The organism is Salibacterium halotolerans (assembly GCF_900115625.1).
Lineage (GTDB): Bacteria > Bacillota > Bacilli > Bacillales > Marinococcaceae > Salibacterium > Salibacterium halotolerans.
This window is the reverse complement of sequence record NZ_FOXD01000008.1, coordinates 1-56871: the sequence shown is the minus strand read 5'-3', so window position 1 is coordinate 56871 and position 56871 is coordinate 1. Positions and strand designations below refer to the sequence as shown.

General features: G+C 48.9%; 63 protein-coding genes. 29 read left to right on the top strand and 34 right to left on the bottom strand.

Annotated features, from left to right (window positions below; genetic code table 11):
• Positions 1-253: 253 nt before the first annotated feature.
• The gene (locus tag BM124_RS08415; RefSeq protein ID WP_093336767.1) at positions 254-613 is read right to left on the bottom strand and encodes a DUF805 domain-containing protein; all 360 of its coding nucleotides are present in this window, start codon (positions 611-613) and stop codon (positions 254-256) included.
• A gap of 84 nt (positions 614-697) precedes the next feature.
• Complete coding sequence (locus tag BM124_RS08410; protein ID WP_093336765.1) at positions 698-1204, bottom strand: hypothetical protein; 507 nt, start codon at positions 1202-1204, stop codon at positions 698-700.
• Between the two features lie 148 nt (positions 1205-1352).
• Here BM124_RS08410 and BM124_RS08405 point away from each other — a divergent pair, with 148 nt between their 5' ends.
• Positions 1353-2243 (top strand): RDD family protein, encoded by an 891-nt coding sequence (locus BM124_RS08405; RefSeq protein WP_093336763.1) that lies wholly within the window; start codon positions 1353-1355, stop codon positions 2241-2243.
• A gap of 8 nt (positions 2244-2251) precedes the next feature.
• Here the strand turns inward: BM124_RS08405 and BM124_RS08400 are convergent, their stop codons facing one another.
• Positions 2252-2779, bottom strand: a complete 528-nt coding sequence (locus BM124_RS08400) for a DUF4178 domain-containing protein (RefSeq protein ID WP_170841052.1) — start codon at positions 2777-2779, stop codon at positions 2252-2254.
• A 134-nt stretch (positions 2780-2913) separates the two neighbouring features.
• On the opposite strand from BM124_RS08400, the gene speD reads away from it, so the two are divergent.
• From speD to BM124_RS18905, 6 genes are all read left to right on the top strand, one after another.
• A complete protein-coding gene (gene speD, locus BM124_RS08395) occupies positions 2914-3294 on the top strand; it encodes an adenosylmethionine decarboxylase (RefSeq protein WP_093336759.1) in 381 nt (126 codons plus the stop codon).
• Positions 3294-4313 carry a potassium channel family protein gene (locus BM124_RS08390; protein ID WP_093336757.1) on the top strand — a complete coding sequence of 340 codons (1020 nt, stop codon included), beginning with the start codon at positions 3294-3296 and terminating at the stop codon, positions 4311-4313. Before speD ends, BM124_RS08390 begins: the two co-directional genes overlap by 1 nt.
• Before the next feature lie 387 nt (positions 4314-4700).
• Entirely contained in the window at positions 4701-5177 is a 477-nt protein-coding gene (locus BM124_RS08385) for a DUF2975 domain-containing protein (protein ID WP_093336755.1), read from the top strand.
• A gap of 9 nt (positions 5178-5186) precedes the next feature.
• Complete coding sequence (locus tag BM124_RS08380; protein ID WP_093336754.1) at positions 5187-5408, top strand: helix-turn-helix domain-containing protein; 222 nt, start codon at positions 5187-5189, stop codon at positions 5406-5408.
• Positions 5409-5438: 30 nt separating this feature from the next.
• Positions 5439-5669: a hypothetical protein gene (locus BM124_RS08375; RefSeq protein ID WP_093336752.1), complete on the top strand. Its 231-nt coding sequence runs from the start codon at positions 5439-5441 to the stop codon at positions 5667-5669.
• Positions 5670-5686: 17 nt separating this feature from the next.
• Entirely contained in the window at positions 5687-5857 is a 171-nt protein-coding gene (locus BM124_RS18905; protein WP_170841051.1) for a hypothetical protein, read from the top strand.
• A gap of 249 nt (positions 5858-6106) precedes the next feature.
• On the opposite strand, the gene BM124_RS08370 is transcribed toward BM124_RS18905, so the two are convergent.
• The 3 genes from BM124_RS08370 to BM124_RS08360 are packed head-to-tail and all read right to left on the bottom strand — an operon-like array spanning position 6107 to position 8690.
• Positions 6107-7666 carry a polyamine aminopropyltransferase gene (locus tag BM124_RS08370; protein WP_244504282.1) on the bottom strand — a complete coding sequence of 520 codons (1560 nt, stop codon included), beginning with the start codon at positions 7664-7666 and terminating at the stop codon, positions 6107-6109.
• Positions 7667-7714: 48 nt separating this feature from the next.
• Complete coding sequence (locus tag BM124_RS08365; protein ID WP_244504286.1) at positions 7715-8107, bottom strand: DUF350 domain-containing protein; 393 nt, start codon at positions 8105-8107, stop codon at positions 7715-7717.
• A gap of 37 nt (positions 8108-8144) precedes the next feature.
• The gene (locus tag BM124_RS08360) at positions 8145-8690 is read right to left on the bottom strand and encodes a DUF4247 domain-containing protein (protein ID WP_170841050.1); all 546 of its coding nucleotides are present in this window, start codon (positions 8688-8690) and stop codon (positions 8145-8147) included.
• Positions 8691-8938: 248 nt separating this feature from the next.
• Between BM124_RS08360 and BM124_RS08355 the strand changes: the two genes are divergently transcribed.
• Positions 8939-9613, top strand: a complete 675-nt coding sequence (locus BM124_RS08355; protein WP_093336747.1) for a PspA/IM30 family protein — start codon at positions 8939-8941, stop codon at positions 9611-9613.
• Between the two features lie 70 nt (positions 9614-9683).
• Here the strand turns inward: BM124_RS08355 and BM124_RS19505 are convergent, their stop codons facing one another.
• From BM124_RS19505 to BM124_RS08265, 17 genes are all read right to left on the bottom strand, one after another.
• Positions 9684-9806, bottom strand: a complete 123-nt coding sequence (locus BM124_RS19505) for a hypothetical protein (RefSeq protein ID WP_280139722.1) — start codon at positions 9804-9806, stop codon at positions 9684-9686.
• Positions 9787-10371 (bottom strand): DUF421 domain-containing protein, encoded by a 585-nt coding sequence (locus tag BM124_RS08350; RefSeq protein ID WP_093336745.1) that lies wholly within the window; start codon positions 10369-10371, stop codon positions 9787-9789. Before BM124_RS08350 ends, BM124_RS19505 begins: the two co-directional genes overlap by 20 nt.
• Positions 10372-10443: 72 nt before the next feature.
• Complete coding sequence (locus tag BM124_RS08345; RefSeq protein WP_093336743.1) at positions 10444-10659, bottom strand: DUF6366 family protein; 216 nt, start codon at positions 10657-10659, stop codon at positions 10444-10446.
• Between the two features lie 398 nt (positions 10660-11057).
• Positions 11058-11216, bottom strand: coding sequence for a hypothetical protein (locus tag BM124_RS18900; protein ID WP_212634949.1), 159 nt, complete (start codon positions 11214-11216; stop codon positions 11058-11060).
• A gap of 401 nt (positions 11217-11617) precedes the next feature.
• Positions 11618-12469, bottom strand: a complete 852-nt coding sequence (locus BM124_RS08330; RefSeq protein ID WP_093336739.1) for a carbohydrate ABC transporter permease — start codon at positions 12467-12469, stop codon at positions 11618-11620.
• An 18-nt stretch (positions 12470-12487) separates the two neighbouring features.
• Entirely contained in the window at positions 12488-13372 is an 885-nt protein-coding gene (locus BM124_RS08325; RefSeq protein WP_093336738.1) for a carbohydrate ABC transporter permease, read from the bottom strand.
• A gap of 25 nt (positions 13373-13397) precedes the next feature.
• Complete coding sequence (locus BM124_RS08320; RefSeq protein WP_093336736.1) at positions 13398-14672, bottom strand: extracellular solute-binding protein; 1275 nt, start codon at positions 14670-14672, stop codon at positions 13398-13400.
• 204 nt (positions 14673-14876) lie between these two features.
• On the bottom strand, positions 14877-16358 hold the full coding sequence (locus tag BM124_RS08315) for an alpha-N-arabinofuranosidase (protein ID WP_093336734.1): 1482 nt from the start codon (positions 16356-16358) through the stop codon (positions 14877-14879).
• A 271-nt stretch (positions 16359-16629) separates the two neighbouring features.
• Positions 16630-17964 carry a glycoside hydrolase family 140 protein gene (locus BM124_RS08310; protein ID WP_093336732.1) on the bottom strand — a complete coding sequence of 445 codons (1335 nt, stop codon included), beginning with the start codon at positions 17962-17964 and terminating at the stop codon, positions 16630-16632.
• A gap of 146 nt (positions 17965-18110) precedes the next feature.
• A complete protein-coding gene (sigJ, locus tag BM124_RS08305) occupies positions 18111-18971 on the bottom strand; it encodes an RNA polymerase sigma factor SigJ (RefSeq protein WP_093336731.1) in 861 nt (286 codons plus the stop codon).
• Between the two features lie 33 nt (positions 18972-19004).
• Complete coding sequence (locus BM124_RS08300; RefSeq protein ID WP_244504281.1) at positions 19005-20201, bottom strand: NAD(P)/FAD-dependent oxidoreductase; 1197 nt, start codon at positions 20199-20201, stop codon at positions 19005-19007.
• A 209-nt stretch (positions 20202-20410) separates the two neighbouring features.
• On the bottom strand, positions 20411-21028 hold the full coding sequence (locus BM124_RS08290) for a YesL family protein (protein WP_093336729.1): 618 nt from the start codon (positions 21026-21028) through the stop codon (positions 20411-20413).
• The gene (locus tag BM124_RS08285; protein ID WP_093336727.1) at positions 21010-21543 is read right to left on the bottom strand and encodes a hypothetical protein; all 534 of its coding nucleotides are present in this window, start codon (positions 21541-21543) and stop codon (positions 21010-21012) included. The genes BM124_RS08290 and BM124_RS08285 overlap by 19 nt, the downstream gene beginning before the upstream one ends.
• Before the next feature lie 3 nt (positions 21544-21546).
• A complete protein-coding gene (locus BM124_RS08280) occupies positions 21547-23112 on the bottom strand; it encodes a glycoside hydrolase family 43 protein (protein WP_093336726.1) in 1566 nt (521 codons plus the stop codon).
• A gap of 44 nt (positions 23113-23156) precedes the next feature.
• Entirely contained in the window at positions 23157-24032 is an 876-nt protein-coding gene (locus BM124_RS08275; protein ID WP_093336724.1) for a carbohydrate ABC transporter permease, read from the bottom strand.
• Between the two features lie 21 nt (positions 24033-24053).
• The gene (locus BM124_RS08270) at positions 24054-24938 is read right to left on the bottom strand and encodes an ABC transporter permease (RefSeq protein ID WP_280139723.1); all 885 of its coding nucleotides are present in this window, start codon (positions 24936-24938) and stop codon (positions 24054-24056) included.
• Between the two features lie 173 nt (positions 24939-25111).
• Positions 25112-26608, bottom strand: a complete 1497-nt coding sequence (locus tag BM124_RS08265; RefSeq protein WP_244504280.1) for an extracellular solute-binding protein — start codon at positions 26606-26608, stop codon at positions 25112-25114.
• 21 nt (positions 26609-26629) lie between these two features.
• On the opposite strand from BM124_RS08265, the gene BM124_RS18895 reads away from it, so the two are divergent.
• Positions 26630-26827 carry a hypothetical protein gene (locus tag BM124_RS18895; RefSeq protein WP_170841048.1) on the top strand — a complete coding sequence of 66 codons (198 nt, stop codon included), beginning with the start codon at positions 26630-26632 and terminating at the stop codon, positions 26825-26827.
• A 98-nt stretch (positions 26828-26925) separates the two neighbouring features.
• Here the strand turns inward: BM124_RS18895 and BM124_RS08260 are convergent, their stop codons facing one another.
• Both BM124_RS08260 and pelA read right to left on the bottom strand, forming a co-directional pair.
• Positions 26926-29229 (bottom strand): AraC family transcriptional regulator, encoded by a 2304-nt coding sequence (locus BM124_RS08260; protein ID WP_093336721.1) that lies wholly within the window; start codon positions 29227-29229, stop codon positions 26926-26928.
• Between the two features lie 267 nt (positions 29230-29496).
• Positions 29497-33141 carry a pectate lyase gene (gene pelA, locus BM124_RS08255; protein WP_093336719.1) on the bottom strand — a complete coding sequence of 1215 codons (3645 nt, stop codon included), beginning with the start codon at positions 33139-33141 and terminating at the stop codon, positions 29497-29499.
• A gap of 320 nt (positions 33142-33461) precedes the next feature.
• On the opposite strand from pelA, the gene BM124_RS08250 reads away from it, so the two are divergent.
• Positions 33462-34301: an aldo/keto reductase gene (locus BM124_RS08250; protein ID WP_093336717.1), complete on the top strand. Its 840-nt coding sequence runs from the start codon at positions 33462-33464 to the stop codon at positions 34299-34301.
• Positions 34302-34608: 307 nt separating this feature from the next.
• Here the strand turns inward: BM124_RS08250 and BM124_RS08245 are convergent, their stop codons facing one another.
• A complete protein-coding gene (locus tag BM124_RS08245; protein ID WP_093336715.1) occupies positions 34609-34851 on the bottom strand; it encodes a hypothetical protein in 243 nt (80 codons plus the stop codon).
• 324 nt (positions 34852-35175) lie between these two features.
• Between BM124_RS08245 and BM124_RS08235 the strand changes: the two genes are divergently transcribed.
• Both BM124_RS08235 and BM124_RS08230 read left to right on the top strand, forming a co-directional pair.
• Complete coding sequence (locus BM124_RS08235) at positions 35176-36081, top strand: DoxX-like family protein (RefSeq protein ID WP_093336711.1); 906 nt, start codon at positions 35176-35178, stop codon at positions 36079-36081.
• Positions 36082-36091: 10 nt separating this feature from the next.
• The gene (locus BM124_RS08230) at positions 36092-36712 is read left to right on the top strand and encodes a DUF4166 domain-containing protein (RefSeq protein ID WP_093336709.1); all 621 of its coding nucleotides are present in this window, start codon (positions 36092-36094) and stop codon (positions 36710-36712) included.
• Between the two features lie 140 nt (positions 36713-36852).
• Here BM124_RS08230 and BM124_RS08225 read toward each other — a convergent pair whose 3' ends face one another.
• Positions 36853-37449 (bottom strand): SurA N-terminal domain-containing protein, encoded by a 597-nt coding sequence (locus tag BM124_RS08225; RefSeq protein WP_093336707.1) that lies wholly within the window; start codon positions 37447-37449, stop codon positions 36853-36855.
• A 98-nt stretch (positions 37450-37547) separates the two neighbouring features.
• Between BM124_RS08225 and BM124_RS08220 the strand changes: the two genes are divergently transcribed.
• The 8 genes from BM124_RS08220 to BM124_RS08190 all read left to right on the top strand — a co-directional run bounded on the left by BM124_RS08220 (position 37548) and on the right by BM124_RS08190 (position 43578).
• Positions 37548-38045, top strand: a complete 498-nt coding sequence (locus BM124_RS08220) for a PH domain-containing protein (RefSeq protein ID WP_093336706.1) — start codon at positions 37548-37550, stop codon at positions 38043-38045.
• Positions 38042-39550, top strand: a complete 1509-nt coding sequence (locus tag BM124_RS08215; protein WP_093336704.1) for a PH domain-containing protein — start codon at positions 38042-38044, stop codon at positions 39548-39550. Before BM124_RS08220 ends, BM124_RS08215 begins: the two co-directional genes overlap by 4 nt.
• 50 nt (positions 39551-39600) lie before the next feature.
• A complete protein-coding gene (locus tag BM124_RS19500; protein WP_280139721.1) occupies positions 39601-39723 on the top strand; it encodes a hypothetical protein in 123 nt (40 codons plus the stop codon).
• 213 nt (positions 39724-39936) lie between these two features.
• Entirely contained in the window at positions 39937-40482 is a 546-nt protein-coding gene (locus tag BM124_RS08210) for a CBO0543 family protein (protein WP_093336703.1), read from the top strand.
• Between the two features lie 156 nt (positions 40483-40638).
• A complete protein-coding gene (locus BM124_RS08205) occupies positions 40639-41409 on the top strand; it encodes a hypothetical protein (protein ID WP_093336701.1) in 771 nt (256 codons plus the stop codon).
• A gap of 3 nt (positions 41410-41412) precedes the next feature.
• Complete coding sequence (locus BM124_RS08200) at positions 41413-41787, top strand: GntR family transcriptional regulator (RefSeq protein WP_093336699.1); 375 nt, start codon at positions 41413-41415, stop codon at positions 41785-41787.
• A complete protein-coding gene (locus BM124_RS08195; protein WP_093336698.1) occupies positions 41784-42473 on the top strand; it encodes an ABC transporter ATP-binding protein in 690 nt (229 codons plus the stop codon). The genes BM124_RS08200 and BM124_RS08195 overlap by 4 nt, the downstream gene beginning before the upstream one ends.
• A 244-nt stretch (positions 42474-42717) precedes the next feature.
• A complete protein-coding gene (locus tag BM124_RS08190; RefSeq protein WP_093336696.1) occupies positions 42718-43578 on the top strand; it encodes an RpnC/YadD family protein in 861 nt (286 codons plus the stop codon).
• Between the two features lie 158 nt (positions 43579-43736).
• Here BM124_RS08190 and BM124_RS08185 read toward each other — a convergent pair whose 3' ends face one another.
• Complete coding sequence (locus BM124_RS08185) at positions 43737-44846, bottom strand: DUF4179 domain-containing protein (RefSeq protein ID WP_093336694.1); 1110 nt, start codon at positions 44844-44846, stop codon at positions 43737-43739.
• Positions 44830-45375, bottom strand: coding sequence for a sigma-70 family RNA polymerase sigma factor (locus BM124_RS08180; protein WP_093336692.1), 546 nt, complete (start codon positions 45373-45375; stop codon positions 44830-44832). Before BM124_RS08180 ends, BM124_RS08185 begins: the two co-directional genes overlap by 17 nt.
• A 256-nt stretch (positions 45376-45631) precedes the next feature.
• Between BM124_RS08180 and BM124_RS08175 the strand changes: the two genes are divergently transcribed.
• On the top strand, positions 45632-45934 hold the full coding sequence (locus BM124_RS08175; RefSeq protein WP_170841047.1) for an RpnC/YadD family protein: 303 nt from the start codon (positions 45632-45634) through the stop codon (positions 45932-45934).
• A gap of 307 nt (positions 45935-46241) precedes the next feature.
• Here the strand turns inward: BM124_RS08175 and BM124_RS08170 are convergent, their stop codons facing one another.
• Positions 46242-47090 carry an SWIM zinc finger family protein gene (locus BM124_RS08170; RefSeq protein ID WP_093336688.1) on the bottom strand — a complete coding sequence of 283 codons (849 nt, stop codon included), beginning with the start codon at positions 47088-47090 and terminating at the stop codon, positions 46242-46244.
• A 41-nt stretch (positions 47091-47131) separates the two neighbouring features.
• Positions 47132-48316 (bottom strand): YecA family protein, encoded by a 1185-nt coding sequence (locus BM124_RS08165; protein WP_170841046.1) that lies wholly within the window; start codon positions 48314-48316, stop codon positions 47132-47134.
• Positions 48317-48582: 266 nt separating this feature from the next.
• On the opposite strand from BM124_RS08165, the gene BM124_RS08160 reads away from it, so the two are divergent.
• Complete coding sequence (locus BM124_RS08160; protein ID WP_093336685.1) at positions 48583-49185, top strand: class I SAM-dependent DNA methyltransferase; 603 nt, start codon at positions 48583-48585, stop codon at positions 49183-49185.
• Positions 49186-49205: 20 nt separating this feature from the next.
• On the opposite strand, the gene BM124_RS08155 is transcribed toward BM124_RS08160, so the two are convergent.
• Positions 49206-50270, bottom strand: a complete 1065-nt coding sequence (locus tag BM124_RS08155; protein ID WP_244504279.1) for an alpha/beta hydrolase — start codon at positions 50268-50270, stop codon at positions 49206-49208.
• 218 nt (positions 50271-50488) lie between these two features.
• Between BM124_RS08155 and BM124_RS08150 the strand changes: the two genes are divergently transcribed.
• Positions 50489-51313, top strand: a complete 825-nt coding sequence (locus BM124_RS08150) for a metallophosphoesterase (protein ID WP_170841045.1) — start codon at positions 50489-50491, stop codon at positions 51311-51313.
• A gap of 90 nt (positions 51314-51403) precedes the next feature.
• Here BM124_RS08150 and BM124_RS08145 read toward each other — a convergent pair whose 3' ends face one another.
• The gene (locus BM124_RS08145; RefSeq protein ID WP_093336681.1) at positions 51404-52009 is read right to left on the bottom strand and encodes a hypothetical protein; all 606 of its coding nucleotides are present in this window, start codon (positions 52007-52009) and stop codon (positions 51404-51406) included.
• A gap of 156 nt (positions 52010-52165) precedes the next feature.
• On the opposite strand from BM124_RS08145, the gene BM124_RS08140 reads away from it, so the two are divergent.
• The 6 genes from BM124_RS08140 (at position 52166) to BM124_RS08115 (ending at position 55398) form a co-directional block, all read left to right on the top strand.
• Positions 52166-52990: a metallophosphoesterase gene (locus BM124_RS08140; RefSeq protein WP_093336679.1), complete on the top strand. Its 825-nt coding sequence runs from the start codon at positions 52166-52168 to the stop codon at positions 52988-52990.
• Between the two features lie 115 nt (positions 52991-53105).
• Complete coding sequence (locus BM124_RS08135; protein ID WP_093336677.1) at positions 53106-53606, top strand: hypothetical protein; 501 nt, start codon at positions 53106-53108, stop codon at positions 53604-53606.
• 106 nt (positions 53607-53712) lie between these two features.
• Positions 53713-54339 carry a hypothetical protein gene (locus tag BM124_RS08130; RefSeq protein ID WP_093336675.1) on the top strand — a complete coding sequence of 209 codons (627 nt, stop codon included), beginning with the start codon at positions 53713-53715 and terminating at the stop codon, positions 54337-54339.
• Positions 54340-54396: 57 nt separating this feature from the next.
• On the top strand, positions 54397-54579 hold the full coding sequence (locus tag BM124_RS18890) for a hypothetical protein (protein WP_093336674.1): 183 nt from the start codon (positions 54397-54399) through the stop codon (positions 54577-54579).
• Between the two features lie 172 nt (positions 54580-54751).
• Positions 54752-55120, top strand: a complete 369-nt coding sequence (locus tag BM124_RS18885) for a hypothetical protein (RefSeq protein WP_170841044.1) — start codon at positions 54752-54754, stop codon at positions 55118-55120.
• A 74-nt stretch (positions 55121-55194) separates the two neighbouring features.
• Positions 55195-55398 carry a hypothetical protein gene (locus tag BM124_RS08115; RefSeq protein WP_093336671.1) on the top strand — a complete coding sequence of 68 codons (204 nt, stop codon included), beginning with the start codon at positions 55195-55197 and terminating at the stop codon, positions 55396-55398.
• Positions 55399-55755: 357 nt separating this feature from the next.
• Here BM124_RS08115 and BM124_RS08110 read toward each other — a convergent pair whose 3' ends face one another.
• Positions 55756-56478: an ABC transporter permease gene (locus tag BM124_RS08110; RefSeq protein ID WP_093336669.1), complete on the bottom strand. Its 723-nt coding sequence runs from the start codon at positions 56476-56478 to the stop codon at positions 55756-55758.
• Between the last annotated feature and the right edge of the window lie 393 nt (positions 56479-56871).

Below are 56871 nucleotides of genomic sequence, written 5' to 3'. Positions count from 1 at the left end.
TTTCTGTATTGATTCTCCCGGTTCCCTATCGATTCTCGCCTTTTTTCAACTTTTCGCTATCGATTCTCTGTTTTTCCCTATTGATTCTCTTCCTTTCTCTATTGATTCTCCCGATTTCCGAATCGATAGCGGCGTTCAAGGCGGACAGGGTTGTCTGCTTGGAAACACCGTAAAATAACTGAATAATCAATCTTTTTCAGATATTAACATGCTGACATTCATCAACATGTTAATACATAGACCAGCTGCTTCTCTACGTATGTTCTGGTTCCTCTTTCGGATTCGGACCGTACTCATTGGTGCCTTCCTGGCTGTCCAGGCACATAAATACCAACAGAACAATGGAGCCTATGAACGGAATCAATTGGATTAAAAACCACCATCCCGAACGTCCGGAATCATGCAGACGGCGGACTACTACTGCCAGAGACGGGAGAGCCACAGCAAGACCATAGATGCCGGTAAGCACAGAAGATATCTGCATCATTAATTCAATACCAGTTAGAATCAAGGCGATAAGAAAGTTTATAAGCGTAAACATCCAGTATTCCGTCCGTCTGGCCCGGCCGCGGAATACGGCATAGTTCGACAAGACTTTCACGTACCAGTGCATTGATTTTCACCTCCTTTTCAATTTATCTATGTAACACCTTTCTCTACGGCGCTCCGTTCCTTTCCGTTTCATTTTCGAGGCGGCTCAAATGGGAGAGACGGCAAAATAAGCCAGCAAGAACATAACGAGAATGCCCCACACTGAATACGTCGCGGCCTGTTCCCCCGCCTTCGTAACAGTATCGTTTTGTTTCATCCGGTTGAAAAAAACGGCGAATACCCACAGGAAAAAGATGAGCAGAAAATATTGATACAATAGAATGACCACACAGAAAGCGGGCATCCAGCTGAATGCAAAAAACAACACAAATAAAGCGATAAGCGACAAGGCTCCGACTATGCCGATAAAAAACGGCGCCCGCTTCCAAATACTGCGGTAAAAGAAGTGATTTTCTTTATTCAGCTCGAATAAAATCAAAAAGTAAAACGCAGTAAGCGGAACGGTTACCGCGAGCAGTGAGTCAAATACAGAAAGAACCGGGCCGGAGGATCCCGTGGCGGTTTCAGGCGGAGGAATCATAAACTGCACACTAAAATAGGTGCAGACACCAAGAATAATGAGCGTCAGCGTCTGCCAAATCGTCCAAATCACATTTCATCCCTGCTTCCTTTTCTCTCGAATCTTGTAGCGGCAAAAATGCCTGTGCTAAAATCATATCAGAGATAAAGAGGAAAATTCAGTATGAAAACCAATTTCATAGAAAAATTGTATTTTTAGACGAATAGAAGGAGTGTCTGTGATGCACGTATCTCACCCGGCCGGTGTCTTTCCACGCATCAATACGGCTCTGATTGATATTAGTATTATCTTTGTGCTGACGAGAACACTGGCTTACATATTATACGGTGGTTTTTTCGTATCCAGTTCCACGTTTCTCACCGTTCTTGTGACGCTGTACTGGATCATCATCCCATCCATCTGGAGGGGGCGGACGATTGGGAAATGGATATGCGGCTTGACTATCGCAAGTGTCTACCGTGAAGGCGCCGGTTTTGGCACGATGCTGCTGCGGTATACCGGGATCACTTTCATTGTTCTGGTCACGCTTGGCGTCGGGCTGATCGTGAGCGCGGTGATGATGATCTGGCGGGATGACCGCCGCACCCTGCATGATTTCGCCGCCGGGACGTACGTCACCACAGACGCGCCGGAACCGCTTCAGGCCCGCACGATTTTTAACAACCGCCGCGCGCTTGCCGCCGCCACTATCGCGCTGGTTGCCGGCATGTTTGCTTTCGACCGCTGGGAACATACGACATACGAGGACGCAGCAGCGGCAATGCTGGAGAACGTCAACGGACCGGTGGAAACCGTCACTCTCCAGCGTTACTTCGGCCCTGGTCCGGATCAGATGTCTTATTCTTACACACCGGAATCAAAAGCAGGCGTTCTCCGGACATTGACCGATGCACCTCAAGAAACCATCGTTCTCCGCAGAACGGACTATCCCCACAACTTTATGTACCGAATATCCTTATCCTGGAAGGAAGATTTTCAGTCCATGAATCGTGCCATGGATTTCGGTACACGCGGGATAACGTTGAATGGCCGATCCTATACATTCATCGGAAACAATCCCACCGAAGAAATCATTAACCGCTTCAACCTGGAATGGGAAACAGATTCCTGAGCGGCTCCCTACGTCCCGGCGATAATCGAGATTTCTTTTTCGCTGATCTCATGACCGGTGCTTGCTTCCAGGCTCCCGCCCCATTTTTCCACGGACAATTGTTTTTCCTGTGTATCGTTATCGACCAGATCCCAGTATTCCACCGTCTGCCCCGGGGAGGCTCCCACACGTCCCTCGGCTTCCTTAATGGAGGCCGTGCCGTGTTCTTTCACCTGATAGGTCGTCCCTTCGTATTCAAACGGGCCGCTTCCGGGCTCTCCTTTTGGCACACTCGTTTTATCATACATGCCGATCACCCATTCATCATCTTCCTCAAACGACAGCCAGCGGTTCGCCGTTTCGCCCGCCAGATGGTACACCGTCCATTCAAAGCCGCCGTCTTCATATACCAGTTTCCCTTTTACTATGTAATCCTCCAGATCATACGACACGATGTCCTCAAGCTCCAGCGTCTGAATCGAACGGGTGACCGTTCCTTTCTCCTCATCGACATTCCGGGCCCGAAACATGTCTTTCACTCTATTAAAAATTCCCATCCAAAGTCCTCCTTTATTTTCCATCAGTATAGCATATTCCGGGTTTTGGTTGAAATGAATAGATAAGACCGTCTGGGAATGATAAAATAAGAAACAGACAGAACGGACGATTTATGGAAAACGGAGGGAGTACCATGGAGTATACAACCGAAGGAACGCATGACATAGCCGATTTCTGGGGATGTTCGTTTTCACTTCTGAATGATGAACACCAGTTAACGGCCTACATAAAAGAAGCCGCGGCAAAGGCCGGGGCCACCGTTCTTTCCATCCAGTCGCATCACTTTGACCCGCATGGCGTGACCGTGCTTGCGATGCTCTCTGAATCCCACATGAGCATTCACACCTACCCGGAAAAAGGGTTCTGCGGCATCGACTGCTACACGTGCGGCGCGACGATTGACTCCGGCGCAGCCGTGGCTTATCTGAAAGCCTGTCTCACTCCGTCCGGGATGCAGCGCCGCCTTCTGAACCGTGGAACCGGTGACATCATCGATTCTGAAGGGGTGTCGTAATGTACATCCTGAAACAGATTTATGAAAAAGTGATCAACATCGGCAATGTGTCGCTCTTTTTATTCACCCTGCTCTTCATCGCGGTCTCGGTGCTCGGCATCCTCGCGATTGAACCGGAGACATTCACGGTCATGAGCGCGCTCTGGTGGGTGATGACAACGTCCACCACGGTCGGGTACGGCGACATCTCCCCGGTCACAACAGCCGGCCAGTGGTTTACGATGCTGTTTGTCTTTCCGCTCGGCATCGGTGTTATCGGGGTTGTTATCTCCAAAATACTCGATTCCGCGCTGCACTATAAACAGGCGAAGGAGGAAGGTCGATTGGCTTTTAAAGATTCGAATCACGCCGTGTTCATCGGCTGGGCCGACGGCAAAACCGAGAGTGCGGTCGAAGAAATGCTCACCAATGAAAAGAAACAGGTCGTCCTCATCGAGCGAAATCTCGAAAAATCTCCCTACCAGCATGAACGGTTCCACTTTATCCGGGGCAGTGCCACCGACGAAAGCACCCTCGAAAAAGCAAATATTTTGGGTGCCAGAACGGTCGGCATTTTCGCGCCCCAGGACATAGACGACCTGGATCTTGCCGACGGCAGAACATATCTGATCGCCTCAACCATTGAAGCATACGGCGAAAAACACGGCACTGCCATTTACACGATCGCCGAACTGCTGTCGGACAAACATGAAGCGCTGTTCACTCGCGCCGGCGTGAATGAATGCATTCCGTCCTACCAGTCCGTGTCCAACCTCATCGCGAAATCCATGGAGTACCACGGATCGAGCACGTTCTTCATGCAGCTCTTAAGCAAGCAGTACGGTGACGACCTGCATCTGATCACGCCGAAGAGCAGCTGGACCACCTATCGCGGTGCCCGCGACGCACTGGAGAAGCAAGGCGCGATTCTCATCGCAAACGACACCGCGTTTATCACAGACGGCTGGGACAACACCATCCCACCCGGCACCCAGCTCGCCGTCATCTGCAGCCACGATACGTATCAACACATAAAATAAAGCATACTCCCGATTATCATTTTGATAGTCGGGAGTTTTTTATATAAAAACCGTCCGTAGAAGCTTTCCAACAGGGTGCGGACACTACTCGATGCATTTAAGCAATTAGTGTCCCTTCCCTGCCGGTCCGTGGACACTACGAGGCCTGCTTCCGGCGATAGTGTCCCCCAGCAAACATACGTGAACACTAACCCACCGGAATAAAATCGTAGTATCCACGGGCAAAGCTTCCATGGATACTAACAGCAGCAGTCAGCAGTTTAGTGTCCAAACAAAGCACTGCCCCTTCCCCCTGAATAAAATCTAAGAAAAACAATAAAAATTTATTGCAAAACAATAAATACTGTATTATTATACCAGTATCGAGACATAAGTGAGGTGCTTTGGATGGGTCGGGGAACGACACTCTTTTTAAGAACAGCTGTTTTTCTTCTCGGGTTGACGGTACTTGTTTTGTGCATATTCTGGCTGCCATGGATGGCAGATACAACGGCAGAAGGGTTTCCAGCGTTTGCTTATCTGAAATATCCCGTCTTAATCGGGGTGTATGCCACCGTCATTCCATTTTATTTTGCTCTATATCAGGCGTTGAATCTGTTAAACTACATCGGCCGCAGCCAGGCTTTCTCGGAGTTGTCTGTAGAGGCTTTGAAATGGATAAAATATTGTGCAGTTACCATCAGTCTGCTGTACGCCGCCGGCAGCATCTACCTTTTTTCACAAAACGCTCTGCATCCGGGAATAGCACTGATCGGTTTTGCTGTTATTTTTACTTCTATTGTCATTGCGGTGTTCACGGCGGTTCTTCAGAAATTATTAAAAAGTGCGTTGGATATCAAATGGGAGAATGATTTAACAGTCTGAGGTGAGAGTATGGCGGTGATCGTCCATATTGATGTAATGCTGGCAAAACGAAAAATGAGTGTGACCGAACTATCCGAAAGCGTTGGAATCACAATGGCTAACCTCTCCATTTTGAAAAATGGAAAGGCAAAAGCGATACGATTATCCACGCTGGATGCCATTTGTAAGGCTTTGGACTGCCAGCCCGGAGATATTCTTGAATACCGGGAGGACCATGACACGGATGAATAAGCTGTATGGGAAAGGATGTAGGAGAAGCGCATGAAAGGATGGCTGATTTTATCCATTTTTACGCTGTTCGCTGCTGTTTTGACGGCCTGTCAGGATAAGCCCGCAGGACCGGAGGAAAATACGATGATGCTGCGTTTCAAAAATAATGCTGATTTTACGTTTCACTCCATAAGAATCAGTACCAGGGATATCTCAGGTGGAACACAAAACGCCGATGGCTCCCCTATCGAAAAAGGCAAATACTGCGTAAAGAATATATAGATCAGACAGATTTCAATTTGGAGGGCCAAACAGCATTCCACATTGCATTACTAAACAAAGACCAACACCGCATTCCATTGAAAACCAGAGTGCTGGAATTGGAAGAGAACAAGGAATACTCCTTTGAAATTACCGGAGACTCTGAGAGCGGCGCTGCTTTGAAAAGAATAGGAAAAGCTGATGGGTAATAAGCGTACTACTCTCCTTCCACACCACTCAGGTCTATGTCTTCATGGACACTACTCGATGCACTTAAGCAATTAGTGTCCCTTCCCTGCCGGTCCGTGGACACTAAGGGGCTGGATAATGCAGGTAATGTCCCCCGGCAAAAATACGTGGACACTAACAGCAGCAGTCAGCAGTTTAGTGTCCAAACCCTCCAAAGCACTGCCCCTTCCCCTCCTCCACTCCAACTACCCCACAAAAAAGCACGGAGATCAGTAGTATCTCCATGCGTCGTTGTACAGCTTCGTCAAAATAGGCTGGTTGATGGTGTTTTCCTGGTAGCTGAACCCTTCAATTTCCGCGTTTTCATCTTTGCCGAACGTGAACAATCCAGGGAGCATTCCTTCCTGCAGATATTCGGTGTGCGCCGCGCCGGGTATCGACACATCAGCGGGGTCAAACGGCTGTTTGGCTGCCATCGTGAATCCCCAATTGCCGAACGACGGCACATTGATGTGCAGGTTGTCGACGAAGAAACCGGCGCCTTCGATCGTTTCGGAAATGGTCCAGTATGCTTTTCTTGAGAAAACGGGACTCGTCGACTGCACGACCGCGACGCCGTGCGGGGCGAGCCGTTCATACATCAAGCCATACATTTCCCTCGTGTAGAGCTTGTTCAGCTCGAGCGTATTCGGGTCGGGGAGGTCTGACAAAATATAGTCATAGGTTGTGTTGTCTTCTTTTAAGTAATTAAAAGCATCGCCGTGCACAATCGAGACGCGTTCATCTTCGAGCGAATGCTCATTGATATCGGTCAAGTGGTGGTTGTTGCGCGCGAGCTCGGTCACTTTCGGATCGAGATCCACAAGCTTGATGGACTCCACGGCATCATAAGTCAAAAGCTCCCGTACCGCGAGCCCGTCGCCTCCTCCGAGAATAAGCACATCCAGCCCGCCGTTTTCCTGTCTTTTCTGCTGAAGTAGCCCCATCCCTGGATGGACAAGGGTTTCATGGTACCGGTGTTCATCGGATTCCGCGAACTGCAGGTTGCCGTTCAGGTACAGGCGGAAATCCCCGGGCGCCTGCGTACCGATGATCCGCTGGTAGCGCGTTTCTTCATTGATGACGACCGGACTCTGATACAACTGCTGCTCCAGCACCTGTGCGTAGCTGTTGCCGAACACAAATCCGAAGCCAAGCAGTACGAGAAGCACCCCTCCGATGACCTGGGCGCGCCTTGGCTTATGAATCTCTTTTTTAAACGCGAATGTCAGCCAGAACGCGACCGCGACATTAATAATACCGACAAAAAATGCTGTCTGGATAAAACCAAGCCACGGGCTTAAGAGCAGCGCAAAACCGAGCGTCCCAATAAGTGATCCGGCGTAATCGCTGAACAGCGTACGGGCCGCGCTTTTTTTCAATTCATCCCCGCGTCTTTCCGCTTCCCGCATCAAAATCGGAAGTTCCATGCCGGTCAGACAGCCGAGGAAAAAGATAAACAGACAGAAAAACACGGACGCTGTATCACTGCCGACGGTGGAGAACATCATATAGATGAACAAGGTGGACGACGCGCCGACCGGGCCGATCATGTATTCAATTCCGATGATACGGTTCACAAGGTGCCGCCGCAGATATTCCGACAGCATCGAGCCCACTCCCATCCCGGAAAGGCTTCCTCCAACCGCAATGGCGTAAGAAAGAATCGAACTTCCCATTAAATAGGAACCGGCCGCCCCAAGCATCATTTGATAGATAATACCGCACACCGACACGACAAAGGATGAAATATACAAAAGATTGGTTGGTTTTTTCCACTGCTGCAGCAAGGTCTGATCCCTCTTTTCCCAAAAGAAAAGGACGCCTGCGCGCCCCTTTTAAATAATCGCAATCGCTACGGCATGGGCAATCACTACAGAAATCGCAAGCGACATGATCCCTACCGCTTTATTGTCTTTGGCAAGCTCATCATCCACTTTAAAAGACGGTGTCAAAAACTCAAACAGGAAGTACCCGGCAATCAAAAGGACAAATCCGATGAGCCCCCAGGCCAGCGCTTCTCCGAGATTATAGGCGTTCTCCGCGGAAATTTTCATGATGTAGCCGAGCGCGTAGATCTTACCGGCAAGCGACAGTGCCACCGACACGTTGCCGGCCTTGATTTCTTCCCGGTCCTTGAATTTGGTCACCTTTTCAAATAGAAAGGCTGCGATAAAAATGACAGCCATTACAACAACAAACCATAATATAGATTCCCAAAATACCGACATAGCCACCTGTATTCCTCCTTATCTTATGTAATCCTGATTATTTGCCGAAGCCGAAACCTCCGCCGCGGGTTCCTGAGGACGTCACAGATCCTGACCGGTTGGATCCCCGTGTGGATGGATCGCGGTGATAGTTTCCATTTGTGCCGACGTACCCTTCATACTGCTTGTCGCGGGTCCGGGCCCCCATGTTGTACAGATCCGACATGATCCGGAACATGGCATACGTTTCGAGCATAGACGGGCTGTAGTTGTTTTCCACAAATTCCTGTTCGGACACTTCCACAAGCGAATCTCCGGGATTCTCCGGGTCCTGCATCACCTGGATAGTACGGTCGTCATACACGAGAAACATCCGTTCTTCATCTTCAGCCGACACTTCCACTGGTTCGCTGTCTTCCTGAATGGTCGCGGCCGCTTGAGGTACCGATGTGTTTCCTGCCGTGTAGACATGTGATTCATTTCCCGCCTCATCTTCCATCACGTTTTCGAGCTCATAATGCTGAGACACAACTCCTCCCCCGGATAAGCAGCCCGTAAGCAGAAACACCAGCGCAGTCAAAACGATGAATACCTTTTTTCGCAACGTCTTACCTCCTTTCATCCGCAGGATGACGTCGATCATACATCACTGTACGGCTGCGGGACAGTGAACGTTTCACTTCCATTTTTATTCATGAGAACGTCTCTTATTTTACGGGACTTTCCATGAATTGAAAAGGATATAGGTATATTTTGCTCCACAGGATTTTGTTTTAAAAAAGAAGGAAAGTCGAGTATAATGGAAGAAGAAAACGATTGTGCAATGAATTTCAAGTATGCAGGAGGGATCCCATGAGTATTTTCAAACGGCTGAAAGACGTCACCCTATCCAATATGAACGCTCTGCTGGACCGGGCGGAAGATCCGGAAAAGCTCCTCGATCAATATTTACTCGACATGGAAAAAGATATGAAAGATGCCGAGACCAATGTCGCTCAGCAGATCAGCATTGAAAAGAAATTCAAGAAGCAGCTTGATGACGCGGTCGAAATGCGGGACAAACGCCGGCAGCAGGCGGAGAAAGCACTGGAAAAAGAAGACGAAGATCTGGCGCGGCGGGCGCTTGAGGATAAGAATAAACATCAGGAAAAGGTCGATGAGCTCACCCCTACGCACGAGAATGCCAAGCAGTCCAGCCGCGAGCTCCGCGATCAGCTGGATGACATGAAGAATGAATATGAAAAAATGAAGGCGAAAAAAGAAACGCTGAAAGCGCGGGCCAGCTCCGCCAAAGCCCAGCAGCAAATCAACGAGTCGATGTCCGGCTTCGGTTCGGATAATGCCTCCGCCGGGTTTGACCGCATGTCGGAAAAAGTGGATGAACTCGAAGCCCGCGCCGAAACGAGCAAGGAAATGCGTGACTCCGGCAACTCTCTCGATGATGAGCTCGACGCCCTCGACAAAAACGACGTCGATGATGAACTCGCCCAGATGAAAGCGAAAATGAAAGAAAAGAATAACGGGTAAATGAAAGGAGGCGGTCCGCATCGACCGCCTCTTTTTTCTGTTCAAGTATGGCTGCGCTTGTTCGCAGGTCTTAGCCGATAAAATCCTGTCTTCCGCTGATACCGGCCTGGATGCCGCCGATATCCCCGCGCCAGCCGCTGATATGTCCAAACGTTACATCGCCGTTCCCGCTGTCACCGCAGATTTTCTGCATTGGGCAGCTGATGGCGGTCCTTTTTTACTTCCTCGAACACATCTGGTTCCCCACCGGATTCACGCGGCATCACGATGCGTCCGGCCATCATTTCTTTGAACTGCCCCACCGTCAAAGGCTTGGCGTCATCGATCAGCTCATATCCAAGCTGGCCGTTCGGCTCAAGTGTCGCTGTCTTCACATCAGCAATCTTTGCTATCCCCTGCTGGCGCAGCCGCATCTCGAGCGAATCCACCGTAAAGCGCATCTTCGACAAAGTCTCGTACTGCGGCACTCCGTTTTCGATGATCACTTTCGCTTTGCCGGTTACGAATCGTTCGACGCGGTTGAACTTCAACTGCAGGTATTCAATGAACACGAGCATCAGTACAAACACAAGTGTGGCCACGGTCGTATTCCATAAGCTGTCCTCAATAATCGGCTGGATAATAATTGAGCCTATGGAAATCATCACGACGGTTTGCGCAAGCGACATTTGCGAAATCGACTTCCGCCCCGCTATCCGAAGAATAAGAATACCGGCTGCTACAAGGAGTACTGATTCCCAGATGACATCAACATTCATGCTTTTTGTATCCTTTCTGTGTTTTTGCTTAGTATGGGATAGGACACTTTGTTTTATGTGGGGCGCCGCGTTTCATCCGCGGATGAACAGGGCGTACACCACGTATGCCGCAAACAGCCCTACAATCAGAATCAGAAATCCTTTCCACCCGAGACCGCGGATCAAATCGGACGGATCCCCCGCCTCGGCGCGGTGATATCCGTCTCTTGCATTTCCCGCCGCATGATGACGCCGCTCCTGCTCCTTCATCTTCTCCTGCTTTTGATCCGGACGCTTTTCCTCTGCCATGGATCGTCCCTCCTTTTTCTTCCTCCCATTCTACCGCAGCTCCCAACCACTATCCAGCACCGGTCTGGAAAATAATGATGTAATGTTTCCTCACAAATATGTAGATGGAGCGCATATTATATGCGACACTAAACACAATCACAGACGAGGAGGGAACAACGTGAACAGATACAGAAATCCCGGCATGCTGGCGATGATGAAACTGACATATGTTGTACTCTTCCGGTAAAACGGCGCGGTAACTAAGAAAGAATCACTCTTACATCGATGATACCCGGACGCTTTCTATGCAGAAATCGTCCGGGCTTTTTTTGTGCCGCGGGACTCTGCTGCGGCTTTTGAGCATGTAAACGCGTCTGTTCGGCATGTAAATAACCGGATTCGGCATGTAACGAACCTTATTCGGCCGGTACCATGCGGCTTGGACTGTATTTCCTGTTCTTTGGCATGTAAATGGCAGACTTCCGCATGTAAACAGACACATTCCGCTTGTAAGCACCAGCCTGCTCCTCCCCGCCTTCCCTCTCACCAGGCAGCACGTGCACCATAACACACATCAAAGACGCGTAGAACAACGCTCTCCTTTTCTGTTGGAAATGAATGACTTTTCACACATATCGGATGACCATCAAAATCGAAGAAAAAAGGAGGAATAAAGAGATAAAACGCTTTTTCACACGCTTTCATAGGAAATGTTGTCGTTTTCATGGAATTTTCACGACGTTGTCTGTTTGCACCTCCGGGAGTATGATGCAGATAGAACTTAAGCGATAGGGGGAACGCAAAATGAAGCGCGTATTTAAAAGTGTCCTCAATTCCATTTATGAATCTCAGGAACGCAAAGCCAAAAAAATGCTTGAACACCGTATGTTCATCGACTAATGCAGCAGATCGATTACCAGGTGCAATATAGATATTCGTGAAGACGTCCGAAAGCATCACGCTTTCGGACGTTTTTTTACCCTTTTATGCCGGTGAAACTGACCCCTTTGACAATCTGTTTTTCAAAAATGAGAAAGGCGATGATAACCGGCAGCGACGCGATGGCGTTCACGGTCATCGGCAGCATGTAAGTTGTCGAGTACGTGGAGTTAAACGATGGAATGCCTATGGGAAGCGTATACAATTCTTCCGACACAATAGCGAGAAAGGGCCATAGAAAGTTATTCCACGATCCGATGAACGTAAAGATCGCAATAGCGCCCAAGGCCGGTTTGGCAAGCGGCAGTACAATATTCCAGTACAGGCGCCAGTGCGAGCACCCATCGATCTTCGCGCTTTCCATCAACTCATCCGGCACGCCGTCAAAGAAACTTTTGAGAATAATTACCCCGATGGGAGAGGCGGTCATCGGCAGAATAAGCGCCGTGTAGGAATCAAGCAGATTCATGCTTTTCACTATTTCAAACAACGGAATAATCGTTGCCTCGCCCGGCACCATCATCCCGGCCAGAAAAAACAGAAAGATGGAGCGTCGGAAGCGGAATTTAATTTTTGAAATCGCAAAAGCGGCAAGGGACGTTACAATCAATGTAATGATCGTCGTGGCAAAGCCGACAAACGCGCTGTTAAACAGCCAGAGCAGCACGTCGCTTTCGGCCATGACGGAGGCGTAGTTGGACAAGGTATACGGCGGCAGAAACCAGTTGAGCGGATCGGTGATCGACATGTCTTCCGGTTTCACGGATACGAAAATCATCCAGATGATGGGAAATAAAAAGACACCAGACAGCACAATGCCGATTAGAATTTTGATACGAAGATACGGATCCCGATTCCGTTGCAGCAGTGTATTCCCGGATTGACTCATTTTGTTACCCCTCCCTTTTTAAATCATACGGCCCTGTCCGCCGCTGCGGATTTGAATGACCGAAAAGATCAGCAGAATAAAGAACAGCACGTAAGACATAGCGGCCGCGTAACCCAGATCGTATTGTTCAAAGCCCATTTCATAAATATACTGGATCAATGGACGCGTCGACTTTCCCGGACCGCCGTCAGTAATCAAAAGAATTTGCGCGAACACTTTGAAGGAAGCAAGCACCTGCAGCAGGAATATAACCCGGGAAATCGGGATCAACTGCGGCAGCGTTATATTTTTGAACATTTGCCAGCGCGTTGCCCCATCGATTTCAGCTGCTTCATAAAACATATCCGGTATGTTCTGCAGCGAGGTCAAAAACAGGATAAAATTAAAGCCGACCGTCCACCACAAGGTGACCCCGACAATGCTCAGCCACGCCAGCGCCGGATTGGCCAACCAATAGACCTGCCCTTCGTACCCAAACGTATTCAGCATGTTATTTACGATACCGCTGTACGGCTGCAGCATAAAGATAGCGATATAGGAAATAACCGACACCGATAGAATACTTGGAATGAAGTAGGATCCCCTCAGAAACGTCCGGAGTTTCGGACCGGCATTGATATTGGCCAAGAGCGCCAGTACCAGAGCCAGAATAATCATGCCCGGGGTGGAGAGAATCACAAACAATGTCGTATTCCAAAGCGACTGCCAGAAACCCGGATCGGTAAACAATGCCGTATACTGCGAAAACCCGGCAAACGCCCCCTGTTCAATCAACGACCAGTCGTAGAAACTCATTTGCAGACCTTTGAATATTGGGAATATTGTAAAAACAACGTAAATAAGAAAAAAGGGAAGTAAGAACATGCCGGCCAGTAAATCATTTCGCCACATTTGGTTTTTCATTCGTTTCGTCCCTCCTGTTCTGTGCTTATTTCACCAGCTCATCAAGTTCCTGTTCCATGCTGCGGATGCCTTCTTCCGGCGTCACCCGTCCGGCCCAGATTTCATCGAGGTTTCTCATCATAACGTCAATCGACATGTTGGAATAAATCGTGCCCGACGGCTGCTCCACATCTTCCACCACGTCCGCATAATCAGAACGGTACGGCATTTCCTGAAATGCTTCGGAGGCGACTGCTTCATCATTGGCCGGAATATGCCCCGCCTTTGCCCACTGTGCCTGATTTTCATGAAGGTAATTCATGAATGCCGCGGCGCCGGCTGTTTTTTCATCCGTTGTGCTTTTTTGTTCCGGAATGAAAAGCGTATGGGAGTCGCCGTAGGTCGCCGGTTCCTCAAACAACGTCGGAATCGGCTGCGCGATAAACTCAAACGATTCGTCTGTTTCCCATATTCCCGTTCCCCAGACGCCGGTCATCAAGCTTAACGCCCGGTCGGTCTGAAACTGTTCGTAAGGATCCGTGATATTCTTTGGAATGATGCCCTCTTCATGAAACAGGCTTTTCATATATTCCGCCGCTTCCACCGCCGTCTCTGTGTCGAGCGTTACGGTTGGTTCCTGCAGATCATCCGAGTAGATATCGGTGCCGCCCATCTGGTAGTAAAACGCCCACCAGGATGTGAAGGCATCATAACCGACCGAGGGCACCGCGAGCGGAATCGTGTCCGGCAGCGCCTCCTGTGCGCGCTTGTAAAAATCGATAAACCCTTCAGGTGTTTCTTTCATGTCCACCTCTCCGGATTCGGTCAGCAGTCCCGCTTCATCAAGAACGGTTTTATTAAAAAACATGACGGTCGGATGGGTGTCGATCGGATAAGAATGGACGTTGCCGTCTTTCATCGTGAGTCTGTTTAGAATGTTCTCATTTACTTCCGTCAAATTAAGGCCTGCAGCTTCTGCCGGGCCGTCAATCGGTTTCGTCAATCCAAGGTTGTAAAATTCCGGGATGATCGAGGCGTGGGCAACCGCTAAATCAGGACCGCGGTTTGCCGCTACACTTGTCACCACTTTCGTGTAATGATCATCGGCGGCCGATAGTGCCGGCATGACCACTTCATACTTCTTCTGGCTTTCATTAAAACCGTCGATAAGCGACTGCATATACGCCTGGTCCCCTCCACTGAATAAGGACCACATCTCCACTTCCACCGGACCTGTTTCCGTACTGGAACCTGCGTCTTGAGACTGACATCCTGCGGCCGTAAACAGCAGTACCATACCAGCAAAAACGGTTTTTTTCATTTTTTCTCCCCTTCCTTACATTAAAGCGCTTACAAAAATCTTGTTCGTACATACCACTGAAAAATCGAACCTTACTCTATACTTATACGTATAAGTTACAATCATTATAAGCAAGGACTAAGGAAATGGCAACACTATTTTTACATTTTTGGTAAATAAAAAAATTCCCCTGCCGCATGGGCAGAGGAAGATGACAGTATTCTGTCAGGAAAGAGCGAGAACAACGACGGACATGGGAGGAAGCCGCAGCTCAGCGGTGCGTCCGTCTGTTTTGAAATCGTGAAACGCCTCCGGCCGGACGTGTTCCGGGTCGTCAAAGGTGTTATGGGCATCTTTATGATCCGCGCTCAGGATTGTGCCTTTCCATGACAAACCGTCCGTCAGTCCGCGCGTATCAAGGGTTATATGGGCCGCTTCTTCGGCGTCCAGATTACAGAGGCTGATGTGCACCCTGCCGTCATCCCGTCTCGAGGCGGACCCGTGAATCTGTGGGTACATACGCGCTGCACCGTCCTGTCCGGCATCGATATGAAGCGGCAGCAGCGCCGCATCCTGGTGCACCTGGTACATATGAAACACGTGGTACGTCGGCGTCAGAAACATGTTGTCCTTATCGGTGTGCACCATCGCCTGCAGCACATTCACCATCTGCGCGATGTTGGCCATGTGTACGCGCGAGGCATGCTGGTTAAAAATGTTCAGTGTGACACCGGCAGCAACCGCATCCCGGATCGTATTCTGCTGGTACAAAAATCCCGGTGTCGTGCCTGGTTCAGGGTCAAACCACGTTCCCCATTCATCGACAATCAGCCCGACTTTCTCTTCGGGGTCCCAGCTATCCATGATCGCGCGGTGCCGCGAAATCAGCGTATCCATGTGCAGCGCGTGCTGCATCGTGAGATCCCATTCCGTCTTGTCAAAATCAAGAGCCGACCCTTTTCCTTCCCAGAAATCACCCGGAATCGTGTAATAATGAAGGCTGAGTCCGTCCATAAACGGCGCCGCTTCGCGCATGAGCACCTCCGTCCAGCGGTAGTCATCCACATTGGCGCCTCCTGCGATTTTATACAGCTTGTTATCACCGTATTCGCGGACGTACGTCTGGTATTGCCGGTACAAATCGGCATAAAACTCGGGCCGCATATGGCCGCCGCAGCCCCAGTTTTCATTGCCGACGCCGAAGTACGTGACATGCCACGGATCACGACGTCCGTTTTCACGGCGCAGGTCCGTCATCGGAGACTTTCCGTCAAACGTCATGTACTCCATCCACTCCGACATTTCCTGTACGGAACCGCTTCCAACATTGCCGCATATGTACGGCTCGGTCCCAAGCATCTCACACAACAGGAGAAATTCGTGCGTGCCGAAGTGGTTGTTTTCCACCACACCGCCCCAGTGCGTGTTCACCATCCGCTTCCGCTCTTCCCGCGGTCCGATACCGTCTTTCCAGTGGTATTCATCGGCAAAACAGCCGCCGGGCCAGCGAAGAACGGGGATGTTCAGGGCACGGAGCGCTTCCAGTACATCCGTGCGGATGCCGTTTGTATTTGGAACCTCTGACTCTTCGCCAACCCATAGTCCCTCATAAATCCCGCGCCCCAGATGTTCGGAGAACTGCCCGTAAATATGGCGGCTGATAACCGCTTTCTGTTGGTCCGCGTTCACTGTCACGTTATATTTCATACCTCCGCCTCCCATATAGTTGGTAACTTATACGTACAAGTGTCTTATTATTGTAAGGTGGAGGGGAAAATCTGTCAACTGCACATAGCCGGCAGTGTATTCTAGACACTTTCTGCCTCCATCTTTCCTCTATCCCTTTTTACGAGACACTTTTTCCGCTGTCTCTCCATATTCTGTCTCACTCGAAAATATAATGGACAGTTTGCCGCGTGAAGCGGCGAAAATGTCCACTATCCGGTGGTACGCATAAATATGTGCCGTACCGCAGACATCAGAATACTTTCGTTAAAAGAAGGAGCCAGTCGGTAAAATCCGTATCTTTGGGCGGCGGGGTGAATGACGCCGCTTCTTGAAGATACACGCCGCCGGCATAACTCCTGCTGCCATTCACCGGATCGATCCAATACGCGTCGTACACGCTGTTATCATAATCCGGCAGGACAATGGAGAAACTCCGGCCGCTGTAATTGTACAGCACGATGTGGGTATCCGTCCCGAAAGCGGTGATCTTATTCTCTTTTTCCCCACCGGTTTCTTCCGGGGTGAGAATGTATGGCATCGGCTTTCCGTTTATAAAATCAATCTCTTCCATCAGCTCTTTCATATACTGCATCTGGCTGCCGCCGCTGGCGTGAAGGGCTTCCTGCCACGTCTGGGCCACACTGAATTCAGCTTTGTAGCCGGTACCGTAAAACTGGAATAATGCGTTATGACCGTACGTATGACCCATGGCGCCTGAAAGGACGGACCAGTAGGCGTATCTCCGTACATGACGGGCCTGCCAGCAGGGATTCGATGGATTGTGAAGCCCCTGCGGAATCTGTTCATAGGATGGTTCCGCGTCGACAACCGGCCGCGCCGGGTCTCTGTCACGGTCCTGAAGCACATACCGCCAGTTATCTTCCCCGAACCACGGCTCAGATGAAGCCGCGTCGTCCCAGGAGGTCAGCGTATGCTGGTCATACCGCCGGTGGCCGGACTGAAACATGTGAAAATCCAGCCAGGAGCGGTCTGTAAACCAGTACGATGAAGAAGTCCTGCCGAACGGATGATAGCTGATCAACGTATCAGGCATCGCCGATTTCAACGCTGTCCCCATTACACCCCACAACCCGGTATGCCTGTCTCCCCGGATGTCACCGCCGAGTACCCAGATAATGTTTTTCCTGTCTTTAAAATGATCGATCAGAAAATCGGCATAGGCAGCCACATTATTCTCATGAAGATGCCCGTCCTTTACGACTTTTCCCCAGCACGGAAGAAGGGCGGCATACATGCCGAAGAATTCCATCATATCGACGATTCGTTTCACATAATCCCAGTACGTTCTATTATCTTCCTGAATCGTTTCGCTGATATCTTGGTTTTCCACCCGCTGCTGACTTGTTTTGTCTCCGTCATGGCCGAAGTTGACAAGGACGCATTGAATGACGTTAAATCCCTTTTCCCGGCGGTTTTTCAGATACATATAGGCTTCTTCCTCATTCAGACGCTGAAACAGATCCCAGGCCGTATCTGCCAGCCAGAAAAAAGGTACGGCGCCGTTCACCAGATTTCCTTCGTCTGCGCTGACTTTCAGAGTGCCGCTGTCCCATGGTTTTTTCATAGTACCTCCATCCCTTCCTGTTTTGAAACGCTTTCCCTCTCATCGTAAAAAAGCGGCCGACTGTTTCTTTCATGCCGGCCATTGGGGATGAGCCTGTTTTTCTCTTCTATTCCTCCGCCATCCTTTCCTGCCTGAAAGACGGAAAACTACACCCGGGTAAGCTTATCCGGGTTTCGTACGATGTAGATTCCGGCAAACTTTCCGCGCCGGAATTGTATAAAGATGGCGGCCGCCGTTTCGTCCCCTGCACGAAGTACGATACCGGTCTCACCGTTCAGAGAAACAGGCTCGAGGTGAAGTTTTTCCTGATAAAAGGGCTGCAGCCCCTCTAATGCTCCGGTGATGAATTGGGCTACTTTTTCGCGCGTTTGTACCGGACGTGCAACCGCGATGACTTTTCCGCCTCCGTCGGAAACGAGCACGACGTCTTCGGTCAGCAGGGACAACACATCATCCACGTTCCCATGCTCAAGCGATGTGAGGAACTGGTTGACCCATTCCCACTCGACCTCTTCAGCCTCGACAGTATCACTTTCTGATAGTTCCATCTTGCTTCTTGCCCGGCTTATCAACTTGCGGCAATTCGTTTCCTGCCTGCCGAGCAGCTCGGCTATCTCGGAATAACTGAAGGCAAGCGCCTCACGCAGGACGAAAACCGCCCGTTCCGCCGGTGTCAGCCGTTCCAACAGGACAAGCATGGCATAAGACAGCAGTTCTCGGCGGACGACCGTTTCGAGCGTATCCGTCTCCGACGTCCGAATCGGTTCGGGAAGCCATGGACCGACGTACACTTCCCTCTTTTTCCGCGCCGACTTCTGCAGATCGAGACAGCGGTTGGTTACCATTTTACACAAATACGCTTTCGGCTTATCCAAACGCTCCGGAGGGACATAGCACACCTTAAAAAATACATCCTGAACCACATCTTCCGCGTCTGCCGCAGAGCCTGTCAACTGATAAGCGAGCGTAAACAGCAGCGCTCTATATTGATCGTACAGTTCTTCCATCACCGTCTCTCCTCTCCACGGTTGTATGACAGTCTATCGAAGCATACTGGCGCCATCCCACGCCAGTTTCTTCAGTTTCCACGCCATCTTACCTGTTATGATCATATCAAGTCCCCATTTGCGTGACCACAACAACCCTCGATTCTGTCCCAGGCCGATGCTGAAGACATCTATCACCGATCTGCTGCGTTTGTGAACCGGCGCGGGAGATCCTTCAAGATCGGCCCTCACGATTTTTCCCAGCCGGCTGCCCTGCATCCCAGCTTCAAAACAAGTCATCTGGTCCGTCTTTCCGGTTCTCGGATCGACAATTCTGGTACAATCGCCAATGCTGTATACATCCGCCATCCCTTGGACGCGATAACACTCATCCACCAGCACACGGCCATCAGAAGCAAGGGGCAGCCCCATACCGCGAAGGATCGGATTGGGTATCAGCCCAATCGTCCAAATACATAGACCGGCCCGCAGAAATTCACCATTGTTCAGCGTTACCACTCCGGCTTCCTCCCGCATTACCTTTCGATGATGAAGCACTGTCACACTACATTTCTTGAGCGCCCGCTCCAACTTTTGTCCAACTTTCTCCGGTCCTTCGGGAAACAGTCGTTCCTTATCATTCAGCAAATAAACGGAGGCCTCGGACGAATCGAGTCCCAGCGCCGCTGCTTCCTTCCGCATGGCCCCAGCCAGCTCGGCGGAGGTCTCGATGCCGCTGATGCCCGCTCCCGAAACAGCGATGGTCATCAGCCGCCTCCGTTCTTCAGGGTTCGTCTCCCCTAAAGCATGCCTCAGATTGGTACGCCAGCGATCCCGGATGTCTTCCGCGGCTTGCGGATCAGTCAAGACGATGCCGCCCTGATCGGAATTCGGGCGTCGAACAATACTGCCAACCGCCGTGACCAAAAGATCGTAATGAATTCGGGCATCCTTTTCTTGCGTATCCGTATATCGGATCCGTTTTTCCCTGCTGTCCACAGACTGAACCGTACCTTGCACAAATTCGAACTTTTCCAGGGACAAATCCGTCCAGGGAATCTTAATGTCTTCCTCGCCCGCGGCCGGCCGGAACAACATCACTTTGCGAACATGACAGGGCTGCCTGTCGAACAGCACAAACCGAATCCGCCGTCCGTCCGCCTTAAACCGGGTCTTTTCCTGTATTGCTTTGAGTGCTGCAAGGCCTGCATGACCGCCTCCGATGATGATGCATGTCAAGTCGTTCATCATGCTTCAGCTCCTTCTTACGTTTTACAAATAAAACGATGGAAGGCGCTGATTTGTGACAACGACAAAGAAAGACGTCTTATCACACAAGCGCGTCTTTTTGTTGACTTATACGTTTCTATTTTCTATCAAGATTTGGTTGTGAATATGGCATTCCATGTGCTCAAAATAATCTATAATCTTGCATTCCAGCGTCTTGTGTTGGTTATTTCCTAACCCGGCTGATAGCGCAGTTTTTTAAACGCTTTGTCAGCCAGCCACATGATCAGGTACCCGGTACAGCTTGCCGCAAAAAACGGGATAAAGCCGGGCGCGAACAACAGCAGCTCCTGCATTCCGTAAATGCCCACCCCCATCGCAAACGCGTAATGCGGGTAAGACAGACCAACGAGCAGCGCCGTCCGGATGTAATGCGGGATTTTCAACTCAAAATGCGCGTAAGCTGGAAAAATAAACAGCAGCATGACCGCAAATCCTGTACTCAGCACAAGAAAGAAATAACGCAGCATCATCATCCACCACGCCGAAGCCTGCACCAACTGAAAATTCATATAAAGCAGCGTGCCTGTCACAAGCAGGACGGCTCCGAGGGCGTTGGATTTCAGAAATTCCGTTTTATACGTCTTCCAGAAAAAGCGGAACACCTCTACATCGGTATTTTTGTTAATCCACTGGCGTACAACGGAAAACATCGCCACCGTCGCCGGCATGAAACCGAACACGACGAGGCCGGCCAGGGTGAAAGCAAGCCAAAGGATGTTCACGTACGCCATCCGGGAAATAAGAAGACTTATTTTATAAAATCCCGCCATTAACCCGTTGAATTCCATGTTCCTTCCCCTCCCTTTTGCAGCAGACGCGGTTCGGCCAGCGCCTGCTTTAGAATACGGAGTGACTGCTCTTTTTTATCACTATACGCCGGAATGACGGCAATAAGTGGTGTGCTGACAGAGACATCTGCCCGCCGCAGCAGGGAAGCGTCTTCCCCAACGACGGCAGCGTATACCATGCCCTGGTCTTTTCTGAAAACGGCCCCTCCGCTTCCTACCTCCAGTTCCTGCAGGGAATGCAGGCCCTCAGGGTCCAGCGCGGCCTGTAACATCGGCTCTTCCACGATGAAAATATCTCCATCGTGCCCCGCTACTTCCACGACAAATTTCTCCACGAGCGACGGATAAACCATTACCTTGGTATCTTCCGGAACAGGCGGCATATTCGCGGCATTCCAGTTCTTTTTCACGTCATCGGCGTACACCTGAATCTCCACCCCGCTGTCTTCCTGCCCGCATCCGCTCCCAAGCAGCAGGCAGGCAAAGACCGCGGCGGTGATCACGTGATTTTTCATTTTTTAATCCTGCCCCTCGTAACAGAACCAATCAAAGTCGGCATGATTGGAACTCTCCCGCCCGTTGCTTGATGTGAACATGCCGATATAGGCTCCGGTAAAACCGCCTGCCATGTCAGTGCTAAGAATTCTGCCGTCCGCGTCTTCTGCCACGGGGTCCATAGAATCTTCCCCGTCTCCTGCAAAAAAGCTGTACGACTGCCCCCGGGCCGTGACTTTCAGGACAAGCCGCTTCCCATCACATGCCATACGACCGAGAACCTGTTCCTCTCCGTCTGTTCGTTTCACGACCCGGATGCCGCGCCCGTCAGGAAACTCCCCGTACTCCAGGCGGAATTGATAGTTATGATTCTGAAGAAGCAGCAGTCCCGCCGTTTCCCCGGGTTGTGCCGGCTGAAATTCCATCGCCGCTTGAACGGTCATCGATAGATGCTGCTGCCTCCGCCCGGCAAAACTTGGGTTGGCCACCTCGGTGACCGCTTCTTTTTTCGTTCTCAGCCTAAGATAACCCGGTCTGTCATTGAGCGACCAAAACGAGTCGTGCGGCGTTCGGATGAAGTTCCATACATCACGCAGGGTATCCATATCAAAATGATCACACGCCTCCATTGTCTCCCAGGGCGTATCCGGCAGGTCGGGGCGCTTCATTTCCCGCTCGATGACGCCTTTGCCCGGATGCACAAGCGGCCACTCATCTTCCCACGTAAACGGAACGAGAAAGGTTTCCCGGCCGAGGTTGCGGTACTCTCCCCCATACGGACGCGAGGCGAGGCAGACCATCCACCACTCCCCGTTTTGCGTCTTTACGATATCCGCGTGGCCGACGTTTGTGATGTCAGCCAGCCTGCCGAGATGCCGGTGGGTCAGAATCGGATTCCGCCTGCATCCCTCATACGGCCCGGTGATGTTACGGCTTCGCGCCATCGTCACCGCATGGGTGAACCCGGTGCCGCCTTCTGCGATCATTAAATAGTACCAGCCGTTTTCAAAATAGAGATGCGGTGCTTCCTGGGCGTGGGCGGTTTTGAGTGCTCCTTCCCACAAGCTGTACACCTCGCCGGTCAGCTGCTTCGTCTTTAGATCCAGCTCCTGCATCCAGATTTCATTGTGTTTGGCATATTCCCGGCCCCGCGGCGGCTTACGGTTGCCCGTGTAATACACCCTTCCATCCGTGTCGAAAAAAAGCGAAGGATCAATGCCGGGAGCGCCTTTCAGCCAGTTCGGGTCCGACCAGGGACCGGCGGGGTCTTCGGCGGTGACGTAGAAGTTCTGCCGTTCTCCTTCGCGGCTGACGACGAACGTGGTAATCATATAGAATACACCGTCGTGATAGCGGATCGTCGGCGCGTAAATGCCCCGTGACGGCGGTGTGCCCTCAAGATCCAGCTGGGAGGGCCGGTCGAGCACATGGCCGATCTGTTTCCAGTTCACAAGGTCTTTGCTGTGAAAAATCGGAACCCCCGGAAAATACTCAAAAGTCGAAGTGACCATATAATAATCTTCTCCCACGCGGCATATCGATGGATCCGGATAAAATCCCTGCAGTACCGGATTTTTAAAAGTATTCATCAATGAATTCCTCCCTTTTCTTTCGAATATACTGTCCTGGTCTGTTATCCTTTCACGGATCCGAGCAGGGCTCCTTTGGCAAAATGCTTCTGCAAAAATGGGTAGACGAGAAGTACGGGGATGGTGGCGACGACGATGACGGCCATTTTGACGGATTGTTCCGGCGGCGGCACATCCATGTAGGTGGAGCCGTCATAGTTCATCCCGCTCGCAAGAACAACGATCTGCCGCAGCAGCACCTGAACGGGCCATTTCGATGCATCCTCCAGATACAGGATCGCATGCATATACGTATTCCAATACGTCACCGCGTAAAACAGGGAAATCGTCGCGATGGCCGGCATCGAACACGGAATCACGATGCGGAACAGGATCCCGAAATCATTACAGCCATCCATTCTCGCGGATTCCTCGAGGCTCGCCGGCAGATTCTGAAAGAACGTTTTTAAAATAATCATGTTGAACGCATTAATCGACACCGGTATGACGAGCGCGAGCAGGGAATTCAGCAGCCCCGTCTGCTGCACGACAAGAAACGTTGGAATCATGCCGCCGTTAAACAGCAGCGTAAACACGATAAAAAACATAATCACCCGCCGGCCCGGCAGGTCTTTGCGCGACATCCCGTACCCGGTGAGCACCGACAGCAGCATGCTCCACAGCGTCCCTCCCGCCGTCACGAAAATCGAAACGAGCAGCGCCCGGAAAATCGTATCCGTCGAGAAAATATACTTGTAGGCATCGATACTCCAATTAGTCGGAAAGATAACAAACTTTTTTTCAGCAAGTTCCGCACTTGTTGTAAACGACCCGGCAATGACGTGCATAAAGGGCAGAATACAAAGCAAGGCAAAAAGAAGCAGCAGTGTAATATTGACAACGGTAAACAAGCGCCCGCCGGCTGTTTTATCCTCAATCATTTTTATCCTCCTCCAGACACCCTAATACACACCTTCTTCTCCTGCTTTCTTGGCGAGCCAGTTCGCGATCACAACCAATACCAGTCCGACCAGTCCTTTAAAAAACCCGACGGCCGTGCTGTAACTGAATTGCCCCTGCTTCAGACCCGCTGTATACACGTACGTATCGAATATCTCCGCTACTTCCCGGTTCGACGAATTCAGTAAAAGATAGACGTGTTCAAATCCAAGTTCCAGCACATCGCCAATTTTCAGGATAAGCAGAATGACGATAACCCCTTTGATCGCAGGCAGGGTAATATGCCACATCTGCCGGAACCGGCCGGCGCCGTCGATTTTGGCCGCTTCATATAACTGCGCATCGACCGCCGCAATCGCTGCCAGGAAAATAATCGTGCCCCAGCCCGCTTCACGCCAGATGACCTGCAGGATATACATGGGCCGGAACCAGTCCGGGTTCAACAGGAAATTGACTTCCTGAAAACCAGCCTGCTGCAGCAGTCCGTTCACAATCCCGCCATCCATCGTGAGAAGAACGTAGGTAATCGACACAATAATCACCCACGACATAAAGTGGGGGATGTAAATCAGTGTCTGCACCGACCGTTTCAACGGCATGCTCCGCACTTCATTGAGCATAAGCGATAGAATGATAGGCACCGGGAAGAAAATAACCAACTGTAATCCAAACAGCACCAGCGTGTTCTTAAATATCATCCAGAAATCAGGATCGGCGAATAACCGTTTGAAATGCTCAAATCCCACCCATTCGCTTCCCGTAATCCCGAGGTACGGTTTATAGTCCTGAAACGATATGATCAACCCGTACATCGGAATGTACTTGTACACGAAAAAATACAACAGACCCGGAAGAATCATCAGATAGATCAGTTTATTTTTCTTCATCCGCTTTTTGAGCAGTTCCCACTTCTTGTTTTTGGAGAGAACCTGCCCTGCATTCGTCTCTGTCTGACTCTGCATTCGTTTTTCTCACCCTTTCTATATAGGAGGGTCGGCCGTGTGCCGCCGCGAAGATACATTCTCCGCGGCGGGCGGCCTTTTCTTTCGTTGACGTGCGTTTACTGCGATTCCTCATAGGACTGCGTGTATTCCTCGATAATCTGGTTTCCTCCGTTGTTTCTCCACGTCTCGATAGCCTGCTGAAAGCCTTCTTCATCCAGCTCGCCCAAAATGAAGTTGTACGTCGCATCGTTAATGCCCTGCTGCAGTCTCGTTCCTTTCTGCAGATACGTTTCCGAGTCCAGCGTCAGCGTAGGATCCTCTATCAGAAAGTCTTCGTTATCTCTATTAAGTTCTTCTGATTTTGCCTTTGGTGGATACTCTGCTTTAAGCTGATAGCTTCCATTCGTTGCAGGTTCCCCGATCTCCAAAGACTGGTATGGTTTCACTTCGCGGTCGAATTTCTGACTGTCCTGCGTCATAACCGCTTTTCCATCTTCCACCGTATAGTGTTCGCCTTTTATTCCCCAGGAAATAAGATTAGCCGTTTCAGCTGTCATCAAGCGGTCAAAGAAACCAAGGATTTTATGCAGTTCCTGTTCTGTTTCCACAGCCGATTTCGGGAATAACTGCAGCGAACCGAAGCCTGGAATGGACCATATACCGTATTCACCGTCCGGTCCCTTGACCCGGTTGTGCACATCGTATTCCACGTCCGGGTTAATATTTTTCGCATCGTTGTAAAGACTTCCGACGTCGCCCATCGAGCCTACATAAAGACCCGCGGTTCCGTTTTTGAACATATCCTGTTGGTCGGACTTACTCGTCACCGGGAAATCCTGATTAATGTAACTGTTTTCATATAATCTTCTGAAAAATTTCATCGTATCCATATATTCCGGGAACATGAACTCCGGCCGGATTTCCCCGTCCTGAACCCCCCAGTCATTCGGCGTACCGAACCAGGAAGACACCGTTTTAAACGCGCCGTACACAAGATCTTCCCGGTCCGTCAGGCCGATCGTATCGTCCTGTCCATCCTGATCGGGATCCTGTTCGGTGAAAGCTTTCGCGTATTCAAAGAATTCTTCCGTCGTTTCCGGCGGTCCATCAAGGCCCAGCTGTTCCGCCCAGTCTTTTCTGTAAATCAAACCCTGCCTGGACAGAGGACGACCCTGATAAAGCGCATACAATTTTCCATCCACACGGGAATTGTCGAGCACATTGTCTTTCAGTTTGCTCAGGTTTTCATACTCATCGAGATAAGGCCCTATCTCCCAAAACTGGCCATCCCGGATCGCGTCTTTGAATTGATTATAATGATTAAAATTGACATACACCACATCCGGCAAGGTTCCCGTAGAAAAGGCGGTATTCAGCCGGTCGTTATAGTTGTTATCGGGCACCCAGTTGATGGACAGGTCGACGCCGGTCTGCTCCTCCACCTTTTCTTCAATAAGAGGTTCCGGCACTTCCGGCGTGTGCAGATTCGACATAATCTCAATCGTCCCCGACCCGCCGTTTTCTTCATTTGAAGCGCTTTCATTATTGTTCGAACAAGCTGCCGACACCACACCAATCAAACAGAAAACCGCTGCCGTGCGTTTGATTTTCACGTTTCATCCCCCCATGTAAAAATGAAATCAGCCACTACCCATCTGCTTTCAACAACTGCCATGCTGCCCCTTTGCCCCCCTCCTTTTCATCATTTTGGCAATCATACACTTCCTTCCTTTTCAAACGGCTTGATACTATCCTACACCGGCATGGTTGTAAAAAACATAATCAATACATCGACGCAGGACGCGGATGACCAGATGTACAGGCTGATGTGAAGCAATGATTACCGTTGATATCCTTCGTGTTATCTTAAAAAAAGCCCGGATTCCATAAAGGAAAACACAGGCTTTTCTTCAAAGGAAGCCGCAGAGAACTAAGATACGTTTTTGTATTTCCGCCGGTATTCCCCCGGGGTCATATTCTCGAGTTTCTTAAATGACCGGATGAAATTTTGGGAGTTTCGATACTGCAGCTTCTCCGCCATTTCCTTGATCGTCATATCCGAATCCATTAACCATTTCTTTGCCACCGAGAAGCGGTACATCGTTAAATAATCGCTGAACGTAAACGTCGTCTCCTGCTTGAAGATGCTGCTTAAATAATTCGCATTGTAATGCAGACGCGCCGCGCAGTCCTCGAGACTGATATCTTCATCATAATGCTTGTGGATCAAATCAATTATCTTCTCGGATATATTTAAATACTGCGACCGGCTCCGCGCCTCGAAAACGTGGATGAGCGGCTCAATCATCCTGCTTTTAAACCATTCCTCCACTTCGTCTCGCATCTGCAGCTTTAATACTTCTTCATAAAACGAGGCATTGAACATTTCCAGCTGTTCGAAACTGATGCCGCTTTCCTGCTTCAAAATAAGCAGATTGTTCAACAGCCGCATCATCGATATCTGGTATTCCCGCGGCGACTGCGAATTCTGGAACGCCTTCTGAATCCACTTGTTCAAAAGCACCCCGGCTTTTTCGGATTCAGCCATCTTCACCGCATCGATCAATTCTTCTTCCGTCCGCTCCGGATAAGAAAAAATCACGGAATGCTTCCCTTTGTGGATGCTGTTGAAATGAATGACGACCCCTTTGCCGAGCTTGATCCGGTGTTTCAGCGCTTCGATTCCTTCAAGATAGCCCCGCGAAGACCGTTTAATCTCATGAAACGTGGAACTGATGCCGATACTGGTGGATATGTGCAGGGTATCTTTAATATTTTTCTGGATATGCTCTGTGATTTCGTACATACACGTTTTGGCGTGCTGGACCGAGTCTGTTCCGGATCCAACGAGGCTTACCAGGGTTTTATCGATCCATACCGACGGCAGTTTGTTTTCTATCGAAATCGATTCTTCGACGATGTTGGTTACGGCGAAGTGAAGCAGCTCTATATCTTTCCAGTCATAGGAGGAATGATCAAGCGCATCAATCTGCAGCGTGAGCACATTCATATAATCCCATGTCTCCACGCGCTCTTTTAATTGAAAATAATCCAGTTTCTCCTTGATTTCTCCGGTCGTATAGCGGCCGAGATACAGTTTGTTCATGAACAAATGCTGAATCTGCTGCGTATGGTCGTGCAGTTGCTGTTTCAGATCCGAATGGGAGGAAAACATCTCCTGCAGCCGGTCTTCAATATATTGCAGCTCATTTTTTGTAGACAACGGCTTTTTCTCCGGCCAGGTTTCTTCGATATTTTTCACCAGTTTGTTGACGGGAAAATACAATTTGCGGCTGACGATAAATACACCGGCCAGACTCACGCTTATCAAGAGTATGATAATAATCAGGGTGAACCACCCGATACTCTGGGATTCTTTTGTCATTTCTTCAATGGAATTAAAAGATAAATAAGTCCAATGATTAAAATCCGATTTGTAATATGTCACGGTGCGCGGCGTTTCGTCTGTGACGACGTCAAACTGCCCCTGCTTTCCTTTCATGGCGGCAGTTGATTCCACATAGCCGGTTTCGGTCAGTGTTTTGCCGATCATGGACGGATCGCTGTGAACGACAATGGTATGGTTTTCATCGGTGATCATGACTTCGTCGGAGAGATCATCCATGTTAATCATCTCAACGAGGCCGCACGTTGGAATCTTGGCAATCGCCATCCCATATTTGTCCGTTCTTTTTGCCGGCAGCTTTTTAATCAAGCCGATGCTGTTTTTGCAGCCGCTGTAACTCATCTGCTCCTCAAAATCTTCATCCTGCATCAGCACCCAGCTCGAATCAAATTCGAGGTCGAGGTAGGACAGATACTGCTTCTCATCCGGGTGTTCACGTAAGGCAGCCACCCCTTCATTCTGCAAAATCCAGTCATGCCTGAAATTAAGGACAACCACTTCTTCCACTTTCGTTTTGTAAGAATGTAGTTTGCGTATCGATTCGTTCAGATCCCTGTAAATCTCAAAATCCCTGCCCGACATGCTCGACATGATCGCCTCTTCCATCAACGGGTTGGCGGTAATATGGTTCATGCTGTGGTCGACCGTCAGAAGTACCTGCTCCACGTTGGAGTTAATCTGCCGGATCATCTGCTTTTTTTCATCGTTTACTTTTTCCTGCATCACCTCTGAGGAGTGAGCATAAGAAAAGATACCTACCAACAAAACCGGGACAATACTGAAAATACATCCAAACATGATTAATTTCGTTAACAGACTTTTTCTCATGTTTACCGTGGCTCCTCTGTATTCATGTAACTGCCCATTTTTTTAGCGGAGCTGTATCAAAAAGTGCAAATTCTTTTTAGTGGTATAGAATATTCACTTCAGGCAGAAGTGGAAGGCGGCGACGCCAGCGGGAAGAGCAGCAGCCGAAGATCCCATCAAACGGTGGTTTTACCGTTTGATGTAGCTAAGGCGCTGCCCGCGGCAAGCGTCCGCCTGCAGCGGATGCCTTTACTTTTAACGACTTTTGATACAGCTCCCTTTTTCCTGTTACAGTTCAGGCTTCCATCCGCCAAGCACCTGTTCTACCGTGTAGTCCGCCGCTTCGTCTTCACTTAATTGAGGACGCTGCTCGTTCACCACAGCTCCCGGACCGTCATTGTTGTATTCATAAAATCTCGCTTCCTCCGGTGGAAATCCTCCCATCTCGGTCCAGCCTTCCTGCTTAATATGCGCTCCCAGGGTACTGTTTTTAAACACGACAGAGGCGACCGCTTCCGTATTGCCTCCCGGCTGCCACGGTCTGCCGAGATACACCGTTTCTGCCGGGGCGTCACTTGTCAGTTCACTGTTCAGAAACAGAAAACCGTACGGATGCTCGGTTAACGTGCTGGCTGCGGTAATATAGCCGTTGTTCGTGTCCGAACCCCGGTCGAGCGAATGAACGGTCGTGTCTTCAAACACCGCGCGGGCACCGCCAAAGATGAAGTCAACATCCCCCTCAATATAGCTGTCATGGTAGTAGTGGGTGCCGGAATTGGCGAGAAGAGTATCCTGATGACCGAGAAACGCCACATTGTCAAACAGCAGCCGCTCCCCACGGGCATTGACCGCGACAGCCTGCCGTCCTTCCACCCCAACTTCAGCGGAAAAAGAGTTTTCAAACGTCAGGTCCGCTGCCTTAAAATCATCCGCTTTAATAAAAACGGAAGCGCTGGCGCTCGTGCCGATCGTTCCTCCCACGCCGTTCGCTTTGCCGGCATGGTTGTCATACGTAATAATCGTATTCTCCCGGCTCTCGCCTTTCAGTGTAATAAACGGTTTTTCCGCCGGCACCTCAACCACTTCTTTGTACGTGCCGTTTTTAATCTGGATGGTAACAGGACTGGTGTTATCATCCGGAACCGCATCAATGGCGGCCTGCACCGTTTCATAATCCCCGCTGCCATCTTTGGATACGGTCAGGGAGCTGTTTTTCTCCTCCAGTTTTTTCGAGTAATCGTTGATTTTTTCCACGTCTCCTTCCTGAAGGGTTCTGTCCCACTGGTCCACCGAATTGGTTTCCTGCACGTGTGCGTACACATTTCCTTCAAAATACCCCGTCTGTCCGGCCGTATCGAGCAGTGATTCCGCATAGTTCCCGGCCCACTGGTAGCCGTCCCGTCTTTCCTTTTCGATCTCCTGAATATCATGCTTGATCACGCCATCTCTGCCGGAGAATATCGGCTTATTGGTACCGATTTCATAAAATCTGTACCAAAGGGACGCTCCCGGTTCCTCTACAAAATATTCATTGTTTTCATTTCCGCCGCTCACATACCGTGTGTCTTCTACCCTAGCTTCTTCAAACCACCGCAAAGCTCCTTCCACCGCCTGCTGGATTTTTTCTGTCTGGTTCTCCCGCGACATTAAGAAGCGGACAACACCAACAGATTCGGATCCTGAAATGGAAGGGTGCTCATAGCTCCGCGCCTGTACCGGTTCATAGGTGAATGGATCGTGCTGGGCTCCCCAGGCTGTTAACGTTCCATCCACTTCGATCTGCGCGTCCAGAATATACTCAATAGCCAGATCAAGGGAATCCTGCAAAGAGGCACGGTCCTCATCACTCAGTAAATCTCCCTGAAACGGGTACTCCTGTTTCACCATGTCATCCATAAGATCCAGCACCCGGACCATGGCATTATCGTTAAAGGTGACGGCGTCCGAGTAATTGCCGCGTCTCGGATACACCTGCGCAAATCCCCCGGTGTCATACTGCAGTTTATCGAGGAAATCCAAGCCGCGGTGCACCGCTTCTTTGTATTTGTCGTCCCCGGTTTCCTGATACACTTCCGAAAGAAAGCGGATTTCTTTCACGGTGGCATTGTTGTCGATCATTCCAAGCTCTTTGCCGTCCGCTTCCCATTCCGACCGGGGTTCTTCCCCGTCCCACGGCGCACTGTAATCGATGCCTTTCGACCATCCCCCATGCTTCATCTGCCACGTCAGCATATTATCCGCCTTTTTTACCGCATCATCTAAGTTACCGGAAAAAGAAGGCTCGGTTTCTTCCGGGAAAAACTGCGCCCCGTCCTGCAGTTCATCCATACTCTTCAACACAAGCACCGTATTGCCGAACATATCGGTTGTTGCGGCCGCTTCGCTGATCCGAAGCTCCTGGTTCAACAGCGGTGTCAGGCTTTCCCATTCTCCAGCCGGAATCGACACCCCGATATCATCCACCTGAACGTCGGGTATCGTTCCATTCAACGTCACCGCAATAAGGTGCGGCGTCAGCATATCAGCTTTGGCGACCTGCACGTTTCCGGTGTTTTTATCCGAGTATCCCGTGAGTTCCCTCGCGAATGTCTCCGCTTCGTCCCACGTCATGTCTGATGGTACGGCAGGATAGGACTCCCCTTCTCTTTGGGCGGCCTGCCCCATCATCCCAGGTCCTTCTTCGTTATCAGGAACAGCGTCCAGCAGATCCGCTGTGATCAGCGTCGTCTCCCGTTTGGTGATAGGTTTGTTCCATTGCAGCTGCCTGGCGAGATGATCCGGAATATAATGATGGGCGCGCACCGTTTCTTTCACGTAGGCACCCCACGCTTTGTCCGTCTGCCCGCCGCTCCCTGTATGCGGCATATCACTCTGATCAAACCCAAACGCCTTATTGATCAGTGCCGCAAATTCCAGAACCGTGACCGGCTCATCCTGTTTTTCCTCGATGTCCGCCTTCATGCCGATGTCTTCCATCTTTTTCACAATCACACCGCCGGCCAGCTGCTCGAGCGGAACTTTTTCTGTGTCGACGTCTTTGCGGCCGTCACCGGTGTCAAAATGATTGTGAATGCGCAGATGATCAATATTTCCTCCGCCTTCTGCACCGACCGAGGTTAAGCGGATAGTCTGCGTTCCTTTATCCAGATTCACCTGCATCGATTCAGTTTTCCACGTATTCCAGGCGGGTGTCGGGGGAAAACGGAGTTCTTCTTTTGTCTCCCCGTTCACGCTGATTTCCGCCGGTCTGTCACTGCCGCCGGCCTGGGCGTATTTCACATCCAGAGTGTACTCCCCGGCAGACGGGACATCCACCGTCCACTCCACGTAGCCGCCGGGTACATTGGGATTAAAATCCGTAAACCCTTCTCCTGTGAAGCCGGTATGTTTGTTATCAATGATGACGCCGTCGTGAACGGCTGTTTCGGCTTCTTTCACTTTATCGACGGCAGGACGCACAACCAGGTGATCGATATTGGCACCGCCCTCGGCAGCTGCTGCTGTCAGACGAATCGTATGGGACCCTTCCGTCAGGGAAACCGCGGCCTCGGCGTAGTTGTAATCATCAAACTGCCCCGTCGGCTCGAAATCCATTTTCCCAACTCTTTCTTCTCCATCGACCTGAACGACCGCGTGGCGATTCTCCGAGCCGCCGTGGGCATACCGGAACCCGAGCCTGTAGTCCCCTTCGGACGGCACGTCGATGTTCCACTCTACATATCCTCCGGGCTCATTCGGATCAAAGTCCACAAAACCGTCGCCGGTGTACCCTGCATGTTCGGTATCTGTTACAATTCCTTCGCCCTCTGCCGTTTCGGCTTCATACACGTTTTTGTCCGCCAGCTGATCGTCGGATGAAGCAGCGGATCCCGCGTTTGGCGCAATAAGCAGAACAGCTGTTACGGCAGCGGTATAACAAGCTGGTTTTTTCATTACTTTTGTCCCTCCTTTGTTTGGAACACCCCTTCTTTGTATGCGCTTTCAAAATTGTGTACCCTCCTTTCTTTTCAGCAGCGCTTTAAAGAAGTGTTCTCTCCTTATTATGTTGTGCCCTGACGGCGCTTTCGTCTATAATCATCGTCTCAGTATACGGCAGCATCCGTTGTTCTATGTTCCTTTGGAAAACGGGTGGTGGAAAAAGAACTGGAAAAATGATTATTTTGGTTACTGCTGGAAAAGGGTATGTTTAGCTTCCTGTGAAGTGGGGAACATTTTAATGGATTTTTATTCAGAAAAAAAGGAGCGTTCGTACGATGTCAGCTATTCCTTACATTCAACTGAACGATGGAAACGATATCCCCGCCGTCGGCTTCGGCACCGTGATGCTGAACGGAAACCCGGGCGCAGGCGCTGTCGCAAACGCGATCCGCAACGGCTACCGTCTGATTGATACAGCGTACAACTATGAAAACGAAGGGACGGTCGGGGAAGCACTCACACGCACGTCCGTCCCGCGCGAGGAACTGTTCATTACATCAAAGCTTCCGGGCCGGTACCACAGCTACGATAAAGCGCTGGTCACTATTCAGGAATCCCTGTACCGCGCCGGTCTCGATTATTACGACCTGTACCTCATTCATTGGCCGAATCCGAGTCAGGATACGTACGTTGAAGCCTGGCAGGCACTGATCGATGCACAGAAATGGGGACTCATCCGCTCCATCGGTGTGTCCAACTTTCTCCCGGAGCATCTCGACCGTCTGAAACAGGAAACCGGCGTGCTGCCTGCGGTGAACCAGGTGGAACTGCATCCGTTTTTCAATCAGCAGGAACAGCGGAAGTATCATGACGACAACGGCATTATCACAGAATCGTGGAGCCCGCTGTATCAGGCCAAAGATGTGATAAATAACGAAACCCTGCAGGGCATTGCCGGCAAACACGGCAAAACCGTGTCACAGATTATTCTGCGCTGGCACCTTCAGATTGGGGCGGTGCCGATCCCGCGCTCCACATCCCCCGAGCGCCAGCTGGAAAATATCAGTCTCTTTGATTTCACCCTCGAAGACGAAGACATGCAGACAATCAACGAGCTCACCCGTGACGACGGCCGCATCTTCGACGGCGACCCGGCTGTGTATGAAGAATTTTAATCGTAATACAAGAAGACTGCTGCGGCAGTCTTTTTATATGGATGAATGGTTTTTACGGGATGCGTTGAGCTGTCGTTCATCCGGCCGTGGACACTGCCGGTGATAAATAAACGAATAGCGTCCACGGATAGTCATCTGGTGGATACTACGCCGTTCCAATCAGGAATTAGTGGGCGCCGGCCGAATAAAGTGGACACTATCTACTGGTGCAGGGAACCTTAGTATCCCTCGACGCCGCTTCCGTGGACACTACGTATGCTGCCGGGCTGAGTAGTGTCCACGGAACTTTTTTTAGAAAGACGCTGTTCTATTCATTTTTTTTCAAATGATGAACAGCATAATGCAGCGGCCCGGCAAACACCAACCCTGCGGCGGCTGTGCCGAGGAACAGAGGCACATAGGACAACCATTCGATGTCTCTTCCCAGCCCGTAATCGATTCCTATGCGTGAAGTGATGATAGCAGCAGGTATTCCAATCGTCCAGGACAATATAACAGGGAGACCTTTTGGCAGCGTTTGTCTTCTTTCTTTGTAAAAATAGTGACGCACTTGTTATTACTCCTCTTCGACCCACGCGGCCGCTTCCTGCTGCGCTGCTTCGTTCAGCACCGGAGCAATATGAAAGATGCCGTAAGATGTCATTTCCGTTCAAGCAGCTTCCGCTTTTTCACTCCGCCGGAACCTCCGCAAACTTTCAACACGCCATTTCCATAGCTTTGTTACTTCCTATTTTACCTGTTTGTTATGAAATTTCAAAAATATCCTGTTTTTATTCGTTCTTGGAAGCTGCATGCTATATAATGGATACAGGAAGAAACAAATGGTTATGGCAGGCTGCCACGTAAAGGATACTGTATTGGATGTGAGAAAGATATGAAGAATAATCCTATTTATGTTGAGATACCGATACATACGAACATGGACGCGTTATGGGAAGCCAGCCAGGATCCAGTTTTGCATGCGCAGTGGGATCTTAGATTTTCTTCTATTACGTATGTACCCAAAAAGGAATCGGAGCCGCAATTATTTTCATATAAAACAAAGATGGGCTTTACAGCCGTAGAGGGATGGGGAAAAAGTGCCGGCAGGTTTCACGCAGAAGACGGTTCACGCACATCGTCGCTGCATTTTGGAACCGGCCAACCCATTTCCCCTATCCGTGAGGGAAAGGGATATTGGAAGTACCAACCCAAACATGATGATACGATCACTTTTTTAACACAGTATGATTATACCCCTGGATTCGGCCGCATCGGGGATTGGATCGACCATTTTATTTTCCGGCCATTGATGGGATGGGGAACCGCCCTTAGTTTTGATGTGTTAAAAAAATGGTTGGAACAAGGAGAGACACCGGCTTCTCAATATGTAAGGTTCTTTAGTCACTGGATCCTGAGTTTCTTTTTCTTCTTTATATGGTTGTACCATGGTCTTATTCCTAAACTCATTTACAGGCACCCGGATGAAATGGAGATGGTCCAGGCTTCTCTTCCCCTTGCGAATACGCAAAGCTTATGGGCGGTGCTGATCATAGGAATGGGAGAGGTTGTATTTGGATTGATATGGCTGTTTTATAGAAAAAAACGGCATTTATTTTTTCTGCAGATGATTCTTTTACCACTTCTCACTCTTTCTGCCGTGCTGGCTGATCCACGTTCTCTCGTTGATCCATTTAACCCTTTCACCTTCAATCTGGCGTTATTTGTTCTATCGATGATAGGGTATGTCATCAGTGCTGCAGAACTGCCAACTGCCGCCAACTGTAAAAGAAAGAAATAAGGAGCTTTAGATGACGATTTACAAACGGGTTCTGGGAGACGAATTTCATCGATTACATCCAGCACTGCAGCGAAGATACGAGTTACTGGATGGCAGTCGTTTTGAAGGGCAGGGCGTGATGCGGACCATAGAGGGAGGTCCAAAATGGTTACTTCCCTTGTTTACACTAGGAGGCAGGTGGAAACTGCTGTTTCCGGAACGCGGGGAACATATTCCTTTTACGATAAGGAACATCCGTAGGACAGGTAATGATGGGCAGGAGGAAATCTATTGGGAAAGAATCTTTCATTTTGAGAAAAACAAAAGGTACTTCCATGCTGTCATGAGCCTTGATAAGAAACGAAATATAATCAAGGATTATTTGGGAGAACCCCCCATCGTCTATTCCGATTTATCGTTTGCTGTTTCACGAGACGGCGGCTTACATATCACATCAGAGCGGCAGCGGTTGGTACTCGGGAAAATGGAAATTCCTATTCCAAAACCTTTCCAGGGCGCAGCCTCCGTTACCGAGAGTTTTAATGAGAAACATCAAGCGTTTGAAATAAAAGTCGTTGTTGAAAACCCTTTGATTGGCACGCTTTTCTCCTATGAAGGGGAGTTTACAAGGGTCGACATTCCGCAAAGTTGACTGCCTTAATATGTTGTAATTTCTCGTTATCATCGTATTTCCAGAGGCAATCGGTTGGCGTGTTTATGCTGTAAAGTTTTTTCTTCCGGAGACGCACGCTTTTCTTTCCATCAAAACAACCGGGAAAAGCGGTTTGGCCATTACGGCAGTCCGACTTTTTCCCGGAAGCTTTCGATTCGCCCCGATTCGTTGGATTTAAATGCTTTCACAATTTCTTTTTTCCGCACGCTCCAGGGTTTGAGTGCGTTTTCTTCTTCGTATGTTTTCAGCTTATCGATCATGAGCGTTTCCTTATAGCCGTTTTTTGCATATTCCTCCCAGTACTTCGTTTCGGTGAGATTCTCTGCTTCCATGGTGTTACGGATATCTTTCAATGTGGATTCCGCATTATCTATTTTTCCATTTTCCAGTTTCTCCCTCACATTATTTGACATCTCCATCGCTTCTTCCTCTGTGACTTCTATTCCGACCTCCTGTGCTCTATTAACGACCGCAACCCGCTGCACGAGATAATCGAAAGCTTCCTTCTCTGCTCGTTCTTTTGTCATTCCATTGTTATTCTGCAGATTTTCGCTGAACCGTTCATATGCTGCAACACGCAGTTCGTCATTGATCGGATTCAACGTCTCTTCTCCACCGGAACAGGCTGTCATGACGAGCATGAGCAGCAGAATACATCGTTTCATGTCTTTCCCTGCCTTCATAATTCCTGTATGATGATACTGCCATCTTATCATAGAGATGAACGCCCGACTTCCATTTTTGGAAAAATCATAAGAAACGAAAGCCCGGGTGTGTTCGTACCATATGACAGAACGAAAAGGAGGTCTGCATCTTGGAATCATCCCTGCAGCAACCGGAGCGCCGGCTTTCGAAAAAAGCGGTCCGCGTCTGGGTCATCACCAGTATTATCGAACAATTCATCAATGTTGCTGTTCTCGGGGTGCTGTACTACCTCGATCAGCGGTTCTCGTGGCCGCAATGGGTAAACTGGATTCTCATCGGACTTGTTGTTCTTGTCGTTCTAAGCGCAGTCTGGTCCGTGTTTATCAGCCCGTGGCTTACGTACAGGGTCTGGCGGTACGATGTAAATGACGAATTTCTCCAGCTGAAGCGCGGCGCGATAAGAGAAGTGCATCACATCGTGCCGATGACAAAAATTCAGTCGATAGCAACGAAACAAGGGCCGTTTCTTCGGAAATACGGACTGCTGACGCTGACGATCAAAACGTTGAACTCCGAGCATGAAATCCCGGCGCTTCCGGAAGATACCGCCATCGACGTGCGGAACCTCATCGCGCGTTATGCGAAAATCAAGGAGGTGGAAGAATGACACAGGCCAAACGCTACCACCCGCTTGTGCTCGTGTTTCAGCTGAAAAACCTGATCCGCAACATGATTCTGATCGGGGTTTACCTGTTTGTGTTCAACGCTGGTTCCAACGACGCCTTCTACACCTACGCCCGTTACATATTTATCGGCATCATCGGACTTACCGCTTTATCGTATGTCTATAAATGGTTCACTCATACGTATAAGCTCGATACCGGAGCGTTCCAGTTGTACAAAGGACTTTTCGCGAAATCAAGACGGACGGTTCCTTTTTCCAAAATCCAGAACGTGCAGCGTCACACGTCCTGGCTCCACCGGCTGCTCGGCATGACGTCGATTACGTTTGAAACGAGCATGGAGGACAACGATGATTCTGTCACATTCCGGGCCCTGCCGCCGGCGGAAGCGGACCGGCTCGAGGATTTCATTAAGCAGCAGGAAGCGGAGGCAGAAACTGAGGAGACAGAAACGGATGCCGCAGAAGACAGTGCAGAGATGGAATCGTCCGCCCCTCCTGCGAAAACCGTTCATTTCCGACCAGGAATGAAAGATCATATCAAAGCATCGTTTTTGTCCCTGAGCTTTTTTGCCTTGATACCGGTGATTTTTTCTCTCGTGTCGAACGTCGACTCCACCGACACCTTCACGCGGATGATGGAAAGCGGCTTTGTATCTGCTCTCGTCGATGCCTGGTGGAAAATCACCTTGATTGCGGTATTATTCGCGTCGGCTGCGGTTATCTTCGGCGCCGTGAAAACCATTCTTCAGTACGGCCGCTATGAAATCGCATCCGATGACGAACGGATCTACATCACGAAAGGATTTTTTCAGACGTCATCGTTTTCTGTGCAGAAAAGCAGAGTGCAGGCGGTGGAGTACCGGCAGCCGCCCATTAACCGATGGCTCGGCATGACAGAGATGAGACTGATCAGCGCCGGCGGAGCAAATGCCACAGGCGGAACCGAGAACATCACGTCGCTGTATCCGTACATGTCCACTGCCCGCGCCGCCGGATTAATCGAAGACATCCTGCCCGTTTTCTCCATCACCGATGCCATGACTCCACTGCCGCGCCGCTCGCTTTTCGTCCGGTTCCTCCGGCCGAGCTGGTTCTGGCTGATCGCAACCGGGCTTCTCTTTTACTTCGAGCCGTCGCCATTTGATATCCATGTTCCGTGGTGGGCACTGTCGGCGGTGCTGCTCGTTCTCGTTATCATCTCGCGTCTGCTCGATTTCGCCCACACCCGTTACGCCGTCCATGACGAATGCATCCAGTGGAGAAAAGGCGGCTGGACCACCTTTCTGTTTGTGACAAAGAGGGAAAAAGTGTCGGAAATGACTTTCAAACGCGGCATTCTCCAGAAACCAGCCGGCCTCTCGACAATGGTAACAATCAACCGCTCCAATCCGGTCAAACATACCGACATCGACGACATTCCCGTCGATGCCGCAGGGGATATGAAGGACTGGTACAGCCGGCGGACCGGTGACATAATAACTGAATAAACAGCGGCGTTTGTTTGAACCGGGATCTCCGGTTCTTTTTTTGCTTAAAAGTGAACCAGCTGCAGTTGCTTCGGGACGCGTCGGTTCCGTGGACACTACATCACCGGGCAGCTTACTTAGTGTCCATGGAAGTGGAATCCGGGGACACTAGGACTTCCGGCGCCGGCAGTTAGTGTCCATTGGTTTCTACCGGTGCCCACTAACTTCTGATTTAAGCAGCCCAGTGTCCACTAAACGATGATCCGTAGACACTACGGCTTTATTTCTCGATGATAGTGTCCACACAGCTGCAGATACTTCTTTATAGAAAGTACAAGAATAAAACAAGAGATTCTGTTCATACTAAGCATAAGAATGCGCACGGTATAGGAAGCGGAGGTCTGACAATGCCGGGATATAAAGAATTATCCGTTGACATCAATAACGAGATCGTGCAGGTTCACAGGCAGGCGTTGGAAATATGGAAAGAGTATGTCTTATTCGACTGGCATTGGTGGTTCGGCGTACTTGTCACCATTATAGCGATTGCGGCATGGGTCTTTTTTTATGAGAAGAAAAACCGGGTCAGCCTTCTCATGGCCGGACTGACCGCCGCTGTCTGCTCTGCCACGCTCGATACGGCGGGACATTATCTTGGCTTATACGATTACCATTATGATGTGATCCCAATCATCCACAATTACATACCCTGGGATTTTATCTTTATTCCGGTACTTGTGATGTTTGCAATTCAACTCTTCCCTTCCCGCTCCATTATTCTGCGGGGCATTGTTCTCTCCGCCCTAATTGCGTTTGCCGGACTGCCGTTTCTCCATTGGATCGATATTTATCAATTGCTGAACTGGCGGTACGTGTACTCGTTTATCTCGATGTTTATCATTTTTCTCGCCGCTTACGGCATGAGCCGGATCCGGAACCACTCCGATCTGTAAAAAGTTATTTTCCCTGCACGCGCCCGATGTCTCCAACCATCGGGCGCTTTTTTTCGTGGATTTCCAGGTTTTATGATTTTCTCCATTGACCATCTACAAGTATTAGTGTACTATATAACTAGAACACTAACACAAAGGAAAAAGGAGAGAGAAAACATGCAGGATTGGGGAAATTTGTTGAAAAAAGAACTGCGTCTCGGGTTACCGGCGTTTTGGATTGTCGTTGGCGCTCTATTATTTATCGGCGGGGTTGCCTCTTATATTGGGGGCCGGAACGAGGTGTTGAATGAAACATTATTCATATTCAGTGGCGTGGCTTTTCTTTTAATGAGCCTTTATCTTAGTTTTTATTTTATTTTCAGCATGACGGCGGAGACAAAACGGCTTCATTTGTGGCTGCATCACAAGCGGTCGGCAGTCAGCCTTCTTCTAGCAAAGATGACGTCCGGTGTAATTTATCAAGTTATTGTTATGGCTTTTCTTGTTGTGATTGCTTTCGTAACAGTGACGCAGGTGCAGTGGAATGCTATTCCAAACGGCTGGAATCTTGCAGTGAGCGCAGCTGCGTTTCTAAGCATTCATATCGTATTGTATTCAATTTATACAAGTATGGCTCTTCTCTTTTTCTGGATGGTTTTTCTGTTGATGAAAAAAGTTATGCCGACAATTGTCAGCGTATGTTTTACAGTAATTATTGCCATCGCCGCTCTCAGTGCTTTTGGCTGGTTAGGCGGCACGGCGTTCTATGCAGCCATTTCAGAGTGGGGATCCATAAATATGGAAAATCTATTCTTCTGGGTTAATTTCTCATTTCTTCAGATAGAAACACCTGTGATTTATATCGGTTCTTATGTGCTGGACATTCTCTTAACCGTCGTATTATTTATACTGTCCGCCTGGATTCTGGATCGAAAAGTTGAGGTGTAGCCTATGAGTCAGGAATTCGAATCGAATACGCCGATTTACATGCAGCTGGCGGATCGGATCAACCGCCGGATTCTGCGCGGCGAACTGCAGCCCGGGGAAAAACTTCCGTCGGTTCGGGAGACGAGCGTGCAGTCGAATGTCAATCCGAACACGGTGCAGCGCACCTATCAGATTCTCGAGCAGTCGGGCATCGCAGAAAGCCGGAGAGGACAGGGAACATTTGTGACAGAAGACCCCGCCATCCTCCAGTCGATGCGTGAACGGCTGAAGCGGGAGGAAATCGCGTCTTTCGTCCGGGTCATGAAGGATATGGGATATGAAGCACAGGAAATTCAACACGGAATCCAGGAGTTTTTAGAGGAGGAGAATGAATCATGATTGAATTGCAGGGAGTAACTAAACGGTACCACGGAAAAAAAGCGCTCGACGCAGTAGACCTGACGCTGGAACCAGGCAAAATCATTGGACTCGTCGGAGAAAACGGAAGCGGAAAGTCGACTACGCTGAAACTGATTGCCGGGCTGAACCATCCGACAAGAGGGCACGTCAACGTCGATGGAAAAAAAGCCACGCGCCGGATAGCGGACCGGGTCGCCTACCTGTCCGAACTCGACGACTATTACCCCTTTTTCACAGTCGGCGGCATGATTGATTTTCACGCCTCGCAGTTTCCGGACTTTGACACGAAAAAAGCGGATGAAATGCTGTCGTTCATGAATCTGGAGCGCAGCAGCAAAGTCAAAACCCTGTCTAAAGGAAACCGCGGCCGTCTGAAAATCGTGCTCACCTTATCGAGAAACGTGCCGGTGCTGCTCATGGATGAGCCGCTCTCCGGCCTCGACCCGATGGTGCGCGATTCCATCGTAAAAAGCCTGATTTCCTTTATCGACATTGAAAACCAAATCGTGCTCATCACCACCCACGAAATTAAGGAAATCGAAGGCATTCTCGACGACGTCATCGCCATCAAAGACGGACATATTATCGGGCACCACAACGTCGAAGACCTCCGCTTCGAACACGGCAAAGGTATCGTTGAATGGATGACCGAAGTATATCAGTAAGGGGCTGCGGCTCCTTTCTTTTTTTGGGAGCGGGAGGAGTGGGTGTTCCGCTCAGGTGCCAGCGTTTCCCTATCGATTCCCGCGATTTCTGTATCGATTCGGGTATTTCTCTATCGATTCTCATATTTTCTCTATCGATTCTCCCTCGTATTGCTTCCATCGCAGCACATAAATCGTACTTGCTTTTTCAGACAGGAACGTGTATTCTATAAAGGAACAAACGTTCTTGATGAAGGAGGGGTTTATGACGATTGACCACGACCGCTTGTTTAAGGAAATCCTGACCACTTATTTTGAAGAATTTATCGCGTTGTTTTTTCCAAAGGTGCACGAAGCCGTTGACTTTTCGGAAATCCAGTTTTTACCGGAAGAAGTGTTCAGCGATGTGACCCAGGGAGAGAAATACAAGGTGGATGTCCTCGCAATAACGAAATTGAAAGAGGAAGAAACCGTCATCATTATCCACACCGAATCCCAAAGCTATCTCCAGCCCGATTTCAACGAACGCATGTTTATTTATTACGGCCGACTGTACGAGAAATACCGCTGCCGCATTCTGCCGATTGCCCTTTTCACCTATGATCAGAAACGAAGCGAAACCGATACATTCACCATCCGCTTCCCCTTTCACGACGTGCTCCACTTTCAATTTCTTATGATCCAGTTAAAACAGCAAAACTGGAGACAATTTATCCACACAGGTAACCCGGCAGCCGCTGCATTACTTTCCAAAATGGGGTATAATGAAAAAGAGAAAGTACAGGTTAAAAAAGAATTTCTGCGTATGATGGTGCACATGCATATCGATCGAGCGCACACCACCCTGTTAACCGGTTTTTTCGAAACTTATTTAAAACTGACTTCGTCCGAGGAAACATTACTAAAAGAAGAGGTGAAAATGATGAGAAAGCCGGAAGGAGACAAAGTCATGGAGATTATGGTGTCCTATGAGAAAGAAGGGTTGGAACAAGGAAAAAAGCAGGGAAAAGAAATTAACAAAATCGAAACGGCATCGGCCATGCTTAAAAAGGATATGGACGTTCATCTCATTGCAGAAATCACAGGACTCCCGCCCGAAGATATTCTGCGGTTAAAAGACAAATAAAGATGAAATATGGACAGCTGCTGTCTTGCGCAGCGTCTTTTTTTCCAGTAACAAGTGTCCTGAGTTTCCCGTTCATTTCGACGCCTCCATACAATTTTTCGCCGTAATATATACAACACGCACCCCAATTGTTAGAGCAGCAATCAGGGTGCAGTATTCTAAGGTGCTTCCACCGTAAACGGGTCAAACTCTACATTTTTAAGTTCGCTGATATCTCCATTTAACGCAGTTTTATTTCCATCCTGCTCCAGTTTCACCCCTCCTCCATCACTCGGTAACTTGAGGTAAGGTGTTATCGTTAATTGTTGAACATTTTCTCCGATGGGATCAAATAACTTATTACCCGTTAAATGAATGCTGCCGTTTTTCTTTGTTCCTGAGCTGCCGCCCGAATACGAGGTGACTTCTTCTCCATTCTCATCGGTTATGTGAAATTCAAGGTACTGTGCCGGGATGCGGCCGATACGGCCACTTTCGGGTGCCGGTGAAACTGTTTTATAATTCAAACTGATACCAGATGAACTGATCGACATGTCGGAAACATGTAAATCAATGTTTCCCGCCGTTTGGTTATGATTTACCGCAAAAGTCTTTAAGCCTTCTATCGTTTCTACAGGAAAAGAAAATTCCCATTCTTTCCCATTATCTGCTTCCATGAATAGCTCAAAGTTAAATTGATCAGGAGCTTCATTTCCTATATTAAACTCCATTATCCCTGTTCGTGAGGTTGGTGAAAGAGTTGTGGCCTGGTGACCGCCGGAACTGCCGTCCGGAAATTCTCCGTTTATTTTATATCGGAAAGAATCTCCTGAAAAGTAGTGTTCCCCAATAGCATCCTCGGACTCTAGAAAATAACTAATCGTCAATCGTGAGTTATCATACAATACTTCCTTCATTGTAATAGATGTCCCATCAATGGTCTGGGTTTCACCAATCGCATTTGTCAACTCCTTCTCACTGGCCTGTTCCAATCCGGGTCTCCCGTTATCACTAAAGATAGAACCGACAAGCGGGATATTTGAAACGGCACTCGCAAACGCCGGTGAAAAATAGGCAGTTCCCATAAATAAAGCAATGAAAACAGCTGCGGCACCCGCCATGTAAAGTATTTTACCCTTCACCGTTTTCGACATGGGAGGTTTTTCTATAGTTGTGTGCTGCTTGTTTTCCTTTCTGCTTTTTCCTTTCTGCATTCCTTTCGAAATAGCTGCAAATACTTCTTCTTTAGGAAAGTCCATTTCATTATGCTTATCAGGCCCATTCTTCATTTCTGCACTCTCCCCTTTCTATTTGTTTTTTCAGCCTATCTTTCCCTCTGCGTAAGTACGTTTTCACCGTTCCCTCCGGTTTCTCCATCACTTCTGCAATTTGTTTGATCGGGAGGTCATGGTAATAAAACAGTAAAATTGCCGTTTGCTGGGAATGTTCGAGCTTATCCACCGCTTCGGCAAGACGTGCTTCCCGCCTGGTTGTTCCCTTAAAGGAGTCAGCCATCCTCTCCTCAAACTTTTCTTCCTCAAAGGGAATTGTTTTCTGCGTTTTCTTTAAAATTTTATAGCATTCCCGGATAAGAATCCTCACGAGCCACGTAGAAAAGAACTCAGGTTTTTTCAACTGATGAATAGACAAAAATGCCTGGCATGCTGCCTCTTGAATAGCATCGAGGGCATCATCCTTGTTTTGTACATAAGACATCGCAATAAAATACAGTTTTTCACTTTCGGATTGAAGCAGACTTTCAAAAGCTTCTTCCTCTCCATTCATGACTTGTTGAACCAGTCCTGTATCATGATTCATTTCTTCTCTCCCCCCTTTCACCAATTAGAGAAATTTCAGCGGGGCAAAAGTTTCAAAACAAGAAAATTCTTATGCAGATTTTGAAATATGGAAACTGATCCGTTCTCTATCACTTCTATAAGCCACTGACCGCTGCATGACTTTTGATAATGGGGTATAATGAGAACAGCATAGCAATTTGAATAAACGGATTTCGACTGTAAATGCCACATTCGGTGAGAGTGCCGAACGGTCCTCCCCAGCCTGTTTTACACATTTGACCGGTTTTTTCGAAACTTATGTAAAACTGACTTCGTCCGAGGAACAATTACTAAAAGAAGAGGTGAAGATGATGAGAAAGCCGGAAGGAGACAAAGTAGTGGAGATTATGGTGTCCTATGAAAAAGAAGGGCTGGATAAAGGGTTGGAGCAAGGGTTGGAGCAGGGAAAAAAGCAAGGAAAAGAAATAAACAAAATCGAAACGGCATCGGCCATGCTGAAAAAAGATATGGACGTTCCTCTCATTGCAGAAATAACAGGACTTCCGTTCAAAGACATTATACGGTTAAAAGAAAAATAACTACCCTGCGTTTTAGACTGCCATGGTTGTGCAGCGTTTTTTATCCATCGAATTCTTCATTCACCGACTACTATAGAAAAAAGAGCCTCCCAATGGCTCTTTTTTCTATGTACTATGAACCCCTGCAATCAAAAAAGCGTCTTTTTTCCATCAGCCATCTTCGTTTCTCTATCGATTCCCGCTATTTCTGTATCGATTCGGTGATTTCTCTATCGATTCTCACAGGAATTACTAATTTACGGCATCGATTCTGTCATTTTATTTATCGATTCTTACGTTTTCTCTATCGATTCTTCCGATTTATGCTTCATTCCTGCTCAACCCTTACATAGATGCGTGTCTCCAGCAGCGCGTTACGCCACTTGTTTCTCCCTTCGTAGCGGGGCTCTTCTGCCTCGGTGGTGACAGCGTCATGGATCCGCTGCTTCGCGTCTTCCGGTAGTGCGCTTGAAGCAGCAGCCGCGGCCTGTTTCAGAAGCTCGAGGCTGTTGTTGATAACAACCGCCGGCTCTCCGGCTGTTTCGTCGAAGGAATCCAGCGCATCGACGACGGTGCCGAGGACGACAAGTGAGCGCTGCACCGCTTCTTCAAGCCTGCCTTCCGCTGCATGTTCCTCTACTTTTTCAAGCACCTGATGCGCTCCTTCAAGTGCCGTGGGAACGTCCGCGGCGGCGATGCTTCCATCCTGCATTTCAGCATCGATATAAGCCTGTACCTGTTTTTGAGCGGAAACGAGGGGTTCTTTGTTTTGATGAAAAAGCGCGAAAATGCGGCTTCTGATTTCCGGATCGTCCGAGGCAGCGCTGCGCAGCAGATTTCTTAAATCGACCTGATCAAACGACGCGAGCGCTGTTTCTATATCCGGCCCTTCCGGATCCGGAACCGGCTCATCGTCTTCTTTTTCTTCGCCGAGGGCAATCAGCGCTGCGGCGGTATGTTCGCAGTATCCGTCATTTTCAAGGCAGTCGCAGAACGTGCGCACGACTTCCAGAGAGTCATCGAGCACCACGTCCACACTGAGACTTCCGGCCACTTCCACAACAAAGTGGTGGCGGTACGGCTCGCTGATTTTGGTCACTTGTTCCTCCGCCATATACATCATACCGCGCGAAAACGTATCCTCATTTATTTCCTCTTCTATGTCGAACAAATGCATGCATCCTGTCTCCTCTCTCACTTGGACCGGCTCCGCCTTCATTACCGGCGGCCGCAGCATTTTTTATATTTTTTCCCGCTGCCGCACGGGCACGGCTCGTTTCGTCCGACCCGTTTACCAGCTGGAAACGGCACGACGTTACCGCCGCCAAATTTCCCCTGCATCGCTTCATTCGGCGTATGCCCTTTCAGTATCCACTGCCGGGTGTCATTGTTGAGCCCGGTGAGCTGATTAGCGACCATCTGCAATACTTCCGCGGAAGGTATTTCACACCACTGCTGAAACTCTTCCAGCATATCGTTCATGGGCACGTCGTCATTGATCATCATTTCCATGTGAAAGACAACGTCCTCGGCTTCCATTTCATCGAGGGCATAATGTTCTTTTAGAAACTGTTCGAATTGGTCAGCCGCAGGGGACGTTTCTCCTACCCCGTCTTCTCCGGCCTGTACGAGCTGCTGTCTCGTGAATGGAAAGTACGGAAGATCAGGACGTGCTTTGTGTTCTTTTAAGACTTGCTGCGGATCGGTTACATCGGAATCAGCCAGAATATTACCGTTTTGCACCATCGTCATGTCCTCGCGCATTACTTTATGAATCAGGGTGAAACACTCATAAGCACCGACCTGTTCCTCTTCGGTGAGATACGCATTGACCGCTTCCGGTACTTCCAATATGTTCATGACTCCGTAATAGAAAAGCATGCCCTGTATGAGGAGGTTGATGTCATCATTGCGTGCCGTCTTCTGCTGCAGGGCCTCTGTGTCATGTTCTCTGAACACCTTTTGCACCTCTTTTGGCATCATCACCACCTGATTCCTGTTCTCCACCGCCGGAAAAACGAACCCTCGTATCAGCAGTACATGCATCTCGAAGAAATTTATCTCATCGGCCGGCACCCTGCCATCATCATCAACCGTTTGAAGGAGACGGAGCTGCCTGCCGCTGAGCAGTCTGAGCTGATCCGGGAGTGCCTGTGGAATACGTTCGACAAGCGCCTCAACCAAATCCACCTTCTTCAGATTGCTGATATTTCTCAACTTCAATTCCGCGCGGATGCCATCCATCTGCTGTTTCGTTATTCCTGTCAGCGCATCACGCAGAGAACACGGATACGACGCGGGCTGCTTCCACATCCGCTGCCTTCTCTTTTTATCTGCTTCCTGCATATCCGAGTGGAGCTGCTCCAGAGCCTCAAGCACCTCATCATGTGACGCATCGCTCATAGCCATTCACCTTTCATCGTCATTTATTGTCTCTATTTTAACAAAAAAAGAGACCGGACGCGGTTTTTGGCATCAATTCTCCCGATTTATCTATCGATCCGGTGATTTCTCTATCGCTAAACCCGTAATATGTCCATTTTCCATATCAATTCTCCCGATTTATCTATCGATTCTCTCTTATATGAAAGCAGGAAGCAGTATGGTTGAATCATAGATAATGAAGGTCTATAATATCCTCATAAAACAAGATAGGAGTTGATGGTACGATGGATGAGAATATTTTTGATGAGATGGCGGAACGCTTCGATACCCCGGAACAAATCGAGTTGTCGGAGATTATCGGGGAAGAAATTAAAAAGAAACTGCCGGACGCAGGCTCAAAAGATTTGCTGGAGTACGGTGCCGGCACGGGTCTCGTTGGTTTGCAGCTGAGCGGTAACGTTCGTTCGGTGCAACTCGTTGATTCGTCCGAGCCGATGCTCAATATGGCCCGGGAGAAGATTTCCCGCCGCAGCCTGTCAAACGTTCATGTCCAACACGCGGATTTCACCAAAGAAACGCCGGAGCTTGAAGCGGACGTCATCGTCATGTCCCTCGTTCTCCACCATATTCATGATGCAGCAGGCCTCCTGCGACAGCTGTTTCACGTATTACGACAAGGCGGCCGGCTGCTGATCGTTGATTTTGATAAAGACGAGACGATGGATCATCATGACCATATCCACAAGACACTCTCCCATGACGAGCTGACAGCGTTATTAACCGAAACCGGCTTCTCCTCCACAGACATCAGGACATTCCATCACGGAAAGGGCATATTTAACGAACAGGATGCCTCCCTGTTTCTCGCGGACAGTGTCAAAGAATAAGCGGCTGAAAAAAGAGACTCTTACGAAAAGAGCCTCCGCATCGCTTTGGCGATTTCATGTATTGTATCTTCGGCCTGCGGATATTCACCGATTTTATCAATATACCCGTGGTCCATGCCCTGGTACTGGATACGCGTGACAGGCACACCGGCAGCGGCGAGTTTTTCGGCGTACGCTTCCTCTTCCAGCCGGAGAAAATCATATTCGGCACTGAAGATGAGCGCCGGAGCCATCCCGCTCACATCCTCCGCTGCAAGCGGAGATACATAAGGGGTATCCGGGTCTGTTCCCTGCAGATACGAGGAGCAAAACAGCGGTCCCAATGCCTGCAGGGCACGGATCGTCTTTTCGACAAGCTCCGGATGATACGTAATCTGATAACGGTTCAAGCTCCATGTGTAATGCTTTGATTCGGCGTAAGTCAGATGAACGACCGGATAAAGCAGCGCCTGAAACGCGATCATATTGGTGCCGCGTTCGTTATCCAAGAGCGCACATACGGTGGCCAGGTTTCCGCCGGCACTGTCCCCGGATACCGTTAACTGGTTCTGATCCGCACCCAGTTCGCCGGCATGCGCATGCACCCATTCCACCGCGGCAAAACTATCAGTCACTGCCGCCGGATAAGGGTGCTCCGGAGCCAGCCGGTAATCCACTGCCACGACGACCGCTCCGGCTTTCTCCGCCAGTGCTTTACACGGATTCGCCACGGCTTCTACACTGCCTCCGATGAACCCGCCTCCAAAAAAATACACCACAACCGGACGGGGCGCTTCTTCCTGCGGAGTATACACCACAGCGCGAATCGTTCGATGTTCGGCAGGGATCGAGATACGTTCCTCCGATACAGACCCTTTCGTCACATCTTGATTCGGCCGGCCCATGTTCTCGCGTATCGTTTCAATAGAAGGAACGTCCGCATTCTCCCTCGCCGGCATATGCTGTGCATTGGCAAGCACCCGCGGATCGAGATCCCCCTTTCGGTCGAGATCCGGAATGAGTTTATACACCTCATTCACTCCATGAACCTTCTGCTCTTCTGTCCTCTCTGCCAAACGCTGCACCATCGTTTCATAAGATGCCATACGTGTGTCCTCCCTCTCTTGGTTTCTTCCGCCGCTCAGCGTATTACCCGTGCAGCGGACCGAAGAAACATTACGCGGCACCGGTACCCAGGACTGACCCGAATCATCACAGCTTGATAGGTATTAGAACAATCCATACAGCATCTACCATTCTTTCATGCTATCATTAAATCAACGCAGGTATTTTCCTATTTTTCAACAAGAGGATGGTCCTTTTTATGACAAAGAAACGCTGGATGTTTTTCATCCTGATGACAGCTGCCGCAGCGATTGCGGGAAAAAGCTGTTACGATACCAACGTGTTCCAAACCAAATACATCACGTTCAGAACCAGGAAACTGCCGGCGGATAAATCGATCCGACTGCTCCAGATCAGCGACATACATAATAAACAGTTCGGCCGGCATAACAAACGGCTTATCAACGCAGCCATGGAAGCCGAGCCGGACATGATCGCCGTCACAGGTGATCTCATCGATGAAGACACGCCCAGTATCAAACCTATGCTGCACCTGATGGAAGCGTTGACTGGTGTGACGAAAAACATTTATTTTGTTACTGGCAACCATGATTGGGAGCATCCAGAGGTGAAGTCCTTTCTCCGCGGCCTGAAAGAACGCGGCATCACGGTTCTGGATAACAGGAACACAAAAGTCGAGGTAAACGGCGCCGTCTTTAACCTTGCCGGCATCGAGGACCATTACACGAACCGCCACAATCTGACCCGGGCGTTCCAGGGAATAGACGAGGAGTATTATACTCTTCTGCTCTCCCACGCTCCGCTCGTCTTCCAAAACGAAAAAGCCGCCCGCGCCGACCTTATCTTAAGTGGTCACACCCACGGCGGCCAGATAAGGTTCCCCTTTATTGGCGGAGTGGTCTCCCCCGGCGAAGGTCTGTTTCCAAGCTATGAACAGGGCACGCATTTTTTCGCCTCCGGAAGCTGGATTTACATCGACAAAGGTCTAGGCACGAGTACAATACCCGTTAGGTTTATGAATCAGAGCCAGATGACGGTGGTCACCATCGAAGGAGGAGAATAACAGATACAAGCAGCACTTGACGATAAGCCGGGAAAGAGAAACACTCGGCTGCAGGATAAAGAGAAGCACTTTGGGGAGAGGCGGAGGGGATCAGGTCCGGAGGCTTTTCAGGTATTCGATGTCTGCTTCATGATGAAGAGACCTCTCCGATAACTTTTCGAGCGTACGCTGCTGACTTCCTATGAACGCCTCAAGTTTTTCATAACTTTCCGGAATGCTCATAAGTTTTTTCTCTATGCGCTGCTGTCCTTCTTTTAATTCTTCACGCACATCGCCTATTTCTTCTTTTAATTCTGTGCGCACGTATCCTATTTCTTCTTTCCATTCAATGCGTACTTCGCTTATTTCGTCCTTTAATTCTGTGCGTATTCCGCTCATTTCATCTTTTAATTCTGTACGCATCCCGCTCATTTCACCTTTTAACTCGCGGTGCACACCCGTGATATCGTTTTTCAACTCGTTACGGACACTACCCATTTCTTCTTTTAATTCTGTACGCGCACTCCCTATTTCATCCTTCAGCTCCATGCGTAGATTCTCATTATCATCTTTAAATTCCGTACGCACATCCGTTATCTCTTCTTTTAGTTCGTTCCTCGTGCTTGTGATGTCTGCTTTCAATCCAGTTTCCATCGTCGACATGTTTGTTCTTACTTCAGAAAGTTCATTCAGAATACGGTGCAGCATTTCTTCCATCTTTCTTCTTCCCTTCTTCTTGAAGTTATCCGAATTATACCACACCCCCGATAAAAAAATAGAAATTCTTTTTATGTCTGCCGCATCTCAGGTGTTCATGCTATCATAAAATAAACGCAGGTATTTTTCTATTTTTCAACAAGGATGGTCCTTTTTATGACAAAGAAACGCTGGCTGCTTCTGATTCTGGTCATTGCCGCCGTGGCCATCGGGGCCAAAAGTTATTACGACACGAACGTCTTCCACACCGAGCATGTGACGTTTACAACCGGGGAAATCCCGGCAGATACATCGATCCGCATGCTCCAGATCAGCGATGTACATAATAAACAATTTGGAGGAGACAACCAAGCTCTTATCAACGCGGCAGAGAAGGCGGATCCGGACATGATCGTCGTCACCGGTGATCTTGTCGATAAGGGAACGTCCAGCATGGAGCCGATGCTGCAGCTGATGGGATCTTTGACCAACGTGACGGAGAAGATTTATTTTGTCACCGGCAATCATGAATACGATAACCCCCACACCCAAACGCTTCTTGAGGGACTGAAAGAACGTGGCATCACGATCCTCGACAACACGAACAGGCAGGTCGAAGTGAACGGTGCCGTCATCAACCTCGCCGGTATCGATGACCATTACACGAACCACGACAACGTAACCAGTGCGTTCCAGGGCATCAATGGGGAGCATTACACCATTCTCTTGTCCCACGCACCGCTTGTTGTCCGGGATGAAACGGCCGCCCGTGCCGACCTTGTCTTAAGCGGCCACACCCACGGCGGGCAGGTCCGTTTTCCTATCATCGGGGGACTCATCTCACCAGGTGAAAAACTGTTGCCGAAATATGACAAAGGAACGTATCAATTCGCGTCCGGCAGCCATCTCTACATCGACAGCGGCCTCGGCACAAGCGTCCTGCCGGTACGCTTTCTGAACCAAAGCCAGATGACCGTCGTGACGGTGGAAGGGCAAACATAAAGAAAACATTCTGATAATGGATGGCCGCGGTACTTGCACTGAGGGGCTCAAGGTTATTAATCAATGATATACGAAATCGGAGACGTGAAAAAAATAAAAGACCTGGAGACTGCTTATGCCAATAATAACACTGCTGGCCGTTGTCTATGCGCTCTTCTTTTTATTCGTTACCATACTGATAGTCAGCAGTAAAGAAGAAGAAAAACGTAGTAAAAGAAAAATCATTTCGACCCTGGCCATCGCGTGTGTCCTAGCCATATTTCCAACAGCGGTGCTTGCTCTTTTTCTATTTGCTATGCTGGGCTCCTCTGTATTCATTCAACATCTATTTTCATTAGATGTGAGCTTTCAACAGATCCTGACAGTCACCGTCTGTCTCTTTATCTATTGGTATACCGTCGACAGTATCATTGAGAAAATCGTCCAACACGTGATGGGCCCCGCTATGCTGCATCATGTGGTAGTACTGCTTACACGGATTTTTGCGTTTCACACCATAGGCGCCATAACCGGGCTCAACCAAACAAGCAGCCTGCTCATCGCAGCCGTCGTATCATTGTTCCTCTTGCTGATAGAGCTTGTTTTTGCTGACAAAGAGCAGAAACTTCCCTCCTAATCCAATCCTACATCTCTCCCTCCTATTTCCTTTTATGTGTTATTATTTCCTTTGGTTCATATCTTTTGAGAACACGAGCTTTTGGAGAGAAAATGGGAGGGATTTTTTGCAAAGAGTGATAGAACTGATTTTTGGTAAACCGGATAAGAGCAGCACCGTTTCGCACATAAGTTATTGGATGTTTATAGCAGGGTACATAGCGATACTCATTATAGCTGTGCTCTCTCCCGTTCATTGGGTGGCTGTGCTTTCCGGGGCTGTGTTATTTCCTGCTTTTTTTCGACTCGTCAACAAATTGAACCGTCTTATACGACAACATATCAACATGAAGGTATTTTTCATCACAGCGTCGGTATTCACTTTTCTTCTCGCCATCGGAGTAACGGCAATTCTGTACTTTTATGCTGATAATGTAACCGTAAATGCCAGCAAGAGGATGACAAACGGTGCCGTTACAGTATCCATTGGTACGCTCCGGGGAAATTATAATGTAACGGAAGTCGGGACAACTGAAAGAGGAGGAACGCTTTTCATTCCCTATACAGCATCGGTTGGCGAAGGAACCATCACCTTGTCTGCTGAAACAGAGGACCAGGTATTATGGGAACAGGAAATCTCCGACTCCCGGGACGGAACCATGCAGATCCAGGGATTCATCACAGACGGCTCGTTTGATATACAAGTCGCCGCCGAAGAAGCAAGCGACGTCTCCGTTGAACTCAGAAACCCTTAGACCACAGGGATAAATGGCAGTGTCATGGATTAAAAGAATTCACAGGGAGGATGGATGATGAACCATTTTAAAAACAAGCGCTACTGGATATTGATGCCACCCCTTTTTATCATCACAATATTTTTACTGCTGTTTCTCCCATCCCCATACAGCGACTATGCTTTGATACCTGTCATCGTATATTTTGTTACGTTTACTACCTGGAATTACTATGCTGAATGGATTCGGAAAAAGGATTAATTTCAATCAAATCACGCCCACCCCTGGAGCATTAGTTACTGCATGTAAAGGAGTATTGTATGGATGGATGAATGAAAAACATGGTTGTTATCTAATACCTGCCAAACTAATGACGGAAATCATTCCGAAATAAGAATCTGGTGCCGGCTGACTTCCGCCGTCTTTTATTTTTTTGAAAAAAGAAAAAATGCCTTGCTTTTCCCGGATGGAACAGCTATCCTTAAGGAGAACAAAAGTTCCTGAACAAAAGTGGAACAATTTTTGGAACTTATATCTGCCCCTTACTCCTTCGAAAAAAATGCAGGGAGAGGTGAATTATATGGAAGAAAAGCTGGAAGAAGCACTAAAAGAAGCACTAGAAGAACTCGAGATTTCATGCAGGGTACAGGGATATGTAAAAGGTATGGATGTGGGTAAATACATGGAAAATCAAAAGGTGAAAAAAGAAATCGCTGAGAAAATGCTGAAAAAAGACATGGATGTCGAAACAATCGCTGACATAACAGGGGTATCCATCGATGAGGTGCTTTATTTAAAATAATAAGAACGCCGTTCATTATTTCTGCCGTATAAGGAAACTCTCTAACGCAGTATGGCGTGAAAGGTGGTATCCGTATGTGCCGGGATAAAAAGGATCAAGCTCTGCTTATTCCAACAATCAATCCGATGAAGGTCCACTTTGACAGTGAAAAGGAACGCCGGGACTTTATTGACTGGGCGGAAGGAAGAAATGTAAACGTTCCTGAAAACATGAAAGAAGTTCGAGAAGGTGTAAAAAGAGCGGGAGACCTGAGGAAGCGTGGTGATTGCAGCGTCTGATGCATCTTAACCATGCCTCTAATACTCCTCCTGGACTTGAGACCCGGCGCACCGCCCGGCTCTTTGTATAGAATACACTTTCCATGATTGATCAGATCAACATGCTGCCTTTGGGTTGATCCTGTTTGGCCAGGCAGTCGTCCAATGACGTTATGATTTCTTTTTTTGTCCATTCCCACCCCGATGATTTGAATATCAATGCGTCCTGGGAAGAACGCGGTGTCGTCCTGTCTCCTTTCTTAAATTTTTCATATGTCATGTGTTTTGTGATAGTTTTTCTCTCTCGTTTGCCGTATAATCTGTCTAAGTCTCCCTTATTTTTTAATTTTTCTACTGTGCTTTTGATTCATTGTTCCTTCACGCAAAATCTTGTTTTTTAAATATTACTGCCCCCGTCAAAGAAATTACAATGAATAATCCCAGCACAAGGATATAAAACATCAAGTAGGATTGGATAGGTGACTCATCTGCCGGGGACATGGCCAGCATTGGTTGCGCCCATGGGTAATATTGTCCAAAAGAAGAATTCGCAATAAGCAACGCTGGTAATGACAATCCAATATTTAATGCCAAAGGAGCCCCAAAACTTCGCCAATAAATAGAAGATAAGATTTGTATAGCAGCAAGCGGCAGAGAAGCCAGCCATCCCTTCGCAATAAAACCGAATAAACTTATCCATGGAATGTAATTGGATATGCCAACCACTGTTCCTGCTCCAACATAAAACAACAATAGCAGTAATTGTGTAAATAACAGTAATAGGCAAACTAAAATAAGCTTAGAGAGATACACCTGATATCGTTTAACAGGAAACGAAAGTAACTGCTTCCATCCTTTACCAATGTATTCGGTTCTACAGACAAGTGCAGCGTATACGCCCGTCAAAATTGGAAATATGAGCGGTGAGTAAAAGATCTGAACTTGAGTCCAGGCTTCCAGCCAACCGTTATCACCCTCATTCATGAATAAGAAATTCCCAAGGGCAAAAAAGACACCCAATACAGGTCCGATTAGAACTAACAGCCATAACCTCAAACGCCTTGTTTTTAAAAATTCGACAAGCAGCAACTCTTTTAACATCCATCTTTCCTCCCTCTTTGTAATTAATTATTCTCCCACATGCTCTTGTTTTCTCCGTATTTCTATCCTATCAATGATCACCAGATAGGTGCGTTCCCACCTCACGGAAACATAAATTGTTATCTATAACAATTTGATCCAGTACAGAATCCTTCCATCTGTCCAGACAGGAATTTGTTGGTAAATTAGTGTATGACCGTGCTCTTGGAAATCACCCACATCGCACATGGTCGCTAACCCTCCCATATATCACTGGCTGAAGGTCCATACATTCCTTCGTCCGGCGTATCCATGTGGTGGGGGGCGGCTAAGCTCCCTAGCTGGGTCTGGGCCCGAATGGAAAAAATGAACGCCGCCTCGGCACTATTGGTGTTTGTTCTATAGGCACAGAAG

Bases quoted from the DNA above. Each gene is read 5' to 3' on its own strand.
- sigJ (WP_093336731.1), bottom strand. From the start codon at position 18,971: ATGGAAGAACTGTACGATCAATATAGAGCGCTGCTGTTTACGCTCGCT.
- BM124_RS08375 (WP_093336752.1), top strand. From the start codon at position 5,439: ATGAAAGGATGGCTGATTTTATCCATTTTTACGCTGTTCGCTGCTGTT.
- BM124_RS08140 (WP_093336679.1), top strand. From the start codon at position 52,166: ATGACAAAGAAACGCTGGCTGCTTCTGATTCTGGTCATTGCCGCCGTG.
- BM124_RS08135 (WP_093336677.1), top strand. From the start codon at position 53,106: ATGCCAATAATAACACTGCTGGCCGTTGTCTATGCGCTCTTCTTTTTA.
- BM124_RS08195 (WP_093336698.1), top strand. From the start codon at position 41,784: ATGATTGAATTGCAGGGAGTAACTAAACGGTACCACGGAAAAAAAGCG.
- BM124_RS08385 (WP_093336755.1), top strand. From the start codon at position 4,701: ATGGGTCGGGGAACGACACTCTTTTTAAGAACAGCTGTTTTTCTTCTC.
- BM124_RS08300 (WP_244504281.1), bottom strand. From the start codon at position 20,201: ATGATGAACGACTTGACATGCATCATCATCGGAGGCGGTCATGCAGGC.
- BM124_RS08260 (WP_093336721.1), bottom strand. From the start codon at position 29,229: ATGAGAAAAAGTCTGTTAACGAAATTAATCATGTTTGGATGTATTTTC.
- BM124_RS08365 (WP_244504286.1), bottom strand. From the start codon at position 8,107: ATGTCGGTATTTTGGGAATCTATATTATGGTTTGTTGTTGTAATGGCT.
- BM124_RS08390 (WP_093336757.1), top strand. From the start codon at position 3,294: ATGTACATCCTGAAACAGATTTATGAAAAAGTGATCAACATCGGCAAT.
- BM124_RS08165 (WP_170841046.1), bottom strand. From the start codon at position 48,316: ATGAGCGATGCGTCACATGATGAGGTGCTTGAGGCTCTGGAGCAGCTC.
- BM124_RS08290 (WP_093336729.1), bottom strand. From the start codon at position 21,028: ATGGAATTCAACGGGTTAATGGCGGGATTTTATAAAATAAGTCTTCTT.
- BM124_RS08355 (WP_093336747.1), top strand. From the start codon at position 8,939: ATGAGTATTTTCAAACGGCTGAAAGACGTCACCCTATCCAATATGAAC.
- BM124_RS18895 (WP_170841048.1), top strand. From the start codon at position 26,630: ATGAAATCAGCCACTACCCATCTGCTTTCAACAACTGCCATGCTGCCC.
- BM124_RS18890 (WP_093336674.1), top strand. From the start codon at position 54,397: ATGAACCATTTTAAAAACAAGCGCTACTGGATATTGATGCCACCCCTT.
- BM124_RS08250 (WP_093336717.1), top strand. From the start codon at position 33,462: ATGTCAGCTATTCCTTACATTCAACTGAACGATGGAAACGATATCCCC.
- BM124_RS08310 (WP_093336732.1), bottom strand. From the start codon at position 17,964: ATGAAAAAACCATGGGACAGCGGCACTCTGAAAGTCAGCGCAGACGAA.
- BM124_RS08350 (WP_093336745.1), bottom strand. From the start codon at position 10,371: ATGAATGTTGATGTCATCTGGGAATCAGTACTCCTTGTAGCAGCCGGT.
- BM124_RS19505 (WP_280139722.1), bottom strand. From the start codon at position 9,806: ATGCAGAAAATCTGCGGTGACAGCGGGAACGGCGATGTAACGTTTGGA.
- BM124_RS08315 (WP_093336734.1), bottom strand. From the start codon at position 16,358: ATGAAATATAACGTGACAGTGAACGCGGACCAACAGAAAGCGGTTATC.
- pelA (WP_093336719.1), bottom strand. From the start codon at position 33,141: ATGAAAAAACCAGCTTGTTATACCGCTGCCGTAACAGCTGTTCTGCTT.
- BM124_RS08285 (WP_093336727.1), bottom strand. From the start codon at position 21,543: ATGAAAAATCACGTGATCACCGCCGCGGTCTTTGCCTGCCTGCTGCTT.
- BM124_RS08275 (WP_093336724.1), bottom strand. From the start codon at position 24,032: ATGATTGAGGATAAAACAGCCGGCGGGCGCTTGTTTACCGTTGTCAAT.
- BM124_RS18900 (WP_212634949.1), bottom strand. From the start codon at position 11,216: ATGTGTGTTATGGTGCACGTGCTGCCTGGTGAGAGGGAAGGCGGGGAG.
- BM124_RS08345 (WP_093336743.1), bottom strand. From the start codon at position 10,659: ATGGCAGAGGAAAAGCGTCCGGATCAAAAGCAGGAGAAGATGAAGGAG.
- BM124_RS08190 (WP_093336696.1), top strand. From the start codon at position 42,718: ATGACGATTGACCACGACCGCTTGTTTAAGGAAATCCTGACCACTTAT.
- BM124_RS08405 (WP_093336763.1), top strand. From the start codon at position 1,353: ATGCACGTATCTCACCCGGCCGGTGTCTTTCCACGCATCAATACGGCT.
- BM124_RS08210 (WP_093336703.1), top strand. From the start codon at position 39,937: ATGCCGGGATATAAAGAATTATCCGTTGACATCAATAACGAGATCGTG.
- BM124_RS08330 (WP_093336739.1), bottom strand. From the start codon at position 12,469: ATGAGTCAATCCGGGAATACACTGCTGCAACGGAATCGGGATCCGTAT.
- BM124_RS08320 (WP_093336736.1), bottom strand. From the start codon at position 14,672: ATGAAAAAAACCGTTTTTGCTGGTATGGTACTGCTGTTTACGGCCGCA.
- BM124_RS08380 (WP_093336754.1), top strand. From the start codon at position 5,187: ATGGCGGTGATCGTCCATATTGATGTAATGCTGGCAAAACGAAAAATG.
- BM124_RS08400 (WP_170841052.1), bottom strand. From the start codon at position 2,779: ATGGGAATTTTTAATAGAGTGAAAGACATGTTTCGGGCCCGGAATGTC.
- BM124_RS08170 (WP_093336688.1), bottom strand. From the start codon at position 47,090: ATGCATTTGTTCGACATAGAAGAGGAAATAAATGAGGATACGTTTTCG.
- BM124_RS08200 (WP_093336699.1), top strand. From the start codon at position 41,413: ATGAGTCAGGAATTCGAATCGAATACGCCGATTTACATGCAGCTGGCG.
- BM124_RS08150 (WP_170841045.1), top strand. From the start codon at position 50,489: ATGACAAAGAAACGCTGGATGTTTTTCATCCTGATGACAGCTGCCGCA.
- BM124_RS08325 (WP_093336738.1), bottom strand. From the start codon at position 13,372: ATGAAAAACCAAATGTGGCGAAATGATTTACTGGCCGGCATGTTCTTA.
- BM124_RS08230 (WP_093336709.1), top strand. From the start codon at position 36,092: ATGACGATTTACAAACGGGTTCTGGGAGACGAATTTCATCGATTACAT.
- BM124_RS08235 (WP_093336711.1), top strand. From the start codon at position 35,176: ATGAAGAATAATCCTATTTATGTTGAGATACCGATACATACGAACATG.
- BM124_RS08110 (WP_093336669.1), bottom strand. From the start codon at position 56,478: ATGTTAAAAGAGTTGCTGCTTGTCGAATTTTTAAAAACAAGGCGTTTG.
- BM124_RS08160 (WP_093336685.1), top strand. From the start codon at position 48,583: ATGGATGAGAATATTTTTGATGAGATGGCGGAACGCTTCGATACCCCG.
- BM124_RS08215 (WP_093336704.1), top strand. From the start codon at position 38,042: ATGACACAGGCCAAACGCTACCACCCGCTTGTGCTCGTGTTTCAGCTG.
- BM124_RS08280 (WP_093336726.1), bottom strand. From the start codon at position 23,112: ATGAATACTTTTAAAAATCCGGTACTGCAGGGATTTTATCCGGATCCA.
- BM124_RS08185 (WP_093336694.1), bottom strand. From the start codon at position 44,846: ATGAAGAATGGGCCTGATAAGCATAATGAAATGGACTTTCCTAAAGAA.
- BM124_RS08180 (WP_093336692.1), bottom strand. From the start codon at position 45,375: ATGAATCATGATACAGGACTGGTTCAACAAGTCATGAATGGAGAGGAA.
- BM124_RS08225 (WP_093336707.1), bottom strand. From the start codon at position 37,449: ATGATAAGATGGCAGTATCATCATACAGGAATTATGAAGGCAGGGAAA.
- BM124_RS08115 (WP_093336671.1), top strand. From the start codon at position 55,195: ATGTGCCGGGATAAAAAGGATCAAGCTCTGCTTATTCCAACAATCAAT.
- BM124_RS08205 (WP_093336701.1), top strand. From the start codon at position 40,639: ATGCAGGATTGGGGAAATTTGTTGAAAAAAGAACTGCGTCTCGGGTTA.
- BM124_RS08415 (WP_093336767.1), bottom strand. From the start codon at position 613: ATGCACTGGTACGTGAAAGTCTTGTCGAACTATGCCGTATTCCGCGGC.
- BM124_RS08270 (WP_280139723.1), bottom strand. From the start codon at position 24,938: ATGAAGAAAAATAAACTGATCTATCTGATGATTCTTCCGGGTCTGTTG.
- speD (WP_093336759.1), top strand. From the start codon at position 2,914: ATGGAGTATACAACCGAAGGAACGCATGACATAGCCGATTTCTGGGGA.
- BM124_RS08145 (WP_093336681.1), bottom strand. From the start codon at position 52,009: ATGGAAGAAATGCTGCACCGTATTCTGAATGAACTTTCTGAAGTAAGA.
- BM124_RS08155 (WP_244504279.1), bottom strand. From the start codon at position 50,270: ATGGCATCTTATGAAACGATGGTGCAGCGTTTGGCAGAGAGGACAGAA.